Genomic DNA, 56373 nt, shown 5'->3' with positions numbered 1-56373 from the left:
GTCCTCGACGAGCAGGGCGGCCGGGCCCGCTGCGCCCTCGCCATCCGTGGCAAGCACCTCCAGAGTTCCACGGCCTCCGGTGAGTTCGGCCGAGCCACCTGCACGGGAGAGCTCCCGGCGCCGGAGTGACGCCCGGCCGCCGCGAGCGCAGCGGCCGTGGCAAAGGGCGCCGTTGGGGGGTGCCACCGACCTCTTGCGAGCGCGCATCGCTCCAGGTGGTGTCCCGGCCCTCGCCGTCTCGTCCCCGGTGGTTCGCACGGGAGGCTCAGTCCGGGACACGGCTTCGGGGCGCCTGCGCCCGGACTTCACCGCGAGACTCGCCGCGGCGGGAGGGGCATCACGGTCGCACCGCACCGCACTGCACCGGGACGGCACGGGGCGCGGGCAGGCCCCGTCCCCGGCGCGCCGGGCCCCGGGAGGTGAGCCGTCCGTCAGCCGAGCGTGCCGCGCCTGATGCGGCGGACCCGGCGGGCCATGCGGCGGATCGCGGCGTGGCGGGGGACCGGCAGACCGCCGGGGAGGCCGAGGACCGTCAGGCGGCGACGCTTGAAGTAGCGTGCGTTCCCCGCCGTGAGGTGGGCCGTCAGATACGCCTCCGCCGACCCGCGCAGATCCGCCCGGATCTGCGGCTGCATGGCGAACCCGACTGCCCGGACCAGCCCCGACACCTCCTCGTCCACCGGGCGCGGGGCACCGGGGCGGCCGGTCTCCAGGTCGGGGACCAGCGCGTCGGCCAGCGTCACCGGCACCCGGTTGCTGTTCTGGTACGGCTTCAGCCGGTCGAGCAGCGGCTCGGTCCCGGCCCGCGCGACCGGGATGCCGTAGAACGTGCTCGCGGTCAGCAGCGCCGTGGAGAAGCACCCCACCACCAGCGCCGGCCTCAGCTGCCGGTACAGCACCTCCGCCAGCACCGGCCGGTCCAGCACGGTCAGTTCGGCGCCCAGGCCCTCCGCCTCGCGCTCCAGGGCCCGTGACCACGCTGCCGGCGCCGTCGGATGCGGCTTGAAGACGAGTCTGCGGTGGCCGTGGGCGACCGCGCCCCGCACCATCCGGACGTGCAGGGCTTCCTCCTCCTCCGCGGTGAGGATGCTGAGGGCCGCCAGGTACTGCCCGAGCAGCAGCGCGGGCCCCTCGCCACCGTCTGCCGAAACCGCCGCTTCCCGGATGTCCGCCGCGGCTGCCAGGTCCTCCGCGTCGGCGGCGAGTTCGGCGACCACCTTGGTGAACGCCTCGGCCGGTACCGTCTCCGGCCGGGCCCCGAACTCCTCCAGCAGCAGCGGCGTGAGCCCCGGCACCAGATCGAGGTGCAGCAGCCTGCGCACCCGCTCGCCCACCAGCGGATCGATCTTGTTCCGCGTCGGGCCGTAGCTCATCAGCCCGTCCGCGTAGACGTCGAGGCGGGCGTCCGGGAACAACTGGGCCACCGCGAGCGCGGGATTGACCTGGACGGACTCCAGCGCCAGCTCGATCCGGTCGTCCCGGAGGTCCCACAGCATCCGCAGATACCGCTCCCACATCGGGACGTCGTCCGGGCGCGGCGACCAGCCGCCCGGGTGGAAGGGCGCGATCGCCTCGTTCCACGACAGCACCCCGTCGAAGCGTCCGCGCAGCCGCTCGAAGCCCGGCATCCGGTCGACCGGGGGCGCCGTCTCCGGCGTCGTCGCGTTGTTGCTCACCAGCAGCAGCCGCCGGTCAGCCGGCGCGAAGCAGCCGCTGTCGAGCGCTGCCGCCAGCGTCGCCGCGCCGTACAGGGTGGAGGCGAAGAAGATCTGCGTGGTCCGTGCGGTGTCCGGTCCGGTGCTCGGCGTCGTGGCCATCATGCCGCTCCCGCCGCACCGGAGACCGCGGGTGTGCCCGTCGCACGGCGGCGCAGCCTGCGCAGCCGGGAGGAGCGTTCGCCGTCCATGCCGTCGAGCGCGTCCTTGAGAACGTCCTGCGGCATACGGCGCAGGGCGTCCGCGCTCGTCGAACGCAATTTCCGGGCGACGGACGGTTCGAACCTCTCGATCGATCCCAGATGATGGGAAATGACGGCGCAGTAGGTCCGGACGGCTTTCGGAAGAAGCCGCTCGGATTCCGGATCATTTGCGGTTTCTTCGAGTACCTGGTCGAAAGCCTTGATGAAATCCAGCTGCCGTACGTCGCCGATCTGGGTCAGTGACGAGGCGACCCCGCGGCGGTAGAAGATCCCCAGCAGACCCACCGCGGCGAAGGACTCCGCCTCGCGGTGCAGCCGCCAGATCCAGGGCCGGTCCTCGGCGGTCCGCAGGCCGTCCGTGAAGTGCAGCAGCCCCCGGTCCAGTAGCTCGCGCCGGTAGATCCCGGCCCAGGCCATGGGGTAGTCGACGGAGGTGGACCGGTCGGCGGGCAGGATCGCGTCACGCGGCCGGAGCACCTCGTTCCGGCGGCCGACGGGCGCCCGGAAGACCTTGCGCTCCCGGGCCGTGCACTGCACGTGGTCGGTGCGGACGAAGTCGGCGCCCAGTTCCTCGGCGGCCGCGAGCAGCTGCTCGTAGTAGCCCGGAGCCAGCCAGTCGTCGCCGTCCAGGAAGGTGATGTACGCGCCGCGGGCGGCGTCCAGACCGGTGTTGCGGGCCGTGGCGAGCCCGCCGTTCCGTTCGTGTCTGATCAGGACCGCTCCCGGCACCTCGCGTTCGGCACGCTCCAGGATCTCCGGCGTCCCGTCCGTCGAGCAGTCGTCGACGAGCAGGAACTCGAAGTCCTCCCGGACGTTCGCCCGGAGGCTTGCGAGGGTGTCGGGCGCGTAGGCCCGGACGTTGTAGAAGGGCACGATGACCGAGAGCTTGACCACGCGTCGGACATTAGGCGCGGGCCCCGTCATTCGCTCTGACCGCGGGAGGGACGGCGGGTGAACAAGGTGCGGCGGAATTGTTAACCCGGACGGTTCCCGGGCTCTTTCGCCGTCAGTCGACGCGCTGTTAACCCTTTGTTGCTGCCGAGTTGGGCCGCCGAGCCGAATGCCTTTCTAACGTCCTCGGCGTGCCATCACGTACCAGCCAGGCGCCGCGCGTCGCCGTGCTCGCCGACTCCGACACCCGGTGGAAATGGGGTGCGCTCACCGCGCGCCGGATAGCTGCCGGGAAGGACCCGGAGGTCTCCGCCGGACCGGCCGGATTCCTCCTGCGGGGGCGGGCGACGCCCACCGCGCGGCAGCTCGCCGAGGTCGGGGTCGCGGCGGACACCGTGCGCGAGGTCACCGCCGCCGAGTTCCTCCGCGCGATACGCGACGAGGGGTACGACGTCGTCGTCCTCGCCCTCGTCGGCGGCGCCGTGCAGGCCGTGCTCCACGGGATCGCGGCCCTCCGGCTGCCCCGCCGGCCCGTACTGGTCACCGGCTACGTCGGCGTCGTCTACGAGAAGCTCGCCGACGGACTGCTGCTGCGGCACGGCGCGGACGTCGTCCTCGCCAACTCCCGCCACGACGCGGAACGGTTCCGCGCCGTGTACGAGGGCGTCGGCGCCGATCCCTCGACGGTGACCGAGGCGGCGCTGCCGTTCCTCGGCGGCGCCCCGTACGAGCGGAGGGACGGCCGGGACACGGTGGTCTTCGCCGTCCAGCCGTCCGTCCCCGACAGCCGCTCCGACCGTGAGTACCTGCTCGGCCGGCTCGCCGGGCACGCGAGGCTCCACCCCTCCCGCGAGGTGCTGCTCAAGCTGCGCTCCCTGCCCGGCGAGCACACCACGCACCTGGAGGAAGTGCCGTACCAGAGGCTCGCCGAGCGGCTCCCCGGGGGACTTCCGCCGAACCTCAGCCTCGTGTACGGGCACATGGGCGAGGTCCTGGACCGGACGGACCTGCTGGTCACCGTCTCCTCGACCGCCGCGCTCGAAGCGCTCCACCGGCGCATCCCCACCGCGATCCTCACCGATCTCGGCGTACGCGAGGCGCTCGGCAACCACCACTTCCTCGGCTCCGGGCTGCTCACCTCCTGGGACCGGCTCGACCGGGACCACCGGCCCGTACCCGACGAGGAATGGCTGGCCCGGCAGGGCGTCGCCGCCGACGGGCGGTACGGGACTGCCTTCGACGAGGCGCGTGAGCGCGTGGCCGCACTCCTGCGGCAGCCGGAGCTCCCGCCCGTCACCCCCTACTACACCGCCACCACGGCACCCGGCTACCTGCCGGGGATCCTCGCCCGCCACCGTCTCGCCCCGGACGGCAGCCCGCTCCCGGGAACGGCGCCGGCCGCCGGTCCCACCGGGGTGCGCCGACTCGTCCGCGACGCGGTGCGCGGGGCGGCACGCGGCGCCTACCGGCACGGCGTGCAGCGCGTGGCGCCCGTCATCCGCCGCATGGGCGAGCTGTGACCGTTCCGAAGGCCCGAAGGAGCTCCGCCTCATGACCACCGTCCTCGCCGTGATCCCCGCCAGGGGCGGCTCCAAGGGCGTGCCCGGCAAGAACCTCGCCGCGGTCGGCGGCGTGCCGCTCGTCGCGCGCGCCGTACGGGCCTGCACCGGATCCCCCCTGGTCACCGACGTCGTGGTGTCCACCGACGACCCGGCGATCGCGGACGCCGCGCGCGCGGCCGGAACGGCCGCCGGCGCAGCCGGCCGGGTCCACTGCGTCGAGCGCCCGGCGGACATCGCGGGCGACACCGCGACCAGCGAGTCCGCGGTGCTCCACGCCGTGGACGCCTACGAGGCGGAGCACGGCCGCACGGTCGACGTGGTCCTCCTCGTCCAGTGCACCAGCCCCTTCCTCACCGCCGACGACATCGACCGGGTCGCCTCAGCGGTGGCGAAGGACGGCGCCGACACCGCGGTCACGGTCGCCCCTTTCCACGCCTTCGTCTGGCGCCGTGAAGCGGCGGCGACGGGCACGCCCGCCCCCGCCGGTACCGCCCACGACGACGGCCTAGGCGTCAACCACGACAAGAGCCACCGCCCCCGGCGGCAGGACCGGCCCGAGGACTTCCTGGAGACCGGGGCCGCGTACGCGATGGACGCCCGCGGCCTCCGCGTCCACGGGCACCGCTTCTTCGGGCGCACCGCGCTGGTCGAGACCGACCCCGCACGGGTCCTGGAGATCGACGACCCGCACGACCTCGCCCGGGCACGTGCCCTCGCGCCGCTGCTCGACCCGGTGGCCGTCCCCACCCGCGCGGACGTCGACGCCGTCGTCCTCGACTTCGACGGCACCCAGACCGACGACCGCGTCCTGGTCGACTCCGACGGACGCGAACTCGTCGCCGTGCACCGCGGCGACGGCCTCGGCATCGCCGCGCTGCGCCGTGCCGGGCTGAGGCTGCTGGTCCTCTCCACCGAACAGAACCCCGTCGTCGCGGCCCGGGCCAGCAAGCTCGGCCTCCCCGTCCTGCACGGCATCGACCGCAAGGACGCCGCCCTGGAGCGGTGGTGCGCGGAGAACGCGGTCGCGCCCGAGCGGGTCCTCTACGCCGGCAACGACGTCAACGACCTGCCCTGCTTCGGGCTCGTCGGCTGGCCCGTCGCCGTGGCGAGCGCGCACGACTCCGTGCGTGCCGCCGCCCGTGCCGTGACCACCACCCCGGGTGGCGCCGGCGCGATCCGGGAGATCGCCACCTGGCTTCTCGGTCCCACCCTCAGCACCCCCGCCCAGTAAGCCGAACCGTTAAGGAACCCCTCATGAACTCCCGTCTGCGCACCCTCGGCGGAAGGACCGCCGGTCCCGGCCGGCCCGTCTACGTCACCGGCGAGATCGGCATCAACCACAACGGCGACCTGGACAACGCCTTCGCGCTGATCGACGCCGCCGCCGACGCGGGCTGCGACGCGGTCAAGTTCCAGAAGCGCACCCCGGAGATCTGCACCCCCCGCGACCAGTGGGACATCGAGCGCGACACCCCCTGGGGCCGGATGACGTACATCGACTACCGCCACCGGGTGGAGTTCGGCGAGGACGAGTACCGCGCCATAGACGAGCACTGCCGCGAGCGCGGCATCGACTGGTTCGCCTCCCCGTGGGACACCGAGGCCGTCGCCTTCCTGGAGAAGTTCGACACCCCGGCCCACAAGGTGGCCTCCGCCTCCCTCACGGACGACGAGCTGCTGCGCGAGCTGCGCGCCACCGGCAGGACGATCATCCTGTCCACCGGCATGTCGACGCCGAAGCAGATCCGGCACGCCGTCGAGGTCCTCGGCAGCGAGAACATCCTGCTCTGCCACGCCACCTCGACCTACCCGGCCAAGGCCGAGGAGCTCAACCTCCGTGTGATCAACACCCTGATGCAGGAGTACCCGAACGTCCCGATCGGCTACTCCGGCCACGAGACCGGTCTGCAGACCACCCTCGCGGCCGTCGCGCTCGGTGCCGCGTTCGTCGAGCGCCACATCACCCTCGACCGCGCCATGTGGGGTTCGGACCAGGCCGCCTCCGTCGAGCCCGGCGGTCTGCAGCGCATGGTCCGCGACATCCGCACCATCGAGGCCGCCCTCGGCGACGGAGTGAAGAAGGTCTACGAGTCCGAGCTCGCCCCGATGAAGAAGCTCCGCCGCGTCCCCGGCGTCGTCGCCGAGGCCGAGCAGAGCGAGCGGGCCGAGCCGGTCGCGGTCTGACTCCCATGGACCTCGCCTTCGTCGAGAGCCCGGTCCAGCTGCTGAACGTCCTGGAGTGGGCGCACCCCCCCGCCCTGGCCGCGATACCCGCGCAGCCGGGACCGGGCGCCGCCCGCGACGCGGCCCCCGGGGGCGGCGACCTGACGGTCGTCGTGCTCCCGCCCACCGATCCCATGTCCCGCGGGCAGCTGCGCCGGATGGCGGAGCTGGTGCGCGACGAGGGGATCACGGTGCGCTGGCAGGAGGCCCGCGGCGGCGCCGACTCGGTCGTACGGACCGTGCGCGAGCTGGGCCCCGTGCTGCGCCGGGCCGAGCGGATCGTCATCGGCGACCCGTTCTCCCGCTATGTGCAGCTTCTGCTCGCCCTCGTGGGCACCCGGCGGCTGACCGTGGTCGACGACGGCACGGCCACCATGGAGTTCGTGGCGCAGCTGACGCGCGGTGAACGGCTGGTGCGCTGGCACCGCCGCGGCCGTCGCGGCCCGCGGGAGTTGCTGCTCGCGCCGGTCTCGGCGGCCGCCCGCCGGCGGCTCACGCCGTCCCGCCGCCGCGAGGTCGAGCTCTTCACCGCGATGCCCGTGGAGGAAGCGCCGGACGGCATCACCGTCACCCCCAACCGGTTCCGCTGGACGCGCTCGCGGTTCGGCCCGCCGCTGCTCACCCGGGGCGCGGACCTGGTGGGCACCTCGCTCGTGGAGACCGGGGTGGTCGATCTCCAGCGGTACCTGGACGCCGTCGCCTCGCTCGCCCGTGCGCACGGCGCCACCCGCTACTTCGCCCATCGCCGGGAGGGCGCGGACAAGCTGCACCGGCTCGCGGTCGGCACCGGTCTGGAGATCGTCCGGCCCGATCTGCCCCTGGAGCTGATCGCCCGGCGCGGGCCGGTCGGCCGTACGGTGCTGAGCTTCCCCTCCACCGTCGTGCACACCCTGCCGCTCGCGCTGGTGGGCACCGGTGTGACGGTTGCCGTGTGCGACATCGCCCCGGAGTGGCTCAGGGACACGGCGTCACCACGGGCCCAGGGCTTCCTCGCGGGGGTCACGGGTACGGCACGGCATGTGCAGCGGCTCTCGGCGCCCGTCTGACGCGCCGGCCCCCGGGCCCAGGCGAACGGACCAGGTCCGAGGGCCACGAGCGGCCCGGAGCCCGGCGCCCGGCAGGGGTGGACCGGGTAGTTCGGAGCGGACCGGGGAGCAGGGGGCGGTCCCGCCCCGCTCGGACGCGGCCGGTGCCGCGCGGACGGGGGGCGCGACGGGCCGGCCGGTGCGCAGAGCCCGGGGGCGGGCCGGACCGGCGTACGGACGTCCCCCGCCCGGCCGGCCCGGGGGACCCGACCGGCCGACCTGGACGCGACAGGAGGCCGGAGTGTCCATATCGTGGTCAGCAGCGGGTGAGCTTACCCACACCGAACGACGGCCAAGCGTCGTCAGACGCATTTTCTTCCCCCTATAGGGCTGAACTTTTGTTGATCTCGAGTTAGTTGGGCCTTGAAGGGGCCTACTCTTCAACGGGTGAACCAGTTGATGTCCCGCGAGCCCGACGCCGGCCTCCCCGGCGAAGCCGAGTTGCCCGGCGACTACGTTCTGCCCGGCACGCTGTCCGACGCCCTGCGCACCGAACTCATCGCCTTCCGCCGGGACTTGCACATGCACCCGGAGCTCGGGAACCAGGAGTTCCGCACGACTGCCGCGATCAAGGCGCGGCTGGAGGCCGCCGGCCTGCGCCCGCAGGTGCTGTCGACGGGCACGGGACTCGTGTGCGACGTGGGTACGGACGGGGTCCGGCCCATGCTCGCCCTGCGCGCCGACATCGACGCCCTCCCAATTCCGGACACCAAGACCGGCGTGCCGTACCGGTCGACCGTGCCGGACCGGGCCCACGCCTGCGGCCACGACGTCCACACCACGGCGGTCCTCGGGGCCGGACTGGTCCTCGCCGACCTCGACCGGCAGGGCCTGCTGCCCCACCCGGTGCGGCTGATCTTCCAGCCCGCCGAGGAGGTGCTGCCGGGCGGCGCGGCCGACGCGATCGAGTCGGGGGCACTGGACGGCGTGGGCCGGATCATCGCCGTGCACTGCGATCCCCGTGTCGACGTCGGCCGGATCGGACTGCGCATCGGTCCCATCACCTCGGCGTGCGACCGGCTGGAGATCACCCTCGACGGCCCCGGCGGCCACACCGCGCGTCCGCATCTGACGACGGACCTCGTCACCGCCGCCGCCAAGATCGTCACCGAGGTCCCCGCGCTGCTGTCCCGCCGGGTGGACACCCGCTCCGGACTGGCCCTGACCTGGGGCCGTATCGAGTCCGGGCACGCCTGCAACGTCATCCCGCAGCACGCGGAGCTCGCGGGCACCGTCCGCTGTCTGGATCTGCCCGCCTGGCGCGAGGCCCCGGACCTGGTCCACGCGGCGGTCGACGAGATCGCCACGCTGCACCGCGCGAAGTCCCAGATCAACTACATCCGCGGGGTGCCGCCCGTGGTCAACGACCCGGTGATCACGGAGCTGCTGCGCGACGCCCACGCCGCGCGGCGGGGATCGCAGGCGATCGAGGACACCGAGCAGAGTCTCGGAGGTGAGGACTTCTCCTGGTACCTGGAGCACGTTCCGGGCGCGATGGCCCGCCTCGGCGTCCGCGCTCCCGGCTCGGGCTCGCGCCTCGACCTGCATCGGGGCGACTTCGACGTGGACGAGGAGGCGATTCGTGTCGGCGTCGAGCTCTTCACGGCGGCGGCGTTGCTGGACGACCACCGATCGTAACCGGGCAGTTCACCTTACGTTCGTCCAACGCGACGATCCGATAACGGCTGTCGAACACGTCTTTACCTGACATCTACGCGCGTTACGATCGCCGCAAAACCAGCGCCGGAAGTGGCGCTTTCGGTCAGGTTTATAAGGAGCCTCTAGTGCGCCGGATCACCAGGATCGCCACCGTGGGCATCGCGTCCACGGCACTCGCGTTGTCCGCCACCGCATGTGGCGGCAAGTCCTCGTCCGAGGCCGGATCGGGCAGTGGCGCCAAGGCGGCCATCGCCTACGACATCGGCGGCCGCGGAGACCAGTCGTTCAACGACGCCGCCTACGCGGGTCTCGCCAAGGCCGAGAAGGAACTCGACGTCACGGGCGCCGAGGCCGAGCCCAGTGAAGGCGAGGGCGACCCGGACAAGGTGCAGCGCCTCACCTCGCTGGCCCGGGCCGGCAACAACCCGGTGATCGGCGTCGGCTTCGCCTACGCCCCCGCCATCGCCGAGGTCGCGCCGAAGTTCCCGAACACGACGTTCGGCCTCATCGACGACACCTCCAAGACCGGCAAGAACATCGCCAACCTGGTCTTCAACGAGGAGCAGGGCTCCTACCTGGCCGGTGTCGCCGCCGCCAAGGTCACCAAGAGCAACACCGTCGGCTTCATCGGCGGCGTCGAGGTGCCGCTGATCAAGAAGTTCGAGGCCGGCTTCGTCCAGGGCGTCAAGGACACCAACAAGAACGTCAACGTCAAGGTCCAGTACCTGACCCAGCCGCCGGACTTCGGTGGCTTCTCCAAGCCGGACCTGGGCAAGGCCGCCGCGCAGGGCCAGCTCGACGCGGGCGCCGACGTGATCTACGCAGCCGCCGGTCTCGCCGGCTCGGGCTCGATCGAGGCCGCCGCCAAGGCCAAGAAGTGGGCCATCGGCGTGGACTCCGACCAGTACAAGCAGCGGGGTCTCGCCCAGTACCAGGACTACATCCTCACCTCGGTGACCAAGGACGTGTCCGGTGCCGTCTACAACCTGATCAAGTCGGTCAAGGACGGCAAGCCGCAGTCCGGTGAGGTCCGCTACGGCCTCGACAAGAACGGCGTGGGCCTGGCCACCTCCAACCCGGCCTTCACCACGATGACCGAGGTCATCGCCGCGATCGACAAGGCCAAGGCCGACATCATCGCGGGCAAGGTCACGGTCAAGACCGCCCCGTAACCGGGCGACGGGAACCACGGGCCCACGGGTCCGGAGGGGGCGGCGCGAAGCAGCCCCTCCGGGCCCGGACCGGGTTCCGTCCACCGGTTCTCGCTCCTTGTTGCTGCTACGCGCGTAGAGTTCCTTCGGGCGCGATAGCTTCGCCACCACCCCCGACCGCGGAACAGCCCGCCCCCACGCCTGCCCTGCCCCTGCTTCTCGCTCCTTCCTCCAAGGAGAGTGCGTCATCAACGCGTCCAGTCCGTCATCGCCGCCGGCTGCTGCTGCCGTAGAACTGCACGGCATCACCAAGCGCTTCCCTGGCGTCGTCGCCAACCACGACATCGACATCACCATCCGCAAGGGCACAGTCCATGCTCTCGTCGGTGAGAACGGTGCCGGCAAGTCGACCCTCATGAAGATCCTCTACGGCATGCAGAAGCCGGACGAGGGCACCATCACGGTCGACGGCAATCAGGTCAGCTTCCAGAGCCCGGCCGATGCCATCGCCACCGGCATCGGCATGGTCCACCAGCACTTCATGCTGGCCGACAACCTCACCGTGCTGGAGAACGTCGTCCTCGGCGGCGAGAAGCTGTACGGCATCGGTGCCAAGGCCCGGAAGAAGATCAAGGACATCTCGGACGCGTACGGGCTGAACATCCGCCCGGACGTCCTCGTGGAGGAGCTCGGTGTCGCCGACCGCCAGCGCGTGGAGATCCTCAAGGTCCTCTACCGCGGTGCCCGCACTCTGATTCTCGACGAGCCGACCGCCGTGCTGGTCCCGCAGGAGGTCGACGCGCTCTTCGACAACCTGCGGGAGCTCAAGGCCGAGGGCCTCACGGTCATCTTCATCTCCCACAAGCTGGGCGAGGTGCTGTCGGTCGCCGACGACATCACCGTCATCCGCCGCGGCACGACCGTGGGCACCGCCGACCCGCGCACCACCACCACGAAGCAGCTGGCCGAGCTCATGGTCGGCAGCGAGCTCCCCTCGCCGGAGACGCGCGAGTCGACTGTCACCGATGTGCCGATGCTCGACGTCGACAACCTCCGGTTGACCGCGGTCGACCCCGACGGCGTCGTCCGCGAGGTCCTCGCGGGCATCACCCTCACCATCCACAAGGGTGAGGTCATGGGCATCGCGGGAGTCGAGGGCAACGGCCAGACCGAGCTCATCGAGGCGCTCATGGGCATGCGCGACCCCGACGGCGGCGTGATCACCCTCGACGGCGCCGACATCTCCCACGCGCCGACCCGCAAGCGCCGCGAGGACGGGATCGGGTACATCCCCGAGGACCGCCACCGGCACGGTCTGCTGCTGGAGTCCCCGCTGTGGGAGAACCGTATCCTCGGCCATGTCACCGAGCGTCCCAACAGCAAGAACGGCCTGCTCGACCTCAAGGCCGCCCGCAAGGACACCGAGCGGATCGTGCGTGAGTACGACGTCCGCACCCCCGGGATCGAGGTCACCGCGGCCTCCCTCTCCGGCGGCAACCAGCAGAAGCTGATCGTCGGTCGCGAGATGAGCCACGCGCCCAAGCTGCTGATCGCCGCCCACCCCACCCGTGGTGTGGACGTCGGCGCGCAAGCGCAGATCTGGGACCAGATCCGCGAGGCCCGCCGCGAGGGTCTCGCGGTGCTGCTGATCTCGGCCGACCTGGACGAGCTCATCGGGCTCTCCGACACCCTGCGGGTGATGTACCGCGGCCGGCTGGTCGCGGACGCCGACCCCGCCACGATCACCCCCGAGGAGCTGGGCTCGGCCATGACCGGCGCCGCCACCGGCCACCTTGAGCACCACGAGAACGGAACCGGTGAGGGCCGATGAAGAAAATCGACAAGGACCGGCTGATCCTGGGCTTCGCCGGGCCGGCGCTCGCCCTGGTCGTCGCCTTCGTGCTGACCTCCGTGGTGCTGCTGGCGTCGGGCCTCAGCCCCGTCGAGCCCTACCAGCTGATGGCGGAGCAGGTGGAGTTCACCGATGTCCAGGTGAACATCCTCAACCAGAGCGGCATCTACTACCTCGCCGCCCTCGCCGTCGCCATCGGCTTCCGGATGAACCTGTTCAACATCGGCGTCGACGGCCAGTACCGCCTCGCGGTGATGCTGGCGGCCGTCGTCGGTGCCTCCGTCGAGCTGCCCGGCCCGCTGCACGTCGCGTTGATCGTGCTCGTCGCCATGCTCGTCGGCGCGCTCTGGGCCGGTATCGCGGGCCTCCTGAAGACGACCCGAGGGGTCAGCGAGGTCGTCTCCACGATCATGCTGAACGCCATCGCGACCAGCCTGATCGCCTGGCTGATCCTGCCCGCCAACCTCGGTGTGCAGCCCAAGGGCTCCAACGACCTGACGACCGGAGAGATCGCCGAGTCCGGCTGGGTACCCGGTCTCGAGCTCGAAGGCGGCACCATCTACGGCTTCACCTTCGTCGCCTTCGCACTCGGCCTCGTCTACTGGTTCGTACTGAACCGCACCCGCTTCGGCTTCGACCTGCGCGCCACCGGCGCCAGCGAGTCCGCGGCGCAGGCGAGTGGCGTCAACGCCAAGAGGATGGTCATGACGGCCATGCTGATCTCGGGTGCGGTCGCGGGCCTCGCCGGCATGCCGATGCTGCTGGGACAGACCCACACCTACAGCCTCAGCTTCCCGGTGGGCGTCGGCTTCACCGCCATCACCATCGCGCTGCTGGGCCGCAACAGCCCCATCGGCATCTTCTTCGCCGCCGTGCTCATCTCCTTCCTGGAGAAGACGGCGGAAGGGCTCGGTCTCGCGGGGTACCCCAAGGAGATCTCCATCATCATGCAGGGCCTGATCGTGATCGCGGTCGTCGTGTCCTACGAACTCGTCCGCCAGTACGGGCTCCGCCGCCAGCAGCAGAAGGTCGGCGAGGAACTCGCCGCCCAGGCCCGCAAGAACCGTGAGGAGGTGGCCGCGTGACGACCACCACGGCCGTCCCGGCCGGCGCGGCGCCCATCAAGCGCGCCCGTCGCACCCTTTCCGTGCCCATGATCCTGCTCATCATCGCGGGCGGTCTGGCACTGTTCTCGCTGGTCCGCGTCATCAGCGGCGCCAACGACCTCACCTCGGTCGGGCAGGTGTCCGGCGCCCTCCAGCTCGCCGTGCCCATCGGTCTCGCCGGTCTCGGTGGCCTGTGGGCCGAGCGCGCGGGCGTGATCAACATCGGCCTCGAAGGCATGATGATCCTCGGCACCTGGTTCGGCGCCTGGGCGGGTTACCAGTGGGGCCCGTGGACGGGCGTCGCGGTGGGCATCATCGGCGGCGCGCTCGGCGGCCTGCTGCACGCGATCATGACGGTGACGTTCAACGTCAACCACATCGTCTCCGGTGTCGCCATCAACATCCTGGCCGTCGGTGCCACCCGCTACCTGTCCGACTTCACCTTCGCCGAGGCGCCGGGCGGTTCCTCGAAGCAGTCCCCGCGCATCGACGAGATCACCGAGATCACGATTCCCGGGCTCTCGGACGCCCTGGCGGATCTGCAGGCCAAGCACTGGTTCTTCGTCTCCGACCTGGCGGGCGTGCTCGGCGGACTGGTCACCAACCTCTCCCTGCTGACCGTCGTCGCGCTGCTGCTCGTGCCTGCCACCTGGTGGGTCCTGTGGCGCACCGGCTTCGGTCTGCGGCTGCGGTCCTGCGGTGAGAACCCCGTCGCCGCCGAGTCCCTCGGCGTCAACGTCTACAAGTACAAGTACATCGCCGTGATCGTCTCCGGTGCGCTGGCCGGACTCGGAGGCGCGTTCCTCGCCATCGTCTCCACGGGTATCTACCAGGAGGGCCAGACCGGCGGCCGAGGCTACATCGGTCTCGCCGCCATGATCTTCGGCAACTGGATGCCGGGCGGACTGGCGCTCGGTGCCGGACTGTTCGGCTTCACCGACAGCCTGAAGCTGCGCGGCGGCGCCGAGAACGTCCACGCCATGCTTCTGCTCCTGGCGATCCTGCTGGTGCTGGTCTTCGCCTGGCAGCTGTACAAGAGGAAGCACTTGCAGGCCGGTATCTGCCTCGGTGTCTCCGGCCTGCTCTTCGCCTGGTACGGGCTCACCGACGCGCTGCCCAGCCAGTTCGTGGACGCCGCTCCCTATGTGACCACCCTCCTGGTGCTCGCGCTGTCGGCGCAGCGTCTGCGGCCGCCCAAGGCTGACGGACAGCCGTACAAGAAGGGCCAGGGCAAGTGACGCCCGGCCCCGCGCCGGCGGCCGACGCCGGCGCCGTCGACTGGGCAGCCCTGCGGGAGGCGGCGCGGGACGCGATGTCCCACGCGTACGTCCCGTACTCGGGCTACCCGGTCGGCGCGGCCGCTCTCGTCGACGACGGCCGCACGGTCAGCGGTTGCAACGTCGAGAACGCCTCGTACGGACTGTCGCTGTGTGCCGAGTGCGGGCTCGTCTCGCAGCTGAACGCCTCGGGCGGTGGCCGGCTCACGGCCTTCACCTGTGTGGACGGCAACGGCGACGTACTGATGCCGTGCGGCCGCTGCCGCCAGCTGCTGTACGAGTTCGGCGGCCCCGGCCTGCTGCTGGAGACCGAGGCGGGCATCCTGCCCCTCTCCGAGATGCTGCCCCTGGCCTTCGGCCCGCAGAAGCTCGACCCGGAGAAGCCCGGCTAGGGCGTGCTTCCCCGTCTGGGCGGGGGCGGACGACGCTACTTTCGCAACACGCCCCGGGCCCCGCACGGTCATGACCCGGCGGCCCCTCCGCTGCTCCGGCGGAGGGGCCGCGACATTTTTCCGCACCACCTGGTTCGCACCCGGAAGGACCCCAAGCACATGGACGCCATCTCCGTCATCCGCACCAAGCGCGACCGCGGCGAGCTCACCCCCGAGCAGATCGACTGGGTCATCGACGCGTACACCCGTGGCGAGGTCGCCGACGAGCAGATGTCGGCGCTGGCGATGGCGATCCTGCTGAACGGCATGAACCGTACGGAGATCGCCCGCTGGACCGCCGCGATGATCGCGTCCGGCGAGCGCATGGACTTCTCGTCACTGTCGCGCCCGACCGCCGACAAGCACTCCACGGGCGGCGTGGGTGACAAGATCACGCTCCCGCTGGCCCCGCTGGTCGCCGCCTGCGGCGCAGCCGTTCCCCAGCTGTCCGGCCGCGGCCTCGGCCACACCGGCGGCACGCTCGACAAGCTGGAGTCCGTCCCCGGCTGGCGGGCGCTGCTGTCCAACGAGGAGATGCTGCGGGTCCTCGACACCACCGGCGCGGTCATCTGCGCAGCGGGCGACGGGCTCGCCCCCGCCGACAAGAAGCTGTACGCCCTGCGCGACGTCACCGGCACGGTCGAGGCCATCCCGCTGATCGCCTCCTCGATCATGTCCAAGAAGATCGCCGAGGGCACGGGCTCGCTCGTGCTGGACGTGAAGGTCGGTTCCGGCGCCTTCATGAAGAACATCGAGGACGCCCGCGAGCTCGCCTCCACCATGGTCGGCCTCGGTACGGACCACGGGGTGAAGACCGTCGCGCTGCTGACCGACATGTCGACGCCGCTCGGCCTCACCGCGGGCAACGCCCTGGAGGTTCGCGAGTCCGTCGAGGTGCTGGCGGGCGGTGGCCCGGCGGACGTCGTGGAGCTGACCCTCGCACTGGCCCGCGAGATGCTCGACGCGGCCGGGATCAAGGACGCCGACCCGGCGAAGGCCCTGGCCGACGGTTCGGCGATGGACGTCTGGCGCCGCATGATCGCCGCACAGGGCGGTGACCCGGACGCCGCGCTGCCGGTCGCCCGCGAGCAGCATGTGATCACGGCTCCGGCCTCGGGCGTGCTGACCCGTCTCGACGCCTACGAGGTCGGCGTGGCGGCCTGGCGCCTGGGCGCCGGCCGGGCCCGCAAGGAGGACCCGGTGCAGGCGGGCGCGGGCGTCGAGCTCCACGCCAAGCCCGGCGACCAGGTCACCGCGGGCGCCCCGCTGATGACCCTGCACACGGACACCCCCGAGAAGTTCGACTACGCCCTGCAGTCCCTGGAGGGCTCCTTCGACATCGCCGCACCGGGCGCCTCGTACCAGGCGACCCCGGTGGTGCTGGAGCGCATCGCCTGACCCGGGCGAGCTCGGGCACGGGCCCGGGTGACGCCCTTCGGGCGAACGGGACCGGTGGTGGGCCGCCGGTCCCGTTCGGCATGCCGGACTCGGTGACGCGCCGACAGAAGAGACCGCCATGAGCGCACTCAGCGTCGACCCACCGGCCCCTCACGGCCGGGAGCGGGACGGCCCCGTCCGCCTCTGGGAGGAGACGGACGCACCCGAGGGCTGCAAGGCGGAGATCATCGACACGGGCGCCTTCCCCGTCGGCTGACCGCCCCGGGGCACCCGTGCCCGCCGGGCCCCACGCGGGAAGCGGCCGCGCCGATCCGATGAGTCGCCGTCGCGGGCGCGGTCTCCTCCCGTGTGGACAGCACTCGGCAGCCGATCGTTCTGGAACTCGTCGGCCGGATCACCCCGGCCGATGTGCCGCTGTTGTGCGCCCGGCTGCGGAGACGAACCACCGGGGACTGCGCCGGCCGGGAGGTCGTGTGCGACGCGGCCCGGCTGGCCGTCGCCGATCTGACCGCCGTCGAGGCCGTCGCCCGGCTGAGGCTCACCGCCCGCAGACTCGGCCGGGAGCTGCGCCTGGCGAACGCCGGTCCCGAACTGCTCACGCTGCTCGCCCTCGCCGGGCTGGGCGACGACGGCCCGGACCGGCCCTCGCCGGTCAGCCCCCGGCGCTGAGCCGCTCCGGCAGTCCGAACAGCGGGAACCAGCGCTTGGTGTCCAGGTAGAAGTCCATCGCGCCGATCCGGCCGCCGGCGACTTCCAGCACGATCAGCGCCCAGGGCTCGTACCCCTCGCCGTCCTGGCTCGGGTGGTACTGGGCGAAGGCCGGCGAGCCGTTGGCCACCGTGGGCACCAGCTTCGAGCCGCGGCACACCTCACCGACGCCGAGCATCCAGCCCACGATGTCGTCGTGGCCGCGCAGCCACAGGTCGTACGGCGGCATGGACATCGTCGCGTCCTCACGCAGCAGTGCCGTGAGCGCCTGCATGTCGTACCCCTCGAAGGCGGCGACATAGCGCTCCAGCAGCCTCTGCTGCTCCTGGTCGAGCGGGTCCGCCGGATCGGAGTCCGAGGGGTCGTACTCGGCGAGGGTGGCGCGGGCCCGCTGGAGCGCGCTGTTGACCGAGGCGACGGACGTGCCCAGCAGCTCGGCCACCTCGGCGGCCCTCCACGCCAGTACCTCCCGCAGGATCAGCACCGCGCGCTGCTTCGGTGGCAGGTGCTGCAGCGCCGCGACGAACGCCAGCCTGATCGACTCCCGCGCCACCGTCGTGTCGGCCGGGTCGGCCACCGACGTCAGCACCCGCCCGTCCGGCACCGGTTCCAGCCAGGTGATCTCCGAACGGGCGGTGAGCTGCGCCTGGGCCACCGGGGTGGCGGCGGTCAGGTCCATCGGGCGGGCCCGGCGGTTGCCCGCGTTCAGCATGTCCAGGCACACGTTCGTGGCGATGCGGTACAGCCAGGAACGCAGCGAGGACCTCCCCTCGAACTTCTCGAAGCTCTTCCAGGCCCGCACCATGGTGTCCTGGACCGCGTCCTCCGCCTCGAAAGCCGATCCGAGCATGCGGTAGCAGTAACCGGTGAGCTCTCTCCGGTAGCCCTCCAGCCGGGACTCGAGGTCCTGCGTCGTTGCCAGATCACCCATGGGTCCGCCCCTGTCGCCATCCGCACCTGCCCTTCGGACGCTACCGGAGCGGACTGACAACGAGCGTCAGGTTCCGGGCTTGCGGCCGTAGACGTACACGTCGTCCCCGTTCTTGAGCAGGTTCCAGTACGCCTTGGCGTCCGCCGGCCGCATGTTGACGCAGCCGCCAGAGCCCGGCGGGTTGTACATGCTCTTGGTGACCGAGTGGAACGCCTGCCCTCCGTCGAAGAACTGCGAGTACGGCATCCACACCTTGTAGATCGTCGACCAGTGGTTGGCGCTGCGGTAGTAGACCCGCTTCGCGCCGGTCCGGGTCTCCGCGCCGTCCCGCCCGGTCCGCACCGGCACCGGCCCGTACTTCAGCTTCGAGCCGTCCTGGATCCAGCTCAGCTGCCTGGTCAGGTCGACACAGGCGATGCGCCCCTTGTTGGTCGGGCACGTGCCGGCCTTGTTCGGGGTCGTGCCCGCGGCCCGTTGGGCGAGGATCGTGTTCATCGTGCGCCAGGTGACCGGACCCGCGTAGCCGATGGTCGGGGTGATCCCGTGCCAGCGCTGGAAGGTCTGGATCGCCTTGCAGTCGGACGGCGACTGCCGCCCGTCGACCTTCAGGCCCATGAACTTCTCGACTTGCCTCTGGTACGGCCCGGTCGACGTCGTGCACGACGCCGCCTGGGCCGGCGCGGCGCCGAGCGCGAAGCCCAGCGGTACCACCAGCCCGGTGATGCCGAGGGCGACACCACCCCGTCCCCGTATGGTCCCCCGGTGTCCTGCACGGCTCACGGTCACCAACTCCCCTGTACTCCCGGCGCGGTTGCCTCGACCTTTGGACGCGTACGGGGGAGCCGTGGTTGTAGGGAGGAGAGGACGGATTCGGCGGTTCTCCGGGACCGCCGTCACACGGGCCTCAGTGGCGAACTGCCGCCGCAGTGAGCATCGGCCGGCGTTCCCGGGCCCGGGCCGCGTAGGACCCGTACAGCGTGATCGACACGACGCCGAGCACCGCGAGCAGCCCCAGCAGGACCGTGCCCGCCCAGCCGCCGGAGTGGAAGGCGACCGCGCCCAGCGTGCCGCCCGCGCTGCTGCCCAGGTAGTACGCGGACTGGTACAGGGCCGAGGCCTGGGCGCGGCCCTTCGTGGCGGTACGGCTGACCGAGGAGGAGGCCACCGCGTGCCCCGCGAAGAAGCCCGCCGTGATCAGCACCAGGCCCAGGAGCACCGCGGTCAGCGAGTCGGCGAGCGACAGCAGCAGACCCGCCGCCGTCGTGCCGACCGCGAGGTAGAGCGCACCGCGCCGGCCCAGCCTGCCCACGAGGCGGCCCGCGGCGGCCGACGCGACCGTGCCGACCAGATAGACCAGGAAGACGGAGCCGACGACACCCTGGGGTAGGCCGAACGGGTCGCCGACGAGGCGGTAGCCGATCACGGTGTAGACCGCGCCGAAGACCGTCATGAACAGTGCGCCGATCCCGTACAGCCGCATCAGCAGGGGGTCCGACAGGTGACCGCGGACGGTGCGCGCCAGCGCGCTCGGGTTCAGCGAACCGGGCGTGAAGTTCCGCGCCTTCGGCAGCAGCAGCCGGAACGCGAGGGTGCAGACCACCGCCATCAGCCCGACCGCGGCGAGCGCCGCCCGCCAGCCCCAGGCCTGCGAGACCCAGCCGGTCACGATCCGGCCGCTCATCCCGCCGATGCTGTTGCCCGCGACGAACAGCCCGATCGCGGCGACCAGCGCCCTCGGGCGCACCTCCTCCGCCAGGTACGCCATCGCCGAGGCGGGGATGCCGGCCAGTGCCGCGCCCTGGACCGCACGCAGGGCCACCAGCCACTCCGGGCCGGGCGCGAGCGGCACCAGCAGCCCCAGGACCGTCGCCACCACCAGGGACACCGTCATCAGCCGCACCCGGCCGAACCGCTCGGACAGCCCACTCAGCGGCAGCACGCACAGGGCGAGCGCCCCGGTGGCCGCGGAGACCGTCCAGCTGGCCGCGCTCGCGGTCACGCCGAAGTCGTCGGACAGGGCGGGCAGCAGGGCCTGGGTGGAGTAGAGGAGGGCGAAGGTGGCCACACCCGCGGAGAAGAGCGCGAAGCTCATCCGCCGGTAGCCGGGGACTCCGGGAGCGAGCCGCGACGAGGTGGGTTCGGGGGACGGCGAGGAGAGGGCACCCACGGTGGTGGGCGCCCCGGTACTTGCGGAAGGCATACTTCGAAGGTAGGCGCACCGTTTTGATGCGTCCAATGCATGGAACGGCTTTAATCGTTCCCATGGTGCATGAATACAGCTCACAGGCTCGCGTGTCACCGAGTAGTTACGAAGAAGACATGCGGCTGCTGCTCGCGCCGCGCCTGGCGTACTTCGCCGGGGTCGCCCGCCACGAGCATGTGACCAGGGCCGCGCAGGAACTCGGCGTGCCCCAGTCGACTCTGTCGCGCGCCATGGTCCGCCTCGAACAGGACCTGGGGGTGACGCTGTTCACCCGCAAGGGCCGCACCGTGTCGCTGACGCCCGCGGGCCGTGACTTCCTCGTCTCGGTGGAGCGGGCGCTCGGCGAGGTCGAGCGTGCGGCGGAGTCGGTACGCGCCGACGCCGACCCGTCCGGGGGCAAGGTCGCCTTCGGCTTCCTGCACACCATGGGTTCCGAGACCGTGCCCGAACTGATCCGGGCGTTCCGCGTCGACCACCCCCGGATCCGCTTCACGCTCGTGCAGAACTACGGCGAGGCGATGATCGAGCGGCTCCGGTCCGGTGAGCTCGACCTCTGCCTCACCTCACCGGTCCCGGACGCACCCGACCTGGTCGCGCGGCGCCTGGACGATCAGCGGCTGCGGCTCGTCGTGCCCGACGACCACCGGCTCGCCACCCGGAAACGGGTCCGGCTGGCCGAGGCGGCGGACGAGACCTTCGTGACCCTCGAACCGGGCTACGGGCTGCGGCGCATCACCGACGCGCTCTGCGCCGAGGCGGGCTTCTCGCCGCGCGTCGCGTTCGAGGGGGAGGAGGCCGAGACGCTGCGCGGTCTGGTCGCCGCGGGTCTCGGCGTGGCCCTGCTGCCCCCGCCGGCGGTGCCGCGCCCGGGCGTGGTCGAGCTGACGGTGACGGCACCACGGGCGATCCGGGAGGTGGGGGTGGCGTGGCTGGACGGGCACGCGGACACTCCGCCGGTGGCGGCGTTCAAGAAGTTCCTGCTGTCGCGCCGGGGCAACCTGCTTCCGGACTGAGCCGCGCGCCGGGGGTGCCCGGTGCCGCGCCGGTGAACGCGCCCGCGGCGCCCGCGCGCGAGGGGCGCCGGACCCGCGTTCCCGTACCGCCGGCGGCGCACCCCCCCGCGTACGCACGTACCGCACGGCGGGCCCGTGCCGTCAGTGGCGCAGCGCCCTCCCGAAGCCCGCGGCGAGCGGCATCCGGAGTCCCAGCGGCGGGGGCGCGGCGAGCGCGTCCGCGACGGGGCGGGCGTAGGCGCGCGAGAGGAGGGAGCCGATGACGAAGTCCGCGGCCAGCGCCTGGACTTCGGCCTGGTGCTGCCGCAGCGCGTGCCCGTCCGAATGGACCTCGAACCGGCACGTGTCCCGGTTCGCCTTCTTCGCCCGCTCCGCCAGCCGGTACGACAGCTCCGGATCGCTCCTCGCGTCGTTCGTGCCGTGCACGATCAGGACCCGGCGGCCCGCGAGCTGCTTCACCGGTTCGGGTTGCGCCGCGACGTCGTCCTCCGGCAGCCAAGGGGCGAGAGCCAGCACGGAGTTGACGGCGCCGTGCCCCGCCGCGTGGAGGGCGGCCCGCCCTCCCATGCCCTGTCCGGCCAGGCAGACGGGTACGTCGCCGTAGCGCCGCACCGCCTCGTCCGCCGCCCGGGACGCGTCCGCCGCGAGCCGGGCGTCCGTGCCGTTCCAGCCGCGCCCGCCGTAGCGCACGACGTGCGCTACGAGGCCGTCCCCGCGGCCCGCCCGGGCCAGGGAGCGCGCCAGCGGCAGGGCGGAGGCGCGGGCGAGCACGGACGGGCCGCGTGCCGACTCGGGCGCACCGTCCGGCAGCACCAGCACCACTCCGGTGACGACCCCGTCCACCGCCTCTCCGAGCGGCCGGACCGCCCGGCCCAGCCGGGCCTGCGCTGCCTTGCCGCTCCGCCGTTCCCCTCGTGCCGCGTTCCCCTCGAACCGGGCACGGGCCGTTCCCGCCGCGCCGGCCGCGCGCCCCCACCACCGGGGCAGTGCGTGGTGTGTCATCAATCCTCCTGAGCAAGGGGACCACCGACTTCAGCCGATGGGGGGAGCGCCGGTCGGACCGTCATCGCCGTGGACCACCCCGCAGTACCTCCCGCACCTGCCCGTCCTGCACGCACGCCGGGAAGGGGAACCGGGTCACCCGGGCGAAGTCCGCATGCACGGCGTGCGGGTTCACCGTGAACGCGGACCACGTCGGCGCGTCGAACGTCCTCGGCGGGCCGGGCCGTCCCTCTGCGAGGCGGCGCGGCCATCGGCACGGGAAGCCCGCGTGTTCACGCGTGGGTGGCGTCACGGCAGAACAGTCTCAGAAGGGCGGGTGTACTCCACCCGTCCGCACGGTCACTGTTACGTATCGACAGGTGATTCGTGCAGCTGCCTTCTACGCGCGTAGGGACTAGAGTGCGGAGATGACGAGCCAGACACCCCACGCATCCTCCCGGGGAAGCGCCCCCGGGCACCAGGGACCCACCACGGATCAGATCCGCCGCGCCCCGAAGGTTCTTCTGCACGACCACCTCGACGGCGGGCTGCGCCCCGGCACCGTCATCGACCTCGCCCGCGCCGTCGGCTACGACGCCCTGCCCGAGACCGAGCCGGACAAGCTCGGTGTCTGGTTCCACGAGGCGGCCGACTCCGGCTCGCTGGAGCGCTACCTGGAGACGTTCGCGCACACCTGTGCCGTCATGCAGACCCGGGAGGCTCTCAAACGCGTCGCGATCGAGTGCGCCGAGGACCTGGCCGAGGACGGCGTCGTGTACGCCGAGGTGCGGTACGCGCCGGAGCAGCACCTCGAAGCGGGGCTGACCCTCGAAGAGGTCGTCGAGGCCGTCAACGACGGTTTCCGGGAGGGTGAACGCCGGGCCCGCGCCAACGGCCACCGGATCCGGGTCGGTGCCCTCCTGACCGCCATGCGGCACGCGGCCCGGGCCCTGGAGATCGCCGAACTCGCCAACCGCTACCGCGACGCGGGTGTCGTCGGCTTCGACATCGCGGGCGCCGAGGCCGGCTACCCGCCCACCCGCCACCTCGACGCGTTCGAGTACCTCAAGCGGGAGAACAACCACTTCACGATCCACGCCGGCGAGGGATTCGGGCTGCCGTCCATCTGGCAGGCCCTCCAGTGGTGCGGCGCGGACCGTCTCGGCCACGGTGTCCGCATCATCGACGACATCGAGGTCGCCGACGACGGCGGCGTGAAACTGGGGCGGCTCGCCGCGTACGTCCGGGACAAGCGGGTCCCGCTCGAACTGTGCCCGACGTCCAACCTGCAGACGGGCGCCGCGTCCTCGTACGAGGAGCACCCCATCGGGCTGCTGCGACGGCTGCACTTCCGGGCCACCGTCAACACGGACAACCGGCTGATGAGCAACACGAGCATGAGTCGCGAATTCGAGCTGCTGACCGAGACGTTCGGCTACACGCTCGACGACATGCAGTGGTTCACGGTCAATGCGATGAAGTCGGCGTTCATTCCTTTTGATGAGCGGCTCGCGATGATCAATGACGTCATCAAGCCGGGATACGCCGAACTCAGGTCGGAGTGGCTTTTCCAGCAGACCGCCACGACCAGTGGTTCTGCCGCGAAAAAGGGCTGAACCGAAGTGATGTGGAAACGGCCGGGAGTGTCAACCCCCGGTCGTTTTTCGTTCCCCTGGGTGTTTGCAGGGCCGCGGAGGCCCTGGCTAGCTTGCAATGCCGTGCAATTCCCCTCCCTCAAGGAAACACACCTGATGAAGCAAGCTGCTGCAAAGACCCTCGGTGTCGCCGCTCTCGGCGCCGCCTTCGCCGCTGCCGCCGCCGGTTCCGCGTCGGCCACGACGGCCCTCCCCGACGTCGGCACGCCCGTGGACGCCCTCTCCGCCGTCCAGCCGACCGTGCTGCCCGCCGTCGACGAGCTCGCCCAGCAGTCCGGCCCCAGGATCCTGCCCGCGCCCGCTCCGGCCGGCGGCCTCCTGGGCGGTCTGCCGGTCAGCGGTGTGCCGGCAGGCGGTCTGCCGCTGAACGGCCTTCCGCTGCCCGTGTGACCGGGGCGCGGGGCGTCCGGTCACCGACGAGGGCGCCTTACGGCGCGACCGCCGACGACGGGAGGCGCGCACCCGGACGTCCGGGTGCGCGCCTCCCGTCGTCGGCGGTCGCGGCGGTCGTCACCAGGCGGTGGAGGCGGTCTTCTCCGTCGGCAGCAGCAGCCACAGCGCCAGGTACAGCAGGAACTGCGGGCCGGGCAGCAGACAGGAAACCAGGAAGATCACGCGCATCGTGGTCGCGGAGGTGCCGAAGCGCCGTGCCAGCGCTGCGCACACTCCGCCGATCATCCGTCCTTCGCGGGGGCGGGCAAGTGCGGCCATGGTGTGCTCCTTCACGAGTCCTTCGTGGGAGCCGCTCCGTCGGGCTCCCGATGACTCCATGTTCACCGGGAACGAGCGAGGAAGCGTCGCTCTAGGGGGCGATCCCGACCCTGGGAATCGTCGGGGTGGGCCCCTGAGGAGCGTCCTCCCGGAGCAGGGGCCCCCGGTCCTTCCCACGGCCCGCCGGCCGGCGCCCCGAGCCCCCGCGCCGCAGCCGGGCGCGCCCGGCGGGAACGACGAGGAGATGGGCCAGCGCCACCCCGGCGGTGTTGAGCAGCAGCGAGTCCACGTCGACGACCCGGCCCGGCACCGCGGTCTGGAGCAGTTCGATGCCCAGGGACAGCAGTGCCCCCGCCGCGACCGTGCGCGCCAGTGACGCCCAGGGGGAGACGGCGAGTCTGCCGCCCGCCATCGGGAGGAGTATCCCGAGGGGCGCCAGGAGCAGCAGTCCCTCGCCGATCCGACGGGCCGCGTGGAGGGGGCCCGCCGCGAGGTCGGCCTTGATGCCCGCCAGCGGTTCCAGGTTCGCCGCCGTCACCCACGGCACGTCCAGCGGGCGGAGCGTCAGCCACGCCACGAGAGCGAGATGTGCGAGCAGGAGGACGCCTCCTGCCACGCGGAAGCGGATGGCGGCACTGCCGCCCGAACCTTGACGCTGCACGCACCACAAGACGCGACGACCGGCGGGATCGGTTCCGTGCCGGTCGTGCCGGAGTCGGTCACCCGCCGGAATTCTCGTCAGGAGGCGGCCGGCGACGGCAGCGGCCCCGCGGTCGGCAGGGCCGTGTCGGGACGCTGCTTCACCGAGTCCGTGCAGCGGTAGCCGCGCGGCGCGTACTCGCCCGGTCCCGCGAGCACCACCGTGCCGCCCGCGGTCGCCGCCTCACTCTCCGCCAGCGTGCACACGACCTGTGCCAGCGCCGCCGGCGGCAGGTCCTCGGGCTGCCGGCTCAGCCGCAGCGTGCCCGCCGGGTCGCCGTCACGCGGCGGGGAGACCGTCAGCGGGCCCCGTACGAGGCTCGCGAACCCGGCCTCCCGCTCGGTCTCCGACGGATCCTCCCGCAGCTCCTGGAGGAGTGCCTGGGCGATCAGCACCCGGTTGCCGGTCCGTCCCTCGGCGATCGGGACGGTACGGTCCACCGCCTCCAGTGCCGACGCGCACACCAGGTACACCCGTACCGGCATCTGCGGCTCCGACCGGGTGGCGGTCTCCTTGCCGGAGAGAGTGCACGGCACCCGGGAGGGTGCCGGTCCGGCGTCGACCGGGACCGTGGTCGTCCTGATACCGCAGCCGCCCACGGCGGTCGCGAGGGCGACGGCACCGGCCACGGCCACCGCCGTCCGGCGCAGCCCGGGCCGTGCGATGCCCCGCCCCGGCCCGGCCGCGTCCGCGGGGCCGGTCGACGCGTCCGGCGCGGGGGCCCTGCGTGACCCATGTACTCGGCTCACCGTGCGTCGCCCTCCACTCCCCGCCCGCCGTCGCGCTCCCGGGACACCGGCCCGTGGCCCTCCGGGGTGATGCCGGAGGCGTCACGGGGCAGCCGCAGCACGAACACCGCACCGCCGTCGCCGTCCGTGCAGTTGGCCGCGGTGATGCCGCCCCCGTGGATCAGGGCGTTCTCCATCGCGATGGACAGCCCCAGGCCGCTGCCCTCGGACCGCGGCCGCGAGGCGCTCGCCTTGTAGAACCGGTCGAAGACGTGTGGCAGGACCTCCTCCGGGATGCCCGGACCGTGGTCCCGTACCTCGATGAGCAACTCCTCGCCCTCCGTACGCACCGCCACCCGCACCGGCGAGCCGCCGTGCTTCAGCGCGTTGCCGATCAGATTGGCGAGTATGACGTCGAGGCGGCGCGGGTCGAGGCGGGCCATGATGCCGCGCTCCGCGTCCAGTTCGACGGCGTCCAGCCAGGCCCGCGCGTCGATGCAGGCGGTGACCTGGTCGGCGACGTCGACGTCGTCAAGGACCAGTCGCGCGGTGCCCGCGTCGAAGCGGGTCACCTCCATCAGATTCTCCACCAGGTCGTTCAGCCGCCGCGTCTCGCTCACCACCAGCTCCACGGCCGGGGCGATCATCGGGTCGAGGGCGTCCTGTTCGCCCTCCAGGATCTCCGTCACGGCGGTCAGCGCGGTCAGCGGCGTACGCAGCTCGTGCGACATGTCGGCGACGAAGCGGCGGCTGGACTCCTCCCGCGCGCTCATGTCCGCCATCTTCTTCTCCAGCGACTCCGCGGCCTTGTTGAAGGTGCGGGACAGCTCGGCCAGTTCGTCCGTGCCGGACACCTGAAGCCGGGTGTCCAACTTGCCCTCGCCGAGCTGCCGGGCCGCCTGCCCGAGCCGCTGGACCGGCTTGAGCACGGTCGTCGCGGCGGCCTGCGCCAGCAGCGCCGAGCCGGCCAGTGCCAGGGCCGTGGCGATGCCCAGCGACCAGGCCAGCGAGTTCAGGTCCTGGCGCTCCTGGTCGAGGGACTTGAACAGATAACCCGTTGGCCCGCCGCCGACGACGCGCGTGCCGGCCACCAGATAGGGCGTGTTGCCGCGCTGGATGCGCACCCAGAACAGATGCGACTGGTCGTTCACCGCCTTCCGCAGCTCCGCCGGCACGTCGTCGAGGGTGAAGACGTCGGGGTCGGAGGCGCCGACGATCGGCTTGCCCGCGGCCCGCTCCCCGAGCAGCAGCACTCTGTAGCCGGCGGTGCCGCCCGCCATCTGTTCCGCCGTCGTCTGGAGTTCGCTCTCCGTGGGCCGGGCGGGCAGCGATGCGGCACGGTTCTGCATCTGCTGCCGGAAGTCGCCCAGCGCCGCGTCCTGCGTACGGGTCAGCACGGCCTCCCGGTTCAGCCAGTACGCGATCCCGGACGCGGACACGGCGGCGGTCAGCGCGACCATGCCGAACACGACGACGAGGCGCAGTCTGAGACTGGTCCAGCCGAGTCCCGCGAGTATGGCCCTCTTTGCGGCACCGCTCACTGAGGGGTGTCCAGCCGGTAGCCCACACCTCTGACCGTGCGGATCAGCGTCGGCGAGGACGGCACGTCCTCCACCTTCGCCCGCAGCCGCTGGACGCAGGCGTCCACCAGCCGGGAGTCGCCCAGGTAGTCGTGCTCCCACACCAGGCGCAGCAGCTGCTGGCGGGACAGGGCCTGGCCGGGCCGGCGGCTCAGCTCCAGCAGGAGGCGCAGCTCGGTCGGTGTGAGCTGCAGGTCCTCGCCGTTCTTGGTGACCGTCATCGCGGAGCGGTCGATGACCAGCGAGCCGAAGGTCGCCGAGTCCGTCGACTCGCGCTCACCCCGCCGCAGCACGGCGCGGATCCGGGCGTCGAGCACCCGCCCCTGCACCGGTTTGACCACGTAGTCGTCGGCGCCCGATTCCAGCCCGACGACGACGTCGATGTCGTCGCTCCGCGCGGTCAGCAGGATGATCGGCAACTGGTCCGTGCGCCTGATCCGCCGGCACACCTCGAAACCGTCGATGCCGGGCAGCATCACGTCCAGCACGATCAGGTCCGGCCGCTGCTCGCGCAGCAGTTTCAGGCCGTCCTCGCCCGTCGCCGCGGTGGCCACACGGTGGCCCTGGCGTGACAGGGAGAGTTCGAGGGCCGTGCGGATGGCGTCGTCGTCCTCGATCAGCAACAGGAAAGGCACGGAGGTCATTCTGGCCCATGCGGCCCCGACAGTTCGACCGCCGGACCGCTCCGGCCCGTCCCGCCGGGGGACACAGGCCCTGTGACAGGCCTGTGACAGTCGGCAGACAGCGGTGTGAAGTCCCCCGGGCAGAGTCTTCCCCACAAGGAACGAACGGACTCCTACCGACGGGGGGCGCGGGATGAACGCACTGCACAGCACGTCTTCGAGCGCGGTTGTCACGCGTCTCCACGACGTCGTACGGAACACCGAGAAGTCCGGCGCCGTGAACGGGCGGGGGTGCGTTCGCGGCGCCGGGCGCCAGCACCGGCCGTCGACCGCCGAGCAGGGACGTACGTCCTGCATGACGGTCGTCGAGGCCGGGGCCGAGGCGAGCCACGGGGGAAGCGCGTACGGGAGGTCCGCGGGGGAGCGGAGCGTCCCGGGGGAGCGGGCGGACGCCGAAGCGGCGTTCACCGCCTACGTCCGGGAGCGCCGCGCCTCCCTGTACGCGACCGCCTACCACCTGACCGGTGACCGCTACGAGGCGGAGGACCTGCTGCAGAGCGCGCTGTTCTCCACCTACCGGGCGTGGGACCGGATCAGCGACAAGGCTGCGGTCGGCGGCTACCTGCGCCGGACGATGACGAACCTGCACATCAGCGCCTGGCGCCGGCGCAAGATCGACGAGTACCCGACCGAGGAGCTTCCCGAGACGGCGGGCGACACGGACGCGATGCGCGGCACCGAGCTGCGCGCGGTCCTGTGGCAGGCCCTGGCCCGGCTCCCCGAGCTGCAGCGCACGATGCTGGTGCTGCGCTACTACGAGGGACGCACGGACCCGGAGATCGCGGAGATCCTCGACATCAGTGTCGGCACGGTGAAGTCGAGCATCTGGCGCTCCCTGCGCCGGATGCGCGAGGACGACGCCCTCAGCTTCGGCCGTGACGAGGAGGAGTCCTTCGGCGAGCTGGTGGCCTGAAGGCGGTACGGGGGACCACGGGGGAAGCGAAGCGGGGCCGTACGGGACAGGGGGTTCTGTACGGCCCCTTCGCGCGTCCGCGGGCGGGCGGGAGCCGGCCGGAACCGCGGGCGCCGCCCGCGCCCCGCCACGTCGGCGGAAGGCTCCCCGGGGCTCGGGGCTCCCTACACGGCTTCCTTCGCCGGGGCGCGGCGGCAGTGGCCCGCGGCGGCCGTGGCGAGACGGCCCAGCGCCTCGTCCGCGCCGCAGGGGTGGGCGCCCAGCGCCGTCTGGCGGGCGACGATGCCGCGTTCGGCCCGCATCAGCCGCCAGCCGCGCCGGAGCAGGAAGGGCACGGACTTGCGGCCTTCGCGCAGATCCCGCACGAGTCGGCGGCGGAAGGTCGTCGAGGGCCGTCCGCGCAGGCAGATGGCGTCCGCGAGGATGCCGAGCTCCTGGCAGCGGTCCACGATGTCCGCGGCGAAGACGCCCTCCGCGACGAAGAGCGGGGCACGGGAGATGTCGACGAACTCGGCGCCGCTTCGGGAACTGGTGGCGATGTCGTACACGGGGACCGTCGTCCGTCCCGTACGGCACAGTTCCGCGACGGCCCGGACCGCGGCGTCGGCGTCCCAGGAGGCGGGGGAGTCCCAGTCGACGGCCGTGGTGCCCGCCATCAGCGGGAGGCCGGGGTCGTCCCCCTCCTTGTAGAAGTCGTCGAGGCGCAGCACCGGGAGGCCGGAGCGGGCGGCGAGGGACGATTTTCCGGAACCCGAGGGCCCGGACAGCAGGACGACGCGCGTCGGCGGGGGTTGGGAACTCACGGGACACCAGTGTGAGGCATTGACCCGTGCGTGGGATCCCCCGGAGGTCCGGTTGGTATCGAGCGTCACATCACAACTACGCTGCGTCGTCGACCGGTTACTTCTGGAGGCAGGATTCCATGGCAGGCACGAAATTCCTCAGGGCGGCCGGGCTGACCGTCACCGCGCTGGGCGCGGCGCTCGGAGCCGGGGCCGCACCGGCCCAGGCGGCGCACGCGGACGGCCACGGCTCGGCGACCGTGAACGCCCTCGCGGACAGCGTCGGGTACGTCGGGGCGCCCGTCGAGAACGTTCCGCTGAACCCGCTGGCGCACACCGGTGTGGACCCGCTCGACAACGGAGTCGGCACGCAGGTCGCCGACTTCAGGGAGCTCGACACCCGGCACGTCACCGGGTCGCTGGGCAGCCCGCGGGAGGTGCCGGTCGCCGGGCCGCTGCTCGGCGGGCTCATGCCGGGCTGACCGGAGGGCGCGCGACGGCGGGCCCGCGGGGATCGCTCCCCGCGGGCCCGCCGTGCGTGCGGCGCGGTGCGGCTCAGTACGCCGAGCCGGAGGCCCCCAGCGAACCCGTGGGGTGCCAGACCGTCTTGGTCTCCAGGAAGGCCGTCATCCGGTCCGTGCCGGGGTCGGCCGTCCAGTTCTCCGCGCGGGGGCGCAGCACCCGCTTCAGATTGTCCGCGGCGGCGACCTCCAGCTCCTTGGCGAGCTGCGCCTCGGCCCCGGTGAGGTCGATCGCGTTGACGTCCTGGTGCGCGGCCAGCGGGGCGGCGATTTCGCCCGTGCGGCCGGAGAGGACGTTGACCACGCCGCCGGGGAGGTCGGACGTGGCCAGCACCTCGCCGAGGGAGAGGGCCGGCAGCGGGGCGCGCTCCGAGGCGACGACCACGACCGTGTTGCCCGTCGCGATCGCGGGGGCGATCACCGAGACCAGCCCGAGGAAGGACGACTCCTGCGGGGCGAGGACGGTGACGACACCGGTCGGCTCGGGGGTCGACAGGTTGAAGAACGGGCCCGCGACCGGATTCGCCCCGCCGACGACCTGGCCGATCTTGTCAGTCCAGCCCGCATACCACACCCAGCGGTCGATCGCGGCGTCCACGACCGCGCCCGCCTTGGACTTCGACAGGCCCTCGGCGTCGGCCACCTCGCGGACGAACTGCTCCCTGCGGCCCTCCAGCATCTCGGCGACGCGGTAGAGGATCTGCCCGCGGTTGTACGCCGTGGCGCCCGACCAGCCGCCGAACGCCTTGCGTGCGGCGACGACCGCGTCACGGGCGTCCTTGCGGGAGGAGAGGGGCGCGTTGGCGAGCCACCTGCCTTTGGAGTCGGTCACCTCGTACACCCGGCCGCTCTCGCTACGGGGGAACTTGCCCCCGACGTACAGCTTGTAGGTCTTGAAGACGGACAGACGCGTCGACTCAGACATCGAGGTAGGCCTCCAGACCGTGGCGGCCGCCCTCGCGGCCGAAGCCCGACTCCTTGTATCCGCCGAAGGGCGAGGTCGGGTCGAACTTGTTGAAGGTGTTCGCCCAGACGACACCCGCGCGGAGCTTGTTCGCCACCGCGAGGATGCGGGAGCCCTTCTCCGTCCAGATGCCCGCCGACAGCCCGTACTGGCTGTTGTTGGCCTTGGCGACGGCCTCGTCCGGGGTGCGGAACGTGAGCACCGACAGCACCGGGCCGAAGATCTCGTCACGGGCGATGGTGTGGGCCTGGGTGACGTTGGTGAACAGCGTCGGAGCGAACCAGTAGCCGGACGAGGGCAGTTCGCACGGTGCCGTCCAGCGCTCGGCGCCCTCGGCCTCGCCGGTCTCGGCGAGGGCCGTGATCCGGGACAGCTGCTCGGCCGAGTTGATGGCGCCGATGTCGGTGTTCTTGTCCAGCGGGTCGCCGAGGCGCAGCGTCGACAGCCGCCGCTTGAGGGAGTCCAGCAGCTCGTCCTGGATCGACTCCTGGACGAGGAGGCGGGAGCCCGCGCAGCAGACCTGGCCCTGGTTGAAGAAGATTCCGCCGACGATGCCCTCGACGGCCTGGTCGACGGGGGCATCGTCGAAGACGATGTTGGCGCCCTTGCCGCCCAGCTCCAGCGTGAGCTTCTTGTCGGTGCCCGCGACCTCGCGGGCGATGGCCTTGCCGACCGCGGTGGAACCGGTGAAGGCCACCTTGTTCACGTCCGGGTGGGCCACGAGCGCGGCGCCCGCGTCGCCGTAGCCGGGGACGATGTTGACGACGCCCTTGGGCAGCCCGGCCTGGCGGCAGACGTCGGCGAAGAACAGCGCGGACAGGGGGGTGGTCTCCGCGGGCTTCAGCACCACCGTGTTGCCGGTGGCGAGCGCCGGGGCGATCTTCCACGCCAGCATCAGCAGCGGGAAGTTCCAGGGGATGACCTGGCCGGCGACGCCGAGGGGCCGCGGGTCGGGTCCGTACCCCGCGTGGCCGAGCTTGTCGGCCCAGCCCGCGTAGTAGAAGAAGTGCGCCGCGACCAGCGGGAGGTCGGAGTCGCGGGTCTCCTTGATCGGCTTTCCGTTGTCCAGGGTCTCCAGGACGGCGAGCTCGCGCGAGCGCTCCTGGATGATCCGGGCGATGCGGAAGAGGTACTTGGCCCGCTCGGAGCCCGGCAGTGCGGACCACTTCTCGAACGCCTTGCGCGCGGCCCTCACCGCGCGGTCGACGTCCTCGGCGCCCGCCCGGGCGACCTCGGACAGGACCTCCTCGGTGGAGGGGGAGACGGTCTTGAAGACCTTGCCGTCGGCGGCGTCGGTGAACTCGCCGTCGATGAAGAGTCCGTACGACGGGGCGATGTCGACGACCGACCGCGACTCGGGTGCGGGCGCGTACTCGAAGACAGAATGCTTGTCCATGGTCATGGGGTCTCAGTCCACCGTCACGTAGTCGGGGCCGGAGTAGCGGCCGGTCGCCAGCTTCTGGCGCTGCATCAGCAGGTCGTTCAGCAGGCTGGACGCGCCGAACCGGAACCAGTGGTTGTCCAGCCAGTCCTGACCCGCGGTCTCGTTGACGAGCACCAGGAACTTGATGGCGTCCTTGCTGGTGCGGATGCCGCCGGCGGGCTTCACGCCGACCTGTACGCCGGTCTGCGCGCGGAAGTCGCGGACGGCTTCCAGCATGAGGAGGGTGTTGGCCGGGGTCGCGTTGACGGCGACCTTCCCGGTCGACGTCTTGATGAAGTCGGCTCCGGCCATCATGCCGAGCCAGGAGGCGCGGCGGATGTTGTCGTACGTGGAGAGCTCACCGGTCTCGAAGATGACCTTCAGCCGGGCGGCGCCGGAGGCCTCCTTCACGGCGCGGATCTCCTCGAAGACCTTCATGTAGTCGCCCGCGAGGAACGCGCCGCGGTCGATCACCATGTCGATCTCGTCGGCCCCGGCCTCGACGGCGTCACGGGTGTCCGCGAGCTTGATGTCCAGGGCGGCGCGGCCGGCGGGGAAGGCGGTGGCGACGGAGGCGACCTTCACGTCCGCCCCGCCCAGGGCGGCCTTGGCGGTGGCCACCATGTCGGGGTAGACGCAGACGGCGGCCGTCCTCGGTGCGGAGCGGTCGGTCGGGTCGGGGTTGACGGCCTTGGCGGCGAGCGCCCGGACCTTGCCCGGGGTGTCCGCGCCTTCCAGCGTCGTCAGGTCGATCATCGAGATGGCCAGGTCGATGGCGTACGCCTTGGCCGTCGTCTTGATGGAGCGGGTGCCGAGAGACGCGGCGCGCGCTTCCAGGCCGACGGCGTCGACACCGGGCAGCCCGTGCAGGAAGCGGCGCAGTGCGCTGTCGGACGAGGTCACGTCAGCGAATGCAGGTGCAATGGTGGGCATGGTCACCAGACCAGCATATCTACGCGCGTAGCAACCTGTACAGGGGGCACCGGGGACTCGTCATCCGGTGCCCCGGGCCCATGCGGCAGAATCGTGAGTATGAAGAGCCCCCAGCAGCCGACCGCCGAGCCGGTCTACGCCGACCGTGCCTACCGTTCGCTTTCCGGCATCGCGGCCGGTGTGCTGCTGCTCGCGTTCACCGGCTGGATCGGCGGCGACGCGCTCGTCCGCGGCGAGGGGCTCACGCCCTGGGTCGCGCTCGCCGGACTCCTGATGCTGGTGCCGCTGATCGTCGCCTTCACCCTGCGGCCCGCGGTCTTCGCCAACGACGACCGGCTCCGCATCAGGAACCCCTTCCGTACCATCGAGCTGCCCTGGCGGACGGTCGCGCGCCTGCGCGTCGTGTACTCCAGCGAGGTCCTCACCGAGGACGGCTCGAAGTACCAGCTGTGGGCCGTGCCGGTGTCGCTGCGGCAGCGCAGGACGGCCGCCCGCAGGCGGGCGAGGGCCGCCGCGGGCGACTCCGGGGGCACCACCGGGCCGGGCGGCGTCCCCGCCGCGGGCGTCACGTCGCACATGGCGCCCGGCGACCGGACGATCGCCGAACTGCGGGAGCTGTCCGAACGTGCCGCGCACCGGCCGACCGCCACCGGAGAACCGCAGGTGCGCTGGGCGTACGAGATCGCCGGCCCGGTCGTCGTGGGAGCGGTCGCCCTGCTCGTCCTGCTCGCCGTCGGCTGAGCCGGGCCGGCCTCCCCGGCCGGGTGCGCGGCAGGCGCGGACCGCGGCGCGGAGCCGGCCGCGTGCCCGTCACGGCGGGCCCTGCCACACCAGCAGCAGATGCCCGCCGAGCCAGGCCGAGGACAGCACCGCACCGCCGAGGACCAGCAGCGCCGCCGCCCTCCGCGCCCGCGCCACCGCCACCGCGACGGGCAGCAGCAGCGGGAAGGCGGGCAGCAGGAACCGGGCGCGCGGGAAGTAGACGCCGCCGCTGCCGAGGACGATGAGCAGCAGCACACCCGTGAACACCACCAGCACCGTCGGCTGCCGGTCGGCGAGGCAGAGCAGGAACAGCCCGGTGGCCAGCACCAGGACGACGGACACGAGCAGCATCAGCAACTGAGGGTCCGCGTCGTAGGCGAGGTGCTGCGTGAGCTCCTCGAGTGTCACCTTCCCGCCGTCCCAGACATTGGCCCACCGCCGCTGCACGGCGAAGTAGCCGTCCCAGCGCCCGAGGCGGAGCGCCACCCAGGCCACGTAGCCGCACCAGCCCAGCGGAGCGAGCAGCGCTCCCACGAGCGCACGCCGGCCGCGGCCGCGGACGAACGCAGCCAGCCCGGCCACCGTCACCGCCGCGGCGATCGCGGCGCCCGTCGGCCGGGTGAGCCCGGCCAGGGCCGCCAGCCAGCCGGCCCACAGCCAGCGGCCGGTGAGCGCCGCGTACAGCGACCAGGCCACGAGCGCCGTGAACAGCGATTCGGTGTAGCCCATCCACTGGACGACCGCGACGGGCATCGCGCCCCAGAGCACCGCCAGCACGGTTCCGGCACGCCACCCGTGCAGCCGCTCGCCGACCGCGAAGATGCCCCATGCCGCGGCGACCGACGCCACCACCGCGATCGCCAGGGCCACCGAGGCGCGGCTGCCCGGGGTCACCGCGGCGACGGCTCTCACCAGTACCGGATAGAGCGGGAAGAACGCCAGGTTGTTGGTGTTCGGGGCGGGTCCGAGCTCGTGGTGGTAGCCGTGGTCGGCGATCCCCAGGTACCAGTGGGAGTCCCAGGAGGCGGCCAGCGTCGGCCAGAGGCTCTCGCCCTTGAGGTGGGCCCACCGCGCGAGCACCAGGAGCCCCGTCAGCCGTACGGCCAGATAGCCGAGCAGTGCCGGGGCGGCCCGGTTCAGCGCGTGGAGCAGCCGGCTTCCCCCGCCGGGTACGGCGCCGCCTCCCGAGCCGGGTGCCCGGCGGGAGGCGGGGACGGTGGCGTGAGGGGTTGCGGTCGGGGGCACGGGGGCTCCGGTGATTCGGCGGGCGCTACCGGGGCCACCTTCGCCCGAAGGGTACGGAGGGGCACGGGCCGGTAGTTCGGTTGCCGTACGGAAATCACCCGCAAGAAGACGGCGCCCGCGCCCGGCCGGGGCCGGACGCGGGCGGAGGGCTCGGGCCCGGCGGACCGTCAGATCCCGGCGGCCTCCGCGAGGTCCCGCTTGACGGCCGCGAGGACCTCGCAGGCACGGGTCCGCGCGGAGGCCAGCCCGTCCCGACCGCCGACCGGGACCACGACCTCCAGGTAGCACTTGAGCTTGGGCTCGGTGCCGCTCGGGCGGACGATGACGCGGGCGTCGTACTCGCCCTCCAGGTAGTACCGCAGACCGTCCGTGGGCGGCAGTGCCTCGGTGCCCTTCGACAGGTCCTCCGCCGACACCACCCGCAGCCCGGCCAGCGCCACGGGCGGCTTCCCGCGCAGCCGGCGCATGGCCTCCGTGATGACGTCCAGGTCCTCCACGCGCACCGAGAGCTGGTCGGTCGCGTGCAGGCCGTGGGCGACGGCGAGGTCGTCCAGCAGGTCCGTGAGCGTACGGCCCTCGGCCTTCAGCTCCGAGGCCAGTTCGGCGACCAGCAGGGCGGCGGTGATGCCGTCCTTGTCGCGCACGCCGTCCGGGTCGACGCAGTAGCCGAGCGCCTCTTCGTAGCCGTATCGCAGACCCTCCGCCCGGGAGATCCACTTGAAGCCCGTCAGGGTCTCCTCGTAGCCGAGCCCGGCCGCGGCGGCGATCCGGCCGAGCAGCGACGACGACACGATCGACGTGGCGAAGGTGCTGCTCGCGTCCTTCGCCACGCCCTTGCGGACGAGATGGGCGCCGAGCAGCGCGCCGACCTCGTCGCCGCGGAGCATGCGCCAGCCGCCGTCCGCGCTTTCGTCGGGGACCGCCACCGCGCAGCGGTCGGCGTCGGGGTCGTTGGCGATGACGAGGTCCGGCCCGGCCTCGCGCGCCTTCGCGAACGCGAGGTCCATCGCGCCCGGCTCCTCCGGGTTGGGGAAGGCGACCGTGGGGAAGTCGGGGTCCGGCTCGGCCTGCTCGCCGACGAGCACGGGGGCGGGGAACCCGGCCCGATCCCAGGCCGCCAGCACCACGTCGCCGCCGACGCCGTGCAGAGCCGTGTGGACCACGCGGGCCGTACGCGGCGAGTGCGGGCTCAGGACCGCGTCCGTGCGCTCCAGATACGCGTCCAGGACCTCGTCCCCGAGCGTCTCCCAGCCGCCCTCGGGGCGCGGCAGGTCGTGGATGCTGCCGACCGCCTCGATCGCCGCGGCGATCCCGGCGTCGGCCGGGGGAACGATCTGGGAGCCGTCCCCGAGGTAGACCTTGTAGCCGTTGTCGCGCGGCGGGTTGTGGCTCGCGGTGACCTCGACGCCTGCGACGGCCCCCAGGTGCCGGATGGCGAACGCGAGCACGGGCGTGGGCAGCGGGCGCGGCAGCAGCGCGGCCCGCAGTCCGGCGCCGGTCATGACGGCGGCGGTGTCGCGGGCGAAGTCCGCGGACTTGTGGCGGGCGTCGTAGCCGATCACGACCAGGCCGCCGTCATGGCCCTGCGCCTTGAGGTACGCGGCCAGCCCGGCCGCGGCGCGGATGACGACGACGCGGTTCATCCGCATCGGCCCGGCCCCGAGTTCCCCGCGCAGACCGGCCGTGCCGAACTGCAGGGTCCCGGCGAACCTGGCGCCGAGCTCCGCCGTGTCCCCGGCCTCGATGATCCGGCCCAGCTCGTCGCGGGTCTCCGCGTCGGGGTCCTCGGCCAGCCAAGCCCGGGCCTGCGCGATCAGGTCCTGCGCCACGGTGATGTGCCTCTCTGGTGTCGTCGTGAGCGTGAGCGCCGCCGGCTGTGTGCCCAGCCGGCGTCCACGCCTGCGTCTGCCCGTTCCGGGCGGCGTGCCCGGCAGGTGGGGTGCGCGCCCGGCGCCGCGCCGGCGCCGGGGCGTCGACCCGTCAGATCCGGGCCAGTACCCGGGTCAGCAGTTCGCCCATCCGCGCCGCGGAGTCACGGCCTGCCTGCAGGACCTCTTCGTGGTTCAGCGGCTCACCCGACAGCCCGGCGGCGAGGTTGGTGACGAGGGAGATGCCGAGCACCTCGGCGCCGGCCTCGCGGGCCGCGATGGCCTCGAGCACCGTGGACATGCCGACCAGGTCGCCGCCCATGACGCGGACCATGTTGATCTCGGCCGGGGTCTCGTAGTGCGGGCCGGGGAACTGGACGTAGACGCCCTCCTCCAGCGTCGGGTCCACCTCCTTGCACAGGGTCCGCAGCCGCGGCGAGTACAGGTCGGTCAGGTCCACGAAGTTGGCGCCGACGATCGGGGAGGCCGCGGTGAGGTTGATGTGGTCGCTGATGAGGACCGGCTGACCGGGCCGCATGCCCTCGCGCAGACCGCCGCAGCCGTTGGTCAGGACGACGGTCTTGCAGCCGGCGGCGACGGCGGTGCGCACACCGTGCGCCACGGCGGCGACGCCGCGGCCCTCGTAGTAGTGCGTACGGCCGAGGAAGACGAGCGCGCGCTTCTCACCGATCCGGTACGAGCGGATCTTGCCGCCGTGGCCCTCGACCGCCGGCGGCGGGAAGCCGGGCAGTTCGGTGACCGGGAACTCGGCGTCGGGGGCGCCGAGGGCGTCGACCGCGGGCGCCCAGCCCGAGCCCATGACCAGGGCGACGTCGTGAGTCTCGGCGCCGGTCAGCTCTCGCAGGCGCGCGGCCGCGGCGTCGGCGGCGGCGTGGGGGTCCGGGGTAAGGGAAACGTTCACGAGAAAAGCCTAGCCTGAGAATCCCTACGCGCGTAGATGACGATGCTCACGACTCTGCAACCGTTTCCTCGTGGAAATGCACAAAGGCGCCCGGAAGCGCGCCGGGCGCACGGCCGACGGGTACGGGGAACCGGTGCGCGCCCGGGGAGGACCTCCGGGCGCCCCGGTCAGCAGGGGCGCTTGCGCAGCTCCATCACGTAGTCGTGGGGGGCGCCGGCGGACTCGGCCGCGTCGGCGATCTCACCCAGGTAGCGGGCGGAGGGCAGCCCGCCCTCGTACCCGTTCAGCACGTACACCCAGGCCGGCTCCTCGCCGTCCAGCGTGTGCACGCGGACCCGCATGCGGCGGTAGATGTCGAGCCCGACGCCCTCCCAGCGGTCCATCGAGTCCTCGTCGAGCGGGGCGATGTCGTACAGCGCGACGAAGACCTGCGAGCGGGGAGCCTCCACGATCGTGGGCAGCGCCCCCTCCCAGCCCATCTGCTCGCCGCCGAACGTCAGCCGCCAGCCGTTGAGCCAGCCCGTGCCGCGCAACGGGGAGTGCGGTGCGCGGCGGGTCATCAGCCGCGCGTCGAGGTTGCCGGCGTACGCGGCGTAGAGCGACATGGGATCGAGGGTACGGGAGGGGAAGCGGTGGCCGCCCGCCCCGATCCCCCGGGACGGAGCCGCGGGGAGACCCGCCGCCGTACGGACCGGGGCCCGTACGTGCAGGTCCCGCGTCCGCGCCGGGTCCCTCCGTCTTCTCCCCCGATTCCCTCCCGGTCCGTTCCCGGCCCGGGAGAGCCCCCGGCGCGAAGCAGGTTCCCGCGTGCGGGAGAATGGGGTGGACGGACACCCGGCAGAGCGAGAGCGCGAGGCGTAACCCCAGTGACCCGGATCGTGATCATCGGTGGCGGACCCGGCGGATACGAGGCGGCTCTGGTGGCCGCCCAGCTCGGCGCGGAGGTGACCGTCGTCGACTGCGACGGCCTCGGCGGAGCCTCCGTACTCACCGACTGCGTACCCTCGAAGACCCTGATCGCCACCGCCGAGGTGATGACGAACTTCGACTCCTCGCACGAGGAGCTCGGCATCATCGTCGCGGACGACACCCCGCACATCGAGCAGGCCGCCCGGATCGTCGGCGTCGACCTCGGCAAGGTCAACCGGCGGGTCAAGCGGCTCGCGCTCGCCCAGTCCCACGACATCACCGCCTCCGTGACCCGTGCGGGCGCCCGCGTCATGCGCGGCCGGGGCCGACTGGAGGGCGGTCAGGCCCTGGACGGCTCCCGGAAGGTCGTCGTCACCGCGGCGGACGGCAGCGAGGAGACGCTCACCGCCGACGCCGTGCTGATCGCCACCGGCGGTCACCCGCGCGAGATCCCCGATGCCCAGCCCGACGGCGAGCGGATCCTCAACTGGACCCAGGTGTACGACCTGGACGAGCTCCCCGCAGAGCTGATCGTGGTCGGCTCGGGCGTGACCGGTGCCGAGTTCGCCGGCGCCTACCAGGCGCTCGGTTCCCGGGTCACGCTCGTCTCCTCCCGCGACCGGGTGCTGCCGGGGGAGGACCCGGACGCCGCCGCGGTCCTCGAGGACGTCTTCCGGCGCCGCGGCATGAACGTCATGGCCCGCTCCCGCGCCCAGTCCGCCAAGCGGGTCGGCGACCGTGTCGAGGTGACGCTGGCCGACGGCAGGGTCATCACCGGCACCCACTGCCTGATGGCCGTCGGGGCCGTCCCCAACTCCGCGGGCATGGGCCTGGAGGAGGCCGGGATCAAGCTCACCGAGTCCGGGCACATCTGGACCGACAGGGTCTCGCGCACCACGGCGCCGGGCGTGTACGCGGCCGGCGACGTCACCGGAGTCTTCGCGCTGGCCTCGGTGGCGGCGATGCAGGGACGTATCGCCATGTACCACTTCCTGGGCGACGCGGTGACCCCGCTCAACCTGAAGACGGTCTCGTCGAACGTCTTCACCGACCCGGAGATCGCGACCGTCGGTTACACCCAGGCGGACGTGGACGGCGGCGTCATCGAGGCCCGGGTCGTCAAGCTGCCGCTGCTGCGCAACCCGCGCGCCAAGATGCAGGGCATCAGGGACGGCTTCGTGAAGATCTTCTGCCGGCCCGGCACCGGCATCGTGGTCGGCGGAGTGATCGTGGCGCCGCGCGCTTCGGAACTGATCCACCCCATCTCGATCGCGGTCGACAACAACCTGACGGTGGAACAGATCGCAAACGCCTTCACCGTGTACCCGTCGTTGTCGGGCTCGATCGCGGAGGTCGCCCGCCAGTTGCAGACCCGGAAGGCGACCGGCGGGGCGTAGCGCGGGAACCGCGGGGATCAACCCCGGCAAGCCGGGACGATAGTGCAGCGGCCCTATATCACTTCCGGTACCCCTGCTTGGGCAACTTCCCGTATTCGGCGCAAAGTGCTGAAAAGCATCGACCGCTGGGGTTACTGTCAGTTTCGTGTTCGCTGCAGAACGTCGTCAATTGATCCTCGAAATGGTGCGCGCCAACGGAGCGGTTTCGCTCCGTGAGCTCGCCCGCGTCGTCCAGACCTCCGAAGTGACCGTACGGCGGGACGTGCGGGCCCTGGAGGCAGAAGGACTGCTCGACCGCCGGCACGGCGGTGCGGTGTTGCCGGGCGGATTCACGCGAGAATCCGGCTTCCCGCAGAAATCCCATCTCGCGACCGCGGAGAAGACGGCCATCGCCGATCTCGCCGCCGGCCTGGTCGAAGAGGGCGAGGCCGTCGTGGTCGGCGCCGGTACGACCACGCAGGAGCTGGCCCGCCGGCTCGCGCGTGTCCCAGGGCTCACCGTGGTCACCAACTCCCTTCTGGTCGCCCAGGCGTTGGCGCACGCCAACCGCGTCGAGGTCGTCATGACCGGCGGCACGCTGCGTGGCTCGAACTACGCGCTGGTCGGCAGCGGGGCGGAGCAGTCCCTCCAGGGGCTGCGGGTCTCCCGTGCCTTCCTGTCCGGCAGCGGTCTGACGGCCGAGCGCGGTCTGTCCACGTCCAACATGCTGTCGGCGAGTGTGGACCGGGCGCTGGTGCAGGCGGCCTCGGAGGTCGTCGTGCTGGCCGACCACACCAAGCTGGGCACGGACACGATGTTCCAGACCGTGCCGACGGACGTGATCACCCGCCTGGTGACGGACGAGCCGCCGCAGCACGACGACCGGGCGGCCACGGAGCTGCAGGCGCTCGCGGATCAGGGGGTGCAGGTCGCCGTGGCGGGCACGGCGGCCGACGCGACCCAGCAGCGCCGTGAGGTCCCCCTCCCGGGCCAGCGCCGCACGACCCACCCGACCACCCCGCTCCGTCCGGCCGCGGCCCTCGCCGCCGAGCCTCCGGAGCGGCGCGTGGCGGACCTCCGCCGCCGCTGAGGGCGCNCGTGGCGGGCACGGCGGCCGACGCGACCCAGCAGCGCCGTGAGGTCCCCCTCCCGGGCCAGCGCCGCACGACCCACCCGACCACCCCGCTCCGTCCGGCCGCGGCCCTCGCCGCCGAGCCTCCGGAGCGGCGCGTGGCGGACCTCCGCCGCCGCTGAGGGCGCCGGACCACCGCGCCGGCACGGGGCGTGCCGAGGCTGCGGGCTGCCGGTAGGCGCCCCGGCCCCTCGGGCCGACCCACCGGCCGGGCCCGGGCCCGGCCGGCAGGACGCGTCCTGCCGGTGCCGCGCGGGGAGCGGAGCCCCGCCCGTGGCGGCGGGCCCCGCAGGGCGCGCCGCCCCACGGGCCGGCCCACCGTGAACCCCCTCACGACGAGAGGGAGACGGGCTACGCCTTCAGGCCGCGCAACGTCAGCATCAGCAACCGGTCCGCGAGTTCGGGGTCGGACGGGGCCTGCTCGGCCGCCAGGGCGATCGCGTTGGTGAGCTGCAGCAGGTCGGTGATGGAGACGTCGGAGCGGACCGTGCCGGCCGCCTGGGCGCGGGACAGGAGCCGGGCGCCTGCGTCGCGCAGGGGGACGCTGCACTGGGAGAGGGCGGAACTGGCGTCGTGCGAGGCGGACATGAGTGCCCGGGCCACCCCGCGGTATTCACCCGCATGAGTGATGATGGCGCGCAGCCATTCCACCAGGGCGGCGCACGGCTGGTCCGCCGAGGCCAGTTCCCCGGACCGGCTGAGCAGAGACGCCAAGGCGTCCTGGAAGACCGCGTTCATCAGTGCGTGACGGTTCGGGAAATGGCGGTACAGCGTGCCGATACCCACGCCCGCCCGCTTGGCGATGTCCTCGAGGGAGGCGTCCGTGCCGTGCTCGGCGAACGCCTTGCGCGCCTCGACGAGCAGCCGCTCGTAGTTGCGGCGCGCATCGGCCCGCATCGGCCGTGCCGCGCCCGCTGTGGCGCCGGCCGCCGTACTCGTCGTCATGGCACCCAGCATGCCATCGGTGCGGGGGTTGCGAACCCCGCCCGGTCCTCGGGCGGAACGTGGACGGGGCCCGCCGGATGTTCCCGGCGGGCCCCGTCCACGTACGGCCGGACGGCAGGCGTCAGTCCTTAGTCCTTGATCTCGCAGATCACCGCGCCGGACGTGATCGACGCGCCGACTTCGGCGCTGAGGCCCTTCACGGTGCCGGAGCGGTGCGCGTTCAGCGGCTGCTCCATCTTCATGGCCTCCAGGACGACGACGAGGTCGCCCTCCTTGACCTCCTGGCCCTCCTCCACGGCGATCTTGACGATGGTGCCCTGCATCGGGGAGGCCAGCGTGTCACCGGAGGCGGCGGGGCCGGACTTCTTGGCCGCGCGGCGCTTGGGGCGCGCTCCGCCGGCCGCGGCGGTCCGGGCCAGGGTCATGCCCAGCGAGGACGGCAGTGAGACCTCCAGGCGTTTGCCGCCGACCTCGACGACGACCGTCTCGCGGCCCGGCTCCTCCTCCGCCTCGGTGTCGGCCGGAGCGGCGAAGGGCTTGATCTCGTTGACGAACTCGGTCTCGATCCAGCGGGTGTGGACCTTGAACGGCGTGCCGCCNGCCGGGGCGAAGGCCGGGTCCGCGACGACCGCGCGGTGGAAGGGGATGGCCGTGGCCATGCCCTCGACCTGGAACTCGGCCAGGGCGCGCGCCGCACGCTGCAGCGCCTGCTCGCGGGTGGCGCCGGTGACGATCAGCTTCGCCAGCAGCGAGTCCCAGGCGGGGCCGATGACACTGCCGGACTCCACGCCCGCGTCCAGGCGGACACCCGGTCCGGAGGGCGCGACGAAGGAGGTGACGGTGCCGGGCGCCGGGAGGAAGTTGCGGCCGGGGTCCTCACCGTTGATGCGGAACTCGAAGGAGTGGCCCCGCAGCGGCGGGTCGTCGTAGCCCAGCTTCTCGCCGTCGGCGATGCGGAACATCTCCCGCACCAGGTCGATGCCGGTGACCTCCTCGGTGACCGGGTGCTCGACCTGCAGGCGGGTGTTGACCTCGAGGAAGGAGATCGTGCCGTCGTTGCCGACGAGGAACTCCACGGTGCCGGCGCCGACGTAGCCGGCTTCCTTGAGGATGGCCTTGGAGGCGCGGTAGAGCTCGGCGTTCTGCTCCTGGGTGAGGAACGGTGCGGGGGCCTCCTCCACCAGCTTCTGGTGCCGGCGCTGCAGCGAGCAGTCGCGGGTGGACACGACCACCACGTTGCCGTGCTGGTCGGCCAGGCACTGGGTCTCGACGTGGCGCGGCTTGTCCAGGTACCGCTCGACGAAGCACTCGCCGCGGCCGAACGCCGCGACGGCCTCGCGCACCGCCGAGTCGTAGAGCTCGGGGACCTCCTCCAGCGTGCGGGCGACCTTCAGGCCGCGTCCGCCGCCGCCGAAGGCGGCCTTGATGGCGATGGGGAGGCCGTTCTCCTCGGCGAAGGCGACGACCTCGTCCGCGCCGGAGACCGGGTCGGAGGTGCCTGCCACCAGCGGGGCGCCGGCGCGCTGGGCGATGTGACGGGCCGCCACCTTGTCGCCGAGGTCGCGGATCGCGGCGGGCGGGGGGCCGATCCAGGTGAGCCCGGCGTCGATGACGGCCTGGGCGAAGTCGGCGTTCTCCGAGAGGAAGCCGTACCCGGGGTGGATGGCGTCCGCGCCGGAGTCGGCGGCGGCCTGGAGGACCTTGGCCATGTCCAGGTAGCTGGCGGTCGGGGTGTCACCGCCCAGGGCGAACGCTTCGTCGGCCGCGCGGACGTGCAGAGCGTCACGGTCCGGGTCGGCGTAGACGGCTACGCTCGCGATCCCGGCGTCCCGGCATGCACGGGCAACGCGGACAGCGATCTCGCCTCGGTTGGCGATGAGCACCTTGCGCACGATGGCTCCCTCCTTGCTGTTGTCCCGGGGATGACGCCCCGGTTCGCGGCCACGCCGCGGGCCGGTCCCCGGTCCGGGCGTGCCGGCCGGAGCACTCGGCCTGTCACCGCGCCGAAGACTTCGCTGAAACACGCTGAGTTTAGGGACTACCGACACGACCTTTCGACCCGTTCCCAGTCGTGAGCTTCCCCACACGGAGGGTGATCCGGGGCGTGGCCGTGCTGTGAATGCCCTTGTCGCACCACGGTACGTCTGTTTTCTCCTGTGCAGAGTAGCCGTCAGGTGTGGTCAAGGTCTCTGCCTCGGCGGCCAGCGGCGACGCGCGTTTCTTTGTGGAGTCCCTACGAATGGCCGAATGATTCTTTGCCCGTGCTCGGGCCCTTGTCCGCGGGTTTACCCGTTAGTAGCGTTCGCCGTGTCGTTCGTACTGCTGGTAACAGAGGTCGGGAAGCTAAGGGGTGGGCGCCGTGGTACGCAGAACGGTGGCCGTGGTGGCCGCCATCGTGCTCTATCTGGAAGCCGTCGGCATCGTGGTGATCAACGGCATCATGGCCACCTTCGTGAACGGCCAGAGCATGTCCGTGGACGGCCTCGATCCCGATGTGATGGCCGCCGGCACCTGGGTGATGGGCGGGGTCTTCGGGTTCTTCCTCGCCGTCTGCGGCACGCTCTTCCTGATCGCCGCCCTCCGCGACCGCGGCCCCGGCCGCTGGGGCCGGGTGCTCCTGGTCAGCTGTGCGGTGGTGCACGGCGTGCTCGGCGCGCTGACCGTGGGGCTGGTCGGCTGGCACGCGTTCGCGTTCCTGATGGTGGTGCTGGGCCTGATCGTCCTCGCCCTGCTGCAGTACGGCGGAACGGAGCCCGAGGGGAGCGGGGGAGGGGCCGCGCCCGGCGGCACGGGCCCGTCGGTCTCCATGGACAAGGGGCCCTTCGTCGGCGACGGTCCGGCCACGGCCTGAGGCATTCGGGAGCGGGCCGGCCCCGGCCCGGTGCCGTCGGCGCCCGGCCGCGTCCAGGTCCGTCCCGCGCCCGCGGACCTGTCCCGACCCTCCGCGTCAGGTCCAGAGGTCCGTGATGCCGATCCCCAGGTCCGCCAGCAGACTGCGCAGCAGCGGCAGCGACAGTCCGATCACGTTGCCGTGGCTGCCCTCGATCGAGTCGACGAACGGGGCGGACCGGCCGTCCAGCGTGAACGCGCCCGCCACGTGCAGCGGTTCGCCGCTCGCGACGTACGCGGCGATCTCGGCGTCGGTCGGTTCGCCGAAGCGGACCGTGGTGGAGGCGGTCGCGGAGGCGCGGCGGCCGGTGGCGGTGTCGATGACGCAGTGACCGGTCCGCAGGACGCCCGCACGGCCGCGCATGGACTTCCACCGGGCGGTGGCCTCTTCCTCGTCGGCCGGCTTGCCGAGGGCCTCGCCGTCGAGTTCGAGCACCGAGTCGCAGCCGATGACGAGGGCGCCGGCGGCCTCGGGGCGTGCGGCGACCGCGTCCGCCTTGGCCTCGGAGAGGGCGAGCGCGAGCGCGCCCGGCCCGGGCGCGGTCAGCGCGTCCTCGTCGACACCGCTGACGATGACCTCCGGGGCGAGCCCGGCGTCCCGGAGCAGGCGGAGGCGGGCGGGTGAGGCGGAGGCGAGGACGACGCGGCGGCGCTGATCGGTCATGCGGGCCATCGTAGGCGGCCCGGGGTGACAGCCAGGAGGCCGATGCGCCAACCGCCCCCGGTGGGGGCGCGGGGCCCGGCGGTGTGCACGGCGCCGACGTCCCGGTCGGCAGGGGACCGTCCCCGGACCGGCCCGCCCCGTACCGGTGTCCGGAGCACATGTCCCCGTACCGTCCCCCGCACCGGCGGCAGGAGCAGCCCGTCCCTTCGGCGGAGCCGGTCCCCTTGCCGGTCCCGTACCCGGACCCGTCCGTCAGCGCAGTCCGACGACGAACATCGCAACGATCATGGCAAGTGCCAGCAGGACGCCCGCGCGGCGCATCATCGCCTGCATGTCGCGCATCTCCTGCGGAGGTTCGTTCTCCGGGTCGGACCACAGCATGGTTCCGATGGTGGCGGCGGGACGCGAAGGGCGCCTGAGTACGGATACTCAGGCGCCCCGGTGGCAGGGGGCCAGTCACGGATCGGCGGAGCCGTCGTGAACCCCCGCTCGGTGGCTCAGCCCGGCCAGTACGTCCGCGTCCACGCCCGGGGTCCCACCCGCAGTGCCCGGGCCCGGGCGATTCGGGCGGGGTCCGACCACTCCTCGGGCGGCAGCGGCGCGCCGGACACCGCGGAGGCCGTCGCGGCGGCGCGTGCTTGGACCACCGCCAGGGCGGCGGCCAGTTCCTCCGGGGTCGGGTTTCCCCGTACGACCCTGATCATCACTGCTCCTCGCGGTCCTCGGGGATCTACAGGGGGATGTTGCCGTGCTTCTTCGGGGGAAGGCTTTCCCGCTTCGTCCGCAGCTGACGCAGGCCCTTCACGATCTGGGCGCGGGTGTCTGAGGGCATGATCACGGCGTCGATGTAGCCGCGCTCGGCGGCGACGTACGGGTTGAGGAGCGTGTCCTCGTATGCCGTGATCAGCTCTGCCCGCAGCTTCTCCTGGGCCTCGGCGTCCGGGGCGGCGGCGAGTGTGCGGCGGTGCAGGATGTTCACCGCGCCCTGCGCACCCATCACCGCGATCTGCGCGGTCGGCCAGGCCAGGTTCAGGTCCGCGCCCAGGTGCTTGGAGCCCATCACGTCGTACGCGCCACCGAACGCCTTGCGCGTGATCACGGTGATCAGCGGCACGGTCGCCTCGGCGTAGGCGTAGATCAGCTTCGCGCCGCGCCGGATGATGCCGCCGTACTCCTGGTCCACGCCCGGCAGGAAGCCGGGCACGTCGACGAAGGTGACCACGGGGATGTTGAACGCGTCGCAGGTGCGCACGAAGCGGGCGGCCTTCTCGCTCGCGTCGATGTCGAGACAGCCCGCGAACTGCATCGGCTGGTTGGCGACGATACCGACGGGGAAGCCCTCGACCCGTCCGAAGCCGGTGACGATGTTCGGGGCGAACATCGCCTGGGTCTCCAGGAACTCACCGTCGTCCAGCACGTGCTCGATGATCGTGTGCATGTCGTAGGGCTGGTTGGCGCTGTCCGGCATCAGCGTGTCCAGCTCCTGGTCCTCCGCGGTGAGTTCCAGGGAGGCGTCCTCCGGGAAGGACGGCGGCTCGGACAGGTTGTTCGACGGCAGGTACGACAGCAGCGACTTGACGTACTCGATCGCGTCCTTCTCGTCGCCGGCCATGTGGTGGGCGACACCGGACGTGGTGTTGTGGGTGCGGGCGCCGCCCAGTTCCTCGAAGCCCACGTCCTCGCCGGTGACCGTCTTGATGACGTCCGGTCCGGTGATGAACATGTGCGAGGTCTGGTCGACCATCACCGTGAAGTCGGTGATCGCGGGCGAGTAGACGGCGCCGCCCGCGCAGGGGCCCACGACCAGGGAGATCTGCGGGATCACCCCGGACGCGTGGGTGTTGCGGCGGAAGATCTCGCCGTACATGCCCAGCGCGCTGACACCCTCCTGGATGCGCGCGCCACCGGAGTCGTTGATCCCGATGACCGGGCAGCCGGTCTTCAGCGCGAAGTCCATCACCTTGATGATCTTCTGGCCGAAGACCTCGCCCAGGGCCCCGCCGAAGACCGTGAAGTCCTGCGAGAACACGGCCACCGGCCGGCCGTCGACCGTGCCGTAGCCGGTGACGACGCCGTCGCCGTACGGGCGGGTCTTCTCCAGTCCGAAGTTGGTGGAGCGGTGCCGTGCGAGCTCGTCCAGCTCGACGAACGACCCCTCGTCGAGGAGGAGTTCGATCCGCTCACGGGCAGTCAGCTTGCCCTTGGCGTGCTGCTTCTCGACCGCGCGTTCGGAGCCCGCGTGTGTCGCCTCGTGGACACGGCGCTGGAAATCCGCGAGCTTGCCAGCGGTGGTGTGGATGTCGATCTCTTGGTGCTCTGCCGGCTCGGACATCGGGATGCGGCTCCCTGCCTGGTCACGGGGGTGTTGGCTACGTAAGGAGAGGTCTGGCTACTGACTCGTAGCGTATCGGCGGGGATACCGTTCGGCAGTGCGGCGTTGGCCACACCCCGTAGCGCTTGCGCGCAGGGCCCGACACGGTCCGCCTCCGCGGTTCGCGTCACGGGGACGGATGGGGCCAAGCTGTGCGGCATGACGCCTCACGACACCTCCGGCAGTCCGTCCGACGAGTTCACCGGCGGCCCCGCAGGCGGCCGCTGGTCCGATCTCGACCGCCCGCCGCTCAACGCCGCCGCCCTGCGCCGCGCACTGATCCGCCCCGGCGGGCTGTGGACCTCGCTCGACGTCGTCGAGGCGACCGGCTCGACCAACTCCGACCTCGCGGCCCGGGCCGCGGAGCTCGGCGAGGGGGCCGTGCTCGTCGCCGAGGAGCAGACGTCCGGCCGCGGCCGTCTCGACCGCAGCTGGACTGCGCCCCCGCGCTCCGGACTCTTCCTCTCCGTACTGCTGAGGCCCGACGTGCCCGTGGACCGCTGGGGGTGGCTGCCGCTGCTGACCGGTGTCGCCGCGGCGACGGGTCTGGCCAGGGCGGCCGGGGCCGACTTCGCCCTGAAGTGGCCGAACGACCTGATGGTGAAGGTGGCCGGGGAGGAGCGGAAGGCCGGCGGCATCCTCGCCGAGCGCGTGGGCGGCGACGGCGTCGTCATCGGCATCGGGATCAACGTCACCCTGCGCGCGGACGAGCTCCCCGTGCCGCGGGCGGGCTCCCTGGCCCTCGCGAACGCCGTCTCCACCGACCGCGACCCCCTGCTTCGGGCGCTGCTGCGCTCGCTCGAGGACTGGTACGGCATCTGGCGGGCGGCGAACGGCGACGCCCATGCCTCGCGGCTGCAGGAGACGTACGCGGCCGGCTGCTCGACCCTGGGGCTCACGGTCCGCGCCGAGCTTCCCGGCGACCGCAGCCTGATCGGCGAGGCGGTCGCGATCGACGGGGACGGACGGCTCGTGGTGACCACCCCCGACGGCAAGGACCACCCCATCGGGGCCGGCGACATCGTCCACCTGCGGCCGAACGGCCGGTGACCGGGGGTGCGGCCGTCCGGCGTGATCGGCCGGACACCCCGGGCGGGCCGCGCCACCGGGACGTGAGCTAGGGCACACCTGCCGTATCGTTGAGGCCGCGCCGGGCTTCCCGCGGCCGTACGCGGACCGGCACGCACGACAGATCGGCAGGGCAGTGCGCAGGGAACGGGCAGGAGGCGGCCGGTGACCGTCGACGACAGCGCCTCCGGCGCGGACGCTTCCGGTGGGGACTCCCCGGGCGGGAGCGGGCCAGGGACGGAGCCCTCCGGCGGGGGCGCGTCCGCCGGGGGCGGCTCCGGCCGGAGGCAGACGTCGGACGTCCACCCGACGCCGCACCACGAGGTGGACCACACGGCCGAGCCGACCAAGGACCCGCTGGCCATCCGGCTGGAACAACTGATCCTCGGCGCGGACCGCCGCTACACCCCCTTTCAGGCCGCCAGGACCGCCGGGGTCTCCATGGACCTGGCGTCGCGCTTCTGGCGGGCCATGGGATTCGCCGACATCGGCCAGGCCAAGGCCCTGACCGAGGCCGATGTGCTCGCGCTGCGCCGTCTGGCCGGTCTGGTCGAGGCCGGGCTGCTGAGCGAGCCGATGGCGGTCCAGGTGGCGCGGTCCACCGGCCAGACCACGGCCCGGCTCGCGGAGTGGCAGATCGACTCCTTCCTCGAGGGCCTCACCGAGCCCCCCGAGCCGGGGATGACCCGCACCGAGGTCACCTATCCACTGGTCGAGCTGCTGCTGCCGGAGCTGGAGGAGTTCCTCGTCTACGTGTGGCGCCGCCAGCTGGCCGCCGCCACCGGCCGGGTCGTGCAGGCCGCGGACGACGAGGAGATGGTCGACCGGCGGCTCGCGGTCGGCTTCGCGGACCTCGTCGGCTTCACCCGGCTCACCCGGCGCCTGGAGGAGGAGGAGCTGGGCGAGCTGGTCGAGGCCTTCGAGACGACCTGTGCCGACCTGGTCGCCGCGCACGGCGGTCGGCTGATCAAGACCCTCGGGGACGAGGTGCTCTTCGCCGGGGACGACGCGGGGACGGCCGCGGAGATCGCGATGCGGCTGATCGAGACGCTGTCGCACGACGAGACCATGCCGGCGCTGCGGGTCGGCATCTCCTTCGGGACGGTCACGACCCGGATGGGCGATGTGTTCGGTACGACGGTGAACCTGGCGAGCCGGCTGACCTCGATAGCGCCGAAGGACGCCGTCCTGGTGGACGGGGCGTTCGCGGAGGAGCTGGCCCGTACCGGCGACGCGCCCGCGTCCGAGGCGGAGGCCGCGGAGGCGGCGGCCGCTGCCGAGAAGGAGGGCGAGGAGCCCCCGTCGTACCGTTTCGCACTGCAGCCCATGTGGCAGCGGCCGGTGCGCGGGCTCGGCGTGGTGGAGCCCTGGCTGTTGACGCGGCGCCCCTAGCCGGAGCCTGTCCGGCGACAGATCACCGAGGGGGGTACTCGGTGCCCGGCCCGACTGGTTTGCCGTCGTGACGCCGACCGGCGATTCCGAGCCGGGGCCAGGACAGGGGAAGCGGAAGTGGCGGCATGGCCTTGTTCACCGGTTTCGGCAGCGGTTGTTCAGTGCTTCGGGAGGCACCCGGGCCGCGACGTGTTCGATGTTCACGAGAAGCGACAGCACCCGCGCACGCCGATGAGCCTGTTGCCGCTCCAGGCAGACCCTACGAACTACCGGATGCTCCAGTGGTGCGGATGATCGGGATCGGTGGGGCGAGCGAAGACGTCGGGGGCCACTCGCGGCGGAGGAGGCCGAAGACCCAGGAGTCGGAGACGTCGCCGTTGACGACGCAGTCCTCGCGGAGGGTGCCTTCGCGGACGAAGCCGAGCTTCTCCAGGACCCGGGCGGACGCCACGTTGCGTGTGTCGGTCTCGGCCTGGACGCGGTTCAGGTCCAGGGTGTCGAACGCCCACCGCAGGACGGCGTGCGCGGTCTCCGTGGCGTAGCCGTGGCCCCACGCGGCGGCGTCGAAGGCGTAGCCCAGGGACGCACTGCGGAAGTCCGGGTTCCAGCTGGTCAGGCCGCACCAGCCGATAAACGCGCCGTCGCAGACGCGGTCGACGGCCACCCGCGCTCCCGTGCCTTCCTCCTCGATCGTCCGGCAGGTCGCGATGAAGCGCTGGGCGCGGGCCGGTTCGGTCCAAGGTGGGGAGTCCCAGTAGCGCAGCACGTTGGCGCTACTGTGCAGCGCGTACAGCGACGCCGCGTCGGCGTCGGTGAACGGCCGCAGTCGCAGGCGGGCGGTGCGCAGCTCGGGGGTGGGCAAGGTCATGCGAAGCATCCTGCCGCGTCACTCTCGCCCCCGGCCATCCGTTTATGCGGACAGTTGGGGGCGCGTACGTCCGCGGTGACGCAGGACGTGCCGGATGGGCGGTGAGTCCGCAGTACCGTGCAGGCCATCGCACCCAGCGGCAACCTCTCCGTGCCAGTGCTGCTGTCGAAACCCGTGAACATTTCGATTCCCTCTCGGGTGGCCGCTGCCTCCCAAACCGGTGTACATCCGCTGCCCGTTCTCGCGGACAGAGCCGGCGGGACGTTCGCCCCGTCGCGACGGGGCGAACGTCGCCTGATGCGGCACTAGGATCTCCTGCCGGTGAACTATCGTTAACCGGGAGGTCGTCGATCATGTCCGAGATCAGCTCCGAGGTCGGCTCCGAAAGTGTGTCCGAGCAGCGCTTCGGGGAGTTCGTCGCCGTACGCCGCCACGAGGGCGGGCGTGTCGCAGAGCTGGTGCTCGACCGGCCCAAGGCCATGAACGCGGTCTCCACGGAGATGGCCGGCTCCATCGCAGCGGCCTGTCACGCGCTGGCGGCGGACCGGTCGGTCCGGGTGGCCGTGGTGACCTCGTCGAACGACCGGGCCTTCTGTGTCGGTGCCGATCTCAAGGAGCGCAACTCCCTCACGGACGCCGAGTTGGTCCGGCAGCGCCCGACCGCCCGCGCCGCGTACACCGGCGTGCTGGAACTGCCGATGCCCACGATCGCGGCGGTGCACGGCTTCGCACTGGGCGGCGGGTTCGAGCTGGCACTCTCCTGCGATGTGATCGTGGCCGACGCGACGGCCGTCGTCGGCCTGCCCGAGGTGTCCGTCGGTGTGATTCCCGGCGGCGGCGGTACGCAGCTGCTGCCGCGGCGCGTCGGCGCGGCGCGGGCGGCCGAGCTGGTGTTCACGGCGCGGCGCGTGGAGGCCGCCGAGGCCCGGGAGTTGGGGCTGGTCGACGAGCTCGCCGACGATGCCCGTCCCGCCGCCCTTGCCCTGGCGGCCCGCATGGCCGCCAACTCCCCGGTCGGCCTGCGGGCCGCGAAGCGGGCGCTGCGGCTCGGCCACGGGCTCGACCTGCGGGCGGGGCTCGACGTCGAGGACGCGGCATGGCGTTCGGTGGCGTTCTCCGGCGACCGCGCCGAGGGTGTCGCGGCGTTCAACGAGAAGCGGAAGCCGGAGTGGCCCGGCGAGTGAAACCCGTACGAAAATCCCTAAGCTGGGGTAATGGGTGAGGATGTCCGGCTGCGAGCCGTCGTGGCGCTGGCACAGGCGATGGCGGCCGCACGCACTCCGCGGGAGCTGTGGCGCGGCGCGGCTGCGGCCGCGTGCGACGCGCTGAGGGGGAGTTTCGCCGCGCTCTCCGTCTGGGAGCGGGACCGGGGGCGCCTGAAGGTGCTCGTGAACGCGGGGGCCCGCGCCCCGGACGAGGAGGAGTTCCCGGACGGCGAGACCTATCCGGTGCACCGTTTCCCCGAGATCACCGAGTTCCTGCACGAGCAGTGGGCGGGGGGCGGTGCCCCGCGCGCCTGGGTGGAGACGGCGGACGGCCCGGCGGAGGGCGAACACGGCTACAGCCACCAGCGGGTCGACGCGCTGCGACAGCGCGGGCGCGGCTGCTGCGTCGTCGCGCCGATCGTGCTGCACGGCCGGGCCTGGGGCGAGCTGTACGTCGCCCGTCCGGCGGGGGAGGCCGTGTTCGACCGGGACGACGCGGACTTCGCGACCGTGCTCGCCCAGGTCGTTGCGGCCGGGATCGCGCAGCAGGAACGGCTGGAGGAGGTCCGCAGGCTCGCGTTCACCGATCCGCTGACCGGGCTCGCGAACCGGCGGGCCGTCGACGTCAGGCTGGACGAGGTGCTGGAGCGGCACCGGGTGGACGGGTCCGTGATCTCGCTGGTGGTGTGTGACCTCAACGGCCTCAAGCGGGTCAACGACACCCATGGCCACGCGGCCGGCGACCGGCTGCTGGAACGCTTCGGATCGGTGCTGTCGCTGTGCGGTGCGATGCTGCCGGGAGCGCTGGCCGCCCGGCTCGGCGGCGACGAGTTCTGTCTCCTCACGGCGGGCCCGTCCGCCGACGACGTCGTGAAGGTCGCCGAGGAACTCTGCGAGCGGGCCGGTGAGCTGCAACTGGGGGAGGGGGTTGCGTGCGGCGTCGCGTCCACCGGCGACCCGATCGGAGCGGTCCGCTCCGCCCGCCGGCTGTTCCGGCTCGCGGACGCCGCGCAGTACCGTGCGAAGGCCGCCCGGGCGACGGGGCCGGTGGTCGCGGGCCGGGACGACTCGGTGCTCCCGCTGGCGGACACCCCGCCGCCGTCGACGCAGGACCGCCGCCGTTTCCGGGACGCCCGCCACTGAGCCGCGGTCGCGGTGCACGCTGTCGTGGGGTTCTTCCGCGGTGCGCCCTTCCGTGCCGCGCCTGCCGGGGCGGTCGATCCGGCGGGGCTCGCGGGGCTGCCGGGGGCCCGTTCCGGGTGCGCTTCCACGGCGGTCGGGCCCCGGGCTGTCCGGGTCCGCGCCGCGTCCCGGGTCGGCCGCCGGCGCGTCCGGGCAGTCGTTCGCGGGCCGTCACCGGTCCCGGCCGCCCACCCCGTGACAGAGAGGGATTCAATCCGTAGGGTGCTGAATATGGATATGCACACTGTCGTGGTGGGGACGTCCGGGACCACCGCCGAAGACGTCATCGCCGTGGCCCGCGGCAACGCCAGGACCGAGCTCTCCGACGACGCGCTCTCCGCGCTCGCCGGAGCGCGCGCGATCGTGGACGCCCTGGCCGCGAAGCCCGAGCCGGTGTACGGGGTCTCGACCGGGTTCGGCGCCCTGGCCACCCGGCACATCGGTCACGACCTGCGGACCCAGCTGCAGCGCAACATCGTCCGCTCGCACGCCGCCGGTATGGGCCCGCGCGTCGAGCGCGAGGTCGTCCGCGCCCTGATGTTCCTGCGGCTGAAGACCGTGGCCTCCGGGCACACCGGCGTACGCCCCGAGGTCGCACAGACCATGGTCGACGTCCTGAACGCAGGGATCACGCCGGTCGTGCACGAGTACGGCTCCCTCGGCTGCTCCGGAGACCTCGCGCCGCTGTCGCACTGTGCGCTGACGCTGATGGGGGAGGGGGACGCGGAAGGCCCCGACGGCACCGTCCGCCCCGCCGGCGAACTCCTCGCCGCCCACGGCATCGAGCCCGTCGAACTGCACGAGAAGGAGGGCCTCGCCCTCCTCAACGGCACCGACGGCATGCTCGGCATGCTGATCATGGCTCTCGCCGATCTGCGCAGGCTCTACACCTCCGCAGACATCACCGCCGCCCTCACGCTGGAGGGCCTGCTCGGTACGGACAAGGTCCTCGCGCCCGAACTGCACGCCATCCGCCCCCACCCGGGCCAGGCCGCCGCGGCCGCCAACATGAGCGCCGTGCTCAAGGGTTCCGAGCTGACCGGCCACTTCCAGGAGGAAGAGGCCCCTCGCGTCCAGGACGCCTACTCGGTGCGCTGCGCACCGCAGGTCGCCGGTGCCGGGCGGGACACCATCGCCCACGCCGCCCTGGTCGCCGACCGCGAACTCGCCGCCGCCATCGACAATCCGGTGGTGCTGCCCGGCGGGGGCTCCGGGGCGGGCAGGGTCGAGTCCAACGGCAACTTCCACGGCGCGCCCGTCGCATACGTGCTCGACTTCCTCGCCGTCGCCGCCGCCGATCTCGGCTCCATCGCCGAGCGCCGCACCGACCGGCTGCTGGACAAGAACCGCTCGCACGGCCTGCCGCCCTTCCTCGCCGACGACGCGGGCGTGGACTCGGGCCTGATGATCGCCCAGTACACACAGGCGGCGCTCGTCAGCGAGATGAAGCGGCTCGCCGTCCCGGCCTCCGCCGACTCGATCCCCTCCTCCGCGATGCAGGAGGACCACGTCTCCATGGGCTGGTCGGCCGCGCGCAAGCTGCGCACGGCCGTCGACAACCTGGCCCGGATCATCGCCGTCGAGTTGTACGCG

General features: G+C 72.3%; 55 protein-coding genes (2 of these 55 running past the window's edge). 29 read left to right on the top strand and 26 right to left on the bottom strand.

Going from position 1 to position 56373, the window contains the following annotated elements; genetic code table 11:
• A protein-coding gene (locus QMZ92_RS26495; protein ID WP_283300008.1) for a hypothetical protein crosses the window boundary here: on the top strand, positions 1–129 show its 3' end. 378 nt of this gene lie to the left of the window's left edge; the window shows 129 of its 507 coding nt (coding positions 379–507); its start codon lies off the left edge, out of view; the stop codon is at positions 127–129.
• 302 nt (positions 130–431) lie between these two features.
• On the opposite strand, the gene QMZ92_RS26490 is transcribed toward QMZ92_RS26495, so the two are convergent.
• On the bottom strand, positions 432–1817 hold the full coding sequence (locus QMZ92_RS26490) for an alpha-2,8-polysialyltransferase family protein (protein WP_283300007.1): 1386 nt from the start codon (positions 1815–1817) through the stop codon (positions 432–434).
• Positions 1817–2812, bottom strand: a complete 996-nt coding sequence (locus tag QMZ92_RS26485; RefSeq protein WP_283300006.1) for a glycosyltransferase family 2 protein — start codon at positions 2810–2812, stop codon at positions 1817–1819. Before QMZ92_RS26485 ends, QMZ92_RS26490 begins: the two co-directional genes overlap by 1 nt.
• 188 nt (positions 2813–3000) lie before the next feature.
• On the opposite strand from QMZ92_RS26485, the gene QMZ92_RS26480 reads away from it, so the two are divergent.
• The 13 genes from QMZ92_RS26480 to QMZ92_RS26420 all read left to right on the top strand — a co-directional run bounded on the left by QMZ92_RS26480 (position 3001) and on the right by QMZ92_RS26420 (position 17222).
• Complete coding sequence (locus QMZ92_RS26480) at positions 3001–4329, top strand: DUF6716 putative glycosyltransferase (protein WP_283300005.1); 1329 nt, start codon at positions 3001–3003, stop codon at positions 4327–4329.
• Between the two features lie 31 nt (positions 4330–4360).
• Entirely contained in the window at positions 4361–5602 is a 1242-nt protein-coding gene (locus tag QMZ92_RS26475) for an acylneuraminate cytidylyltransferase (protein WP_283300004.1), read from the top strand.
• A 23-nt stretch (positions 5603–5625) separates the two neighbouring features.
• The gene (locus QMZ92_RS26470; protein WP_283300003.1) at positions 5626–6555 is read left to right on the top strand and encodes an N-acetylneuraminate synthase family protein; all 930 of its coding nucleotides are present in this window, start codon (positions 5626–5628) and stop codon (positions 6553–6555) included.
• Between the two features lie 5 nt (positions 6556–6560).
• Entirely contained in the window at positions 6561–7640 is a 1080-nt protein-coding gene (locus tag QMZ92_RS26465; protein ID WP_283300002.1) for a hypothetical protein, read from the top strand.
• A gap of 438 nt (positions 7641–8078) precedes the next feature.
• Positions 8079–9317: a M20 family metallopeptidase gene (locus tag QMZ92_RS26460; protein ID WP_283300029.1), complete on the top strand. Its 1239-nt coding sequence runs from the start codon at positions 8079–8081 to the stop codon at positions 9315–9317.
• A 146-nt stretch (positions 9318–9463) separates the two neighbouring features.
• The gene (locus QMZ92_RS26455) at positions 9464–10510 is read left to right on the top strand and encodes a BMP family lipoprotein (RefSeq protein WP_283300001.1); all 1047 of its coding nucleotides are present in this window, start codon (positions 9464–9466) and stop codon (positions 10508–10510) included.
• Positions 10511–10736: 226 nt separating this feature from the next.
• On the top strand, positions 10737–12320 hold the full coding sequence (locus QMZ92_RS26450; protein ID WP_283300028.1) for an ABC transporter ATP-binding protein: 1584 nt from the start codon (positions 10737–10739) through the stop codon (positions 12318–12320).
• Positions 12317–13426 (top strand): ABC transporter permease, encoded by a 1110-nt coding sequence (locus tag QMZ92_RS26445; RefSeq protein WP_283300000.1) that lies wholly within the window; start codon positions 12317–12319, stop codon positions 13424–13426. Before QMZ92_RS26450 ends, QMZ92_RS26445 begins: the two co-directional genes overlap by 4 nt.
• Positions 13423–14685 (top strand): ABC transporter permease, encoded by a 1263-nt coding sequence (locus QMZ92_RS26440; protein ID WP_283299999.1) that lies wholly within the window; start codon positions 13423–13425, stop codon positions 14683–14685. The genes QMZ92_RS26445 and QMZ92_RS26440 overlap by 4 nt, the downstream gene beginning before the upstream one ends.
• A complete protein-coding gene (locus QMZ92_RS26435) occupies positions 14682–15116 on the top strand; it encodes a cytidine deaminase (protein ID WP_283299997.1) in 435 nt (144 codons plus the stop codon). Before QMZ92_RS26440 ends, QMZ92_RS26435 begins: the two co-directional genes overlap by 4 nt.
• A gap of 159 nt (positions 15117–15275) precedes the next feature.
• Positions 15276–16553 (top strand): thymidine phosphorylase, encoded by a 1278-nt coding sequence (locus QMZ92_RS26430; RefSeq protein ID WP_283299996.1) that lies wholly within the window; start codon positions 15276–15278, stop codon positions 16551–16553.
• Positions 16554–16671: 118 nt separating this feature from the next.
• Positions 16672–16809, top strand: a complete 138-nt coding sequence (locus tag QMZ92_RS26425; RefSeq protein ID WP_283299995.1) for a hypothetical protein — start codon at positions 16672–16674, stop codon at positions 16807–16809.
• A gap of 92 nt (positions 16810–16901) precedes the next feature.
• The gene (locus QMZ92_RS26420) at positions 16902–17222 is read left to right on the top strand and encodes an STAS domain-containing protein (protein ID WP_283299994.1); all 321 of its coding nucleotides are present in this window, start codon (positions 16902–16904) and stop codon (positions 17220–17222) included.
• Here QMZ92_RS26420 and QMZ92_RS26415 read toward each other — a convergent pair.
• The 3 genes from QMZ92_RS26415 to QMZ92_RS26405 all read right to left on the bottom strand — a co-directional run bounded on the left by QMZ92_RS26415 (position 17206) and on the right by QMZ92_RS26405 (position 20392).
• The gene (locus QMZ92_RS26415) at positions 17206–18192 is read right to left on the bottom strand and encodes a sigma-70 family RNA polymerase sigma factor (RefSeq protein WP_283299993.1); all 987 of its coding nucleotides are present in this window, start codon (positions 18190–18192) and stop codon (positions 17206–17208) included. The genes QMZ92_RS26420 and QMZ92_RS26415 overlap by 17 nt on opposite strands.
• A 66-nt stretch (positions 18193–18258) precedes the next feature.
• The gene (locus QMZ92_RS26410; protein ID WP_283300027.1) at positions 18259–18903 is read right to left on the bottom strand and encodes a L,D-transpeptidase family protein; all 645 of its coding nucleotides are present in this window, start codon (positions 18901–18903) and stop codon (positions 18259–18261) included.
• 193 nt (positions 18904–19096) lie between these two features.
• The gene (locus QMZ92_RS26405) at positions 19097–20392 is read right to left on the bottom strand and encodes an MFS transporter (protein ID WP_283299992.1); all 1296 of its coding nucleotides are present in this window, start codon (positions 20390–20392) and stop codon (positions 19097–19099) included.
• Positions 20393–20454: 62 nt separating this feature from the next.
• On the opposite strand from QMZ92_RS26405, the gene QMZ92_RS26400 reads away from it, so the two are divergent.
• Complete coding sequence (locus QMZ92_RS26400; protein ID WP_283299991.1) at positions 20455–21408, top strand: LysR family transcriptional regulator; 954 nt, start codon at positions 20455–20457, stop codon at positions 21406–21408.
• Between the two features lie 141 nt (positions 21409–21549).
• Here QMZ92_RS26400 and QMZ92_RS26395 read toward each other — a convergent pair whose 3' ends face one another.
• On the bottom strand, positions 21550–22230 hold the full coding sequence (locus QMZ92_RS26395) for an alpha/beta hydrolase (protein ID WP_502962143.1): 681 nt from the start codon (positions 22228–22230) through the stop codon (positions 21550–21552).
• A gap of 92 nt (positions 22231–22322) precedes the next feature.
• On the opposite strand from QMZ92_RS26395, the gene QMZ92_RS26390 reads away from it, so the two are divergent.
• From QMZ92_RS26390 to QMZ92_RS26380, 3 genes are all read left to right on the top strand, one after another.
• Positions 22323–22808: a zinc ribbon domain-containing protein gene (locus QMZ92_RS26390; protein WP_349307766.1), complete on the top strand. Its 486-nt coding sequence runs from the start codon at positions 22323–22325 to the stop codon at positions 22806–22808.
• Between the two features lie 9 nt (positions 22809–22817).
• A complete protein-coding gene (locus tag QMZ92_RS26385; protein ID WP_283299989.1) occupies positions 22818–24005 on the top strand; it encodes an adenosine deaminase in 1188 nt (395 codons plus the stop codon).
• A 135-nt stretch (positions 24006–24140) separates the two neighbouring features.
• Positions 24141–24434, top strand: a complete 294-nt coding sequence (locus QMZ92_RS26380) for a hypothetical protein (RefSeq protein ID WP_283299988.1) — start codon at positions 24141–24143, stop codon at positions 24432–24434.
• Between the two features lie 120 nt (positions 24435–24554).
• On the opposite strand, the gene QMZ92_RS26375 is transcribed toward QMZ92_RS26380, so the two are convergent.
• From QMZ92_RS26375 to afsQ1, 5 genes are all read right to left on the bottom strand, one after another.
• A complete protein-coding gene (locus QMZ92_RS26375) occupies positions 24555–24755 on the bottom strand; it encodes a PspC domain-containing protein (RefSeq protein ID WP_283299987.1) in 201 nt (66 codons plus the stop codon).
• Between the two features lie 91 nt (positions 24756–24846).
• Positions 24847–25371, bottom strand: a complete 525-nt coding sequence (locus tag QMZ92_RS26370; RefSeq protein WP_283299986.1) for a VanZ family protein — start codon at positions 25369–25371, stop codon at positions 24847–24849.
• 122 nt (positions 25372–25493) lie between these two features.
• The gene (locus tag QMZ92_RS26365) at positions 25494–26204 is read right to left on the bottom strand and encodes a hypothetical protein (RefSeq protein ID WP_283299985.1); all 711 of its coding nucleotides are present in this window, start codon (positions 26202–26204) and stop codon (positions 25494–25496) included.
• The gene (locus tag QMZ92_RS26360) at positions 26201–27724 is read right to left on the bottom strand and encodes an ATP-binding protein (protein WP_283299984.1); all 1524 of its coding nucleotides are present in this window, start codon (positions 27722–27724) and stop codon (positions 26201–26203) included. The genes QMZ92_RS26365 and QMZ92_RS26360 overlap by 4 nt, the downstream gene beginning before the upstream one ends.
• Entirely contained in the window at positions 27721–28398 is a 678-nt protein-coding gene (gene afsQ1 / locus QMZ92_RS26355; RefSeq protein WP_026165053.1) for a two-component system response regulator AfsQ1, read from the bottom strand. Before afsQ1 ends, QMZ92_RS26360 begins: the two co-directional genes overlap by 4 nt.
• A 181-nt stretch (positions 28399–28579) precedes the next feature.
• On the opposite strand from afsQ1, the gene QMZ92_RS26350 reads away from it, so the two are divergent.
• Complete coding sequence (locus tag QMZ92_RS26350) at positions 28580–29359, top strand: SigE family RNA polymerase sigma factor (protein WP_283299983.1); 780 nt, start codon at positions 28580–28582, stop codon at positions 29357–29359.
• A 164-nt stretch (positions 29360–29523) separates the two neighbouring features.
• Here the strand turns inward: QMZ92_RS26350 and QMZ92_RS26345 are convergent, their stop codons facing one another.
• The gene (locus QMZ92_RS26345) at positions 29524–30231 is read right to left on the bottom strand and encodes a uridine kinase (RefSeq protein ID WP_283299982.1); all 708 of its coding nucleotides are present in this window, start codon (positions 30229–30231) and stop codon (positions 29524–29526) included.
• A 50-nt stretch (positions 30232–30281) separates the two neighbouring features.
• Here QMZ92_RS26345 and QMZ92_RS26340 point away from each other — a divergent pair, with 50 nt between their 5' ends.
• Complete coding sequence (locus QMZ92_RS26340; RefSeq protein ID WP_283299981.1) at positions 30282–30623, top strand: hypothetical protein; 342 nt, start codon at positions 30282–30284, stop codon at positions 30621–30623.
• Between the two features lie 73 nt (positions 30624–30696).
• On the opposite strand, the gene QMZ92_RS26335 is transcribed toward QMZ92_RS26340, so the two are convergent.
• The 3 genes from QMZ92_RS26335 to deoC are packed head-to-tail and all read right to left on the bottom strand — an operon-like array spanning position 30697 to position 33982.
• Entirely contained in the window at positions 30697–31587 is an 891-nt protein-coding gene (locus QMZ92_RS26335) for an aldehyde dehydrogenase family protein (protein ID WP_283299980.1), read from the bottom strand.
• Positions 31580–33022 (bottom strand): aldehyde dehydrogenase family protein, encoded by a 1443-nt coding sequence (locus QMZ92_RS26330; protein ID WP_502962141.1) that lies wholly within the window; start codon positions 33020–33022, stop codon positions 31580–31582. The genes QMZ92_RS26335 and QMZ92_RS26330 overlap by 8 nt, the downstream gene beginning before the upstream one ends.
• Positions 33023–33034: 12 nt before the next feature.
• A complete protein-coding gene (deoC, locus tag QMZ92_RS26325) occupies positions 33035–33982 on the bottom strand; it encodes a deoxyribose-phosphate aldolase (protein WP_283300025.1) in 948 nt (315 codons plus the stop codon).
• Between the two features lie 99 nt (positions 33983–34081).
• On the opposite strand from deoC, the gene QMZ92_RS26320 reads away from it, so the two are divergent.
• Complete coding sequence (locus QMZ92_RS26320; protein WP_283299978.1) at positions 34082–34723, top strand: PH domain-containing protein; 642 nt, start codon at positions 34082–34084, stop codon at positions 34721–34723.
• 69 nt (positions 34724–34792) lie between these two features.
• Here QMZ92_RS26320 and QMZ92_RS26315 read toward each other — a convergent pair whose 3' ends face one another.
• The 4 genes from QMZ92_RS26315 to QMZ92_RS26300 form a co-directional block, all read right to left on the bottom strand.
• Complete coding sequence (locus QMZ92_RS26315) at positions 34793–35989, bottom strand: putative hexosyltransferase (RefSeq protein WP_283299977.1); 1197 nt, start codon at positions 35987–35989, stop codon at positions 34793–34795.
• Between the two features lie 167 nt (positions 35990–36156).
• Positions 36157–37818: a phospho-sugar mutase gene (locus tag QMZ92_RS26310; RefSeq protein WP_283299976.1), complete on the bottom strand. Its 1662-nt coding sequence runs from the start codon at positions 37816–37818 to the stop codon at positions 36157–36159.
• A 151-nt stretch (positions 37819–37969) separates the two neighbouring features.
• The gene (locus tag QMZ92_RS26305) at positions 37970–38779 is read right to left on the bottom strand and encodes a purine-nucleoside phosphorylase (protein WP_283299975.1); all 810 of its coding nucleotides are present in this window, start codon (positions 38777–38779) and stop codon (positions 37970–37972) included.
• Between the two features lie 167 nt (positions 38780–38946).
• Positions 38947–39384, bottom strand: coding sequence for a gamma-glutamylcyclotransferase family protein (locus tag QMZ92_RS26300; RefSeq protein ID WP_283299974.1), 438 nt, complete (start codon positions 39382–39384; stop codon positions 38947–38949).
• Between QMZ92_RS26300 and QMZ92_RS26295 the strand changes: the two genes are divergently transcribed.
• On the top strand, positions 39319–41085 hold the full coding sequence (locus tag QMZ92_RS26295; protein WP_502962140.1) for an NAD(P)H-quinone dehydrogenase: 1767 nt from the start codon (positions 39319–39321) through the stop codon (positions 41083–41085). The genes QMZ92_RS26300 and QMZ92_RS26295 overlap by 66 nt on opposite strands.
• Positions 41086–41230: 145 nt before the next feature.
• Complete coding sequence (locus QMZ92_RS26290) at positions 41231–42154, top strand: DeoR/GlpR family DNA-binding transcription regulator (RefSeq protein ID WP_283299972.1); 924 nt, start codon at positions 41231–41233, stop codon at positions 42152–42154.
• Between the two features lie 393 nt (positions 42155–42547).
• Here QMZ92_RS26290 and QMZ92_RS26285 read toward each other — a convergent pair whose 3' ends face one another.
• Entirely contained in the window at positions 42548–43141 is a 594-nt protein-coding gene (locus QMZ92_RS26285) for a TetR/AcrR family transcriptional regulator (RefSeq protein ID WP_502962139.1), read from the bottom strand.
• A 128-nt stretch (positions 43142–43269) separates the two neighbouring features.
• Positions 43270–45033, bottom strand: a complete 1764-nt coding sequence (locus QMZ92_RS26280; protein WP_283299970.1) for an acetyl/propionyl/methylcrotonyl-CoA carboxylase subunit alpha — start codon at positions 45031–45033, stop codon at positions 43270–43272.
• A 458-nt stretch (positions 45034–45491) separates the two neighbouring features.
• Here QMZ92_RS26280 and QMZ92_RS26275 point away from each other — a divergent pair, with 458 nt between their 5' ends.
• Positions 45492–45992, top strand: a complete 501-nt coding sequence (locus QMZ92_RS26275) for a hypothetical protein (protein WP_283299969.1) — start codon at positions 45492–45494, stop codon at positions 45990–45992.
• A 96-nt stretch (positions 45993–46088) separates the two neighbouring features.
• Here QMZ92_RS26275 and QMZ92_RS26270 read toward each other — a convergent pair whose 3' ends face one another.
• The 4 genes from QMZ92_RS26270 to QMZ92_RS26255 all read right to left on the bottom strand — a co-directional run bounded on the left by QMZ92_RS26270 (position 46089) and on the right by QMZ92_RS26255 (position 49026).
• Positions 46089–46703, bottom strand: a complete 615-nt coding sequence (locus QMZ92_RS26270) for a Maf family protein (RefSeq protein ID WP_283299968.1) — start codon at positions 46701–46703, stop codon at positions 46089–46091.
• Positions 46704–46946: 243 nt separating this feature from the next.
• The gene (mmpB, locus tag QMZ92_RS26265; RefSeq protein ID WP_269728731.1) at positions 46947–47075 is read right to left on the bottom strand and encodes a morphogenic membrane protein MmpB; all 129 of its coding nucleotides are present in this window, start codon (positions 47073–47075) and stop codon (positions 46947–46949) included.
• A gap of 116 nt (positions 47076–47191) precedes the next feature.
• Positions 47192–47398, bottom strand: a complete 207-nt coding sequence (locus QMZ92_RS26260) for an acyl-CoA carboxylase epsilon subunit (protein ID WP_138053499.1) — start codon at positions 47396–47398, stop codon at positions 47192–47194.
• 26 nt (positions 47399–47424) lie between these two features.
• On the bottom strand, positions 47425–49026 hold the full coding sequence (locus QMZ92_RS26255; protein WP_283299967.1) for an acyl-CoA carboxylase subunit beta: 1602 nt from the start codon (positions 49024–49026) through the stop codon (positions 47425–47427).
• A gap of 198 nt (positions 49027–49224) precedes the next feature.
• Here QMZ92_RS26255 and QMZ92_RS26250 point away from each other — a divergent pair, with 198 nt between their 5' ends.
• Both QMZ92_RS26250 and QMZ92_RS26245 read left to right on the top strand, forming a co-directional pair.
• Positions 49225–50115: a biotin--[acetyl-CoA-carboxylase] ligase gene (locus QMZ92_RS26250; protein WP_283299966.1), complete on the top strand. Its 891-nt coding sequence runs from the start codon at positions 49225–49227 to the stop codon at positions 50113–50115.
• A 183-nt stretch (positions 50116–50298) separates the two neighbouring features.
• Entirely contained in the window at positions 50299–51525 is a 1227-nt protein-coding gene (locus QMZ92_RS26245) for an adenylate/guanylate cyclase domain-containing protein (protein WP_283299965.1), read from the top strand.
• A 259-nt stretch (positions 51526–51784) separates the two neighbouring features.
• Here the strand turns inward: QMZ92_RS26245 and QMZ92_RS26240 are convergent, their stop codons facing one another.
• A complete protein-coding gene (locus QMZ92_RS26240; protein ID WP_283299964.1) occupies positions 51785–52393 on the bottom strand; it encodes a GNAT family N-acetyltransferase in 609 nt (202 codons plus the stop codon).
• A 353-nt stretch (positions 52394–52746) separates the two neighbouring features.
• Here QMZ92_RS26240 and QMZ92_RS26235 point away from each other — a divergent pair, with 353 nt between their 5' ends.
• The 3 genes from QMZ92_RS26235 to hutH form a co-directional block, all read left to right on the top strand.
• Entirely contained in the window at positions 52747–53577 is an 831-nt protein-coding gene (locus QMZ92_RS26235) for an enoyl-CoA hydratase/isomerase family protein (RefSeq protein WP_283299963.1), read from the top strand.
• A 30-nt stretch (positions 53578–53607) separates the two neighbouring features.
• Positions 53608–54741: a GGDEF domain-containing protein gene (locus tag QMZ92_RS26230; protein WP_283299962.1), complete on the top strand. Its 1134-nt coding sequence runs from the start codon at positions 53608–53610 to the stop codon at positions 54739–54741.
• Positions 54742–55017: 276 nt separating this feature from the next.
• Positions 55018–56373 carry the 5' portion of a histidine ammonia-lyase gene (gene hutH / locus QMZ92_RS26225; RefSeq protein WP_283300024.1) on the top strand. 201 nt of this gene lie beyond the right edge of the window, so 1356 of the gene's 1557 nt are visible here — the first part of the coding sequence; it begins with the start codon at positions 55018–55020; its stop codon lies off the right edge, out of view.

The organism is Streptomyces sp. HNM0645 (assembly GCF_030056615.1).
In the GTDB taxonomy this organism is placed as follows: domain Bacteria; phylum Actinomycetota; class Actinomycetes; order Streptomycetales; family Streptomycetaceae; genus Streptomyces; species Streptomyces marianii.
Note: the sequence above shows the minus strand (reverse complement) of the source record. Positions and strands in the feature narration are given on the sequence as shown.

What these genes read in the sequence shown, in the direction of transcription:
- QMZ92_RS26490 (WP_283300007.1), bottom strand. Translation starts at nt 1,817, where the DNA reads ATGGCCACGACGCCGAGCACCGGACCGGACACCGCACGGACCACGCAG.
- QMZ92_RS26475 (WP_283300004.1), top strand. Translation starts at nt 4,361, where the DNA reads ATGACCACCGTCCTCGCCGTGATCCCCGCCAGGGGCGGCTCCAAGGGC.
- QMZ92_RS26470 (WP_283300003.1), top strand. Translation starts at nt 5,626, where the DNA reads ATGAACTCCCGTCTGCGCACCCTCGGCGGAAGGACCGCCGGTCCCGGC.
- QMZ92_RS26465 (WP_283300002.1), top strand. Translation starts at nt 6,561, where the DNA reads ATGGACCTCGCCTTCGTCGAGAGCCCGGTCCAGCTGCTGAACGTCCTG.
- QMZ92_RS26460 (WP_283300029.1), top strand. Translation starts at nt 8,079, where the DNA reads ATGTCCCGCGAGCCCGACGCCGGCCTCCCCGGCGAAGCCGAGTTGCCC.
- QMZ92_RS26445 (WP_283300000.1), top strand. Translation starts at nt 12,317, where the DNA reads ATGAAGAAAATCGACAAGGACCGGCTGATCCTGGGCTTCGCCGGGCCG.
- QMZ92_RS26430 (WP_283299996.1), top strand. Translation starts at nt 15,276, where the DNA reads ATGGACGCCATCTCCGTCATCCGCACCAAGCGCGACCGCGGCGAGCTC.
- QMZ92_RS26425 (WP_283299995.1), top strand. Translation starts at nt 16,672, where the DNA reads ATGAGCGCACTCAGCGTCGACCCACCGGCCCCTCACGGCCGGGAGCGG.
- QMZ92_RS26415 (WP_283299993.1), bottom strand. Translation starts at nt 18,192, where the DNA reads ATGGGTGATCTGGCAACGACGCAGGACCTCGAGTCCCGGCTGGAGGGC.
- QMZ92_RS26405 (WP_283299992.1), bottom strand. Translation starts at nt 20,392, where the DNA reads ATGCCTTCCGCAAGTACCGGGGCGCCCACCACCGTGGGTGCCCTCTCC.
- QMZ92_RS26400 (WP_283299991.1), top strand. Translation starts at nt 20,455, where the DNA reads ATGGTGCATGAATACAGCTCACAGGCTCGCGTGTCACCGAGTAGTTAC.
- QMZ92_RS26385 (WP_283299989.1), top strand. Translation starts at nt 22,818, where the DNA reads ATGACGAGCCAGACACCCCACGCATCCTCCCGGGGAAGCGCCCCCGGG.
- QMZ92_RS26380 (WP_283299988.1), top strand. Translation starts at nt 24,141, where the DNA reads ATGAAGCAAGCTGCTGCAAAGACCCTCGGTGTCGCCGCTCTCGGCGCC.
- QMZ92_RS26375 (WP_283299987.1), bottom strand. Translation starts at nt 24,755, where the DNA reads ATGGCCGCACTTGCCCGCCCCCGCGAAGGACGGATGATCGGCGGAGTG.
- QMZ92_RS26350 (WP_283299983.1), top strand. Translation starts at nt 28,580, where the DNA reads ATGAACGCACTGCACAGCACGTCTTCGAGCGCGGTTGTCACGCGTCTC.
- QMZ92_RS26340 (WP_283299981.1), top strand. Translation starts at nt 30,282, where the DNA reads ATGGCAGGCACGAAATTCCTCAGGGCGGCCGGGCTGACCGTCACCGCG.
- QMZ92_RS26335 (WP_283299980.1), bottom strand. Translation starts at nt 31,587, where the DNA reads ATGTCTGAGTCGACGCGTCTGTCCGTCTTCAAGACCTACAAGCTGTAC.
- QMZ92_RS26330 (WP_502962141.1), bottom strand. Translation starts at nt 33,022, where the DNA reads ATGGACAAGCATTCTGTCTTCGAGTACGCGCCCGCACCCGAGTCGCGG.
- deoC (WP_283300025.1), bottom strand. Translation starts at nt 33,982, where the DNA reads ATGCCCACCATTGCACCTGCATTCGCTGACGTGACCTCGTCCGACAGC.
- QMZ92_RS26320 (WP_283299978.1), top strand. Translation starts at nt 34,082, where the DNA reads ATGAAGAGCCCCCAGCAGCCGACCGCCGAGCCGGTCTACGCCGACCGT.
- QMZ92_RS26300 (WP_283299974.1), bottom strand. Translation starts at nt 39,384, where the DNA reads ATGTCGCTCTACGCCGCGTACGCCGGCAACCTCGACGCGCGGCTGATG.
- QMZ92_RS26285 (WP_502962139.1), bottom strand. Translation starts at nt 43,141, where the DNA reads ATGACGACGAGTACGGCGGCCGGCGCCACAGCGGGCGCGGCACGGCCG.
- QMZ92_RS26270 (WP_283299968.1), bottom strand. Translation starts at nt 46,703, where the DNA reads ATGGCCCGCATGACCGATCAGCGCCGCCGCGTCGTCCTCGCCTCCGCC.
- mmpB (WP_269728731.1), bottom strand. Translation starts at nt 47,075, where the DNA reads ATGCTGTGGTCCGACCCGGAGAACGAACCTCCGCAGGAGATGCGCGAC.
- QMZ92_RS26260 (WP_138053499.1), bottom strand. Translation starts at nt 47,398, where the DNA reads ATGATCAGGGTCGTACGGGGAAACCCGACCCCGGAGGAACTGGCCGCC.
- QMZ92_RS26255 (WP_283299967.1), bottom strand. Translation starts at nt 49,026, where the DNA reads ATGTCCGAGCCGGCAGAGCACCAAGAGATCGACATCCACACCACCGCT.
- QMZ92_RS26250 (WP_283299966.1), top strand. Translation starts at nt 49,225, where the DNA reads ATGACGCCTCACGACACCTCCGGCAGTCCGTCCGACGAGTTCACCGGC.
- QMZ92_RS26240 (WP_283299964.1), bottom strand. Translation starts at nt 52,393, where the DNA reads ATGACCTTGCCCACCCCCGAGCTGCGCACCGCCCGCCTGCGACTGCGG.
- QMZ92_RS26235 (WP_283299963.1), top strand. Translation starts at nt 52,747, where the DNA reads ATGTCCGAGATCAGCTCCGAGGTCGGCTCCGAAAGTGTGTCCGAGCAG.
- QMZ92_RS26230 (WP_283299962.1), top strand. Translation starts at nt 53,608, where the DNA reads ATGGGTGAGGATGTCCGGCTGCGAGCCGTCGTGGCGCTGGCACAGGCG.